This is a genomic window from Exiguobacterium sibiricum 7-3 (assembly GCF_000620865.1).
GTDB classification, from domain to species: Bacteria; Bacillota; Bacilli; order Exiguobacteriales; family Exiguobacteriaceae; genus Exiguobacterium_A; species Exiguobacterium_A sibiricum_A.
On the sequence record NZ_KK211190.1, the window covers coordinates 115343 to 172550 of the forward strand.

Sequence of the window (57208 nt, forward strand, 5' to 3'; positions counted from 1 at the left end):
GATGGAGCCAAGGCGGTTACGTTTGGTGCCTTGATTGTTGGTTTTGCCCGGGCAATTGTCGTCATCTTAGAAGACGGACGGGTCATCGATACCGTGATTTACGGTTTGTCGAATGCCGTCGGACAGTTACCGACGTCTCTTGCTGTCATCGGGATGTATATCGTCCAATTGATTACGAACTTCTTTATTCCCTCCGGAAGTGGACAAGCGGCGACGACGATGCCGATCATGGCGCCGCTTGCCGATTTGCTCGGAATTGAGCGGCAAGTCGCAGTCCTTGCCTTTCAGTACGGTGACGGTTTGACGAATATGATTTTCCCGACGAGTGCGCACTTGATGGCGTTCCTGGCGATTGCCGGTATTCCGTACGAAAAATGGCTACGATTTGTTTGGAAACTGTTTGCGATTTGGATTGTCCTTGCGTGTGGTGCCTTGCTGCTCGCGGTAGTCCTCGGAATTCAATAATCACACCAAACCTTTCGTTCGAAGTGAACGGAAGGTTTTTCATATGCAGGAAACGGGAAATCTTACGACGAACAGAATATGTATGATAATCGAGGGGGATTTTAGACAGATGACTTATTCAATCGTTGGGTATTGTGAAAAAGAACAGGCTTGGGGTGTAGCGGTTCAGTCAAAATTTTTAGCAGTCGGCAGTGCCGTACCTTTTGCGAAAGCCGGTGTCGGAGCGATTGCGACCCAGTCGTTTGCAAACACGTCATACGGTCCGGAAGGGTTGCGGATGATTGAAGAAGGCAAGTCGGCCGACGAAGTCTTGAAACGGCTGACGGAAGCCGATGAAGGACGGGCGGATCGTCAAGTTGGAATCATCGATGCTTCAGGTAAAAGTGCGACGTTTACGGGAGAAGGCTGTAATGACTGGGCAGGCGGAATTGCCGGAAAACACTTCGCGGCACAAGGAAACATTCTTGTCGACGGCAATACGGTCAAGGAGATGGCCCGTGTGTTCGAGACGACGGAAGGTCCGCTGGCTGAACGGTTATTACGGGCACTTGCCGCCGGTCAAGCAGCGGGCGGAGATTCACGGGGCATGCAGTCGGCAGCGTTGTTAGTCGTCAAAGAAGGCGGCGGGTACGGTGGTTTTAATGATCGTTATATTGATTTACGGGTCGATGATCATGCGAGTCCGATTCAGGAACTGGAGCGGATTTATCAGTTGCATACGCTGTATTTGCAACCAAGCAAGCCGGAAGAAATCAAGCCGATTGATGATGCACTCGAATCGGAATTGATGGACAAGCTGCTTGAACTCGGATACCGCGGTTCGTTTGCGGAAGCTTTCCGGACGTACCTGCATACGGAAAACTTCGAGATGCGGGAACAGACGGATCGGTCGATTGACACGCGGGTCCTCGCCTATCTTCGGGCACAATGAAAATAAGGCTGTTTCGACATGAGTCGGAGCAGCCTTATTTTAGTGGATTAGCCTGATGTAGCATGCGTCCGGACCGGTACTTTGTAGCCGGTCGCAATAAACCGTTCCAGTTCCGGTTCAGACTTGGCATTCAGGCCGACTGTCCCGTCCCCTTTGATGGCGACGTTCGTCAAGCGGACGTGTTCGATGTTTGGACCAATCGTGATGCCGTGTTTGGCCGAATCTTCAATCCGGACGTCAATCAATCGGACGTCTTCGGCCCGGTTGTCTCCGCCGAATACCTGGATATCCGTTTTAGCCTGGTGGAATCCGCTCATTTTGACCTGGCTCAGCGTGACGTTCCGGGCTTTATATTGAATTCCGATCATTGGTTGTTCCTGATAGTCATAATACGGGTCCCCGAGCACCGTGAAATCATGAATGACGACATTACGGTAAGCCGAGACGATGAGAGCCCGCGGTTTCGAATTTTGATACAGTGACGTATATTGCGGTGTCTGGGCAATCAGCCGGGTTGCGATGATATTGTACGCTGTTTGTGACGTCGGGTCTGTTGCTTGATGATGTCCAATATGACGGAAGTTGAACGACCGGTGATCATCGATAGACAAGTGACCGACGATTTTAACGGTTGATGCGGCGGATGATGTCGCATGGGCCTTGATTTCAAGTCCTCCGAAGCAGCGTGTCGTCGCATTATTAAATAACCAGACATCGCGGGAACCGTCATCAATCTCGATCCCGTTTGAGTTCGAGAAGCCGGCCGCGTGGGCACGGCCGCTCGGATCACGCATAAAACAGTTTGAGATGAACAGATGATCACTGTGATGGGTCGTGATCCCATCATCGCCAAAACCGGATCCTGTCAGACCGTCAAACCAGATGAACGAACTGCTGAGATTGGCCCGTGCACCGTCGCCGTTATAGTTGTAGTACGGAGTTGAAATATCAAAGCAGTGTAATCCCGGATTGACCGCATCGACATCAAAGACCCAACCGTACGTCACGTGTGCATAGGTCAAGCAACTCGAATGATTACCCCACGTGCTACTTTTTTTAGCATTTCCGATTCGCTCGATATTCCAATCCAGCGTCATCCGTTCAACGAGCAGATGATGGTTACCAAGTAAGTAATTTTGATTCGTAATCAAACGGCGTCCTTTCGGTGCCGCGTCATGCAGTTTTAAAATCGTCTGTCCTTTTCCGTCCCCGGTCAAAATCGTATAACTCGGCAGGCGGATGCCGCGGACAAGATACGTGCCGGCCGGAACGTGGACTTGCCGGTGCCCGTCCGCGAGTGCTTCCTTAAAAGCGAGCGTATCGTCGGTCACGCCGTCACCAATCGCCCCATAGTCCTTGACATCGACTTTTTCGACGTTGCTGATCAATTGCTCGAATTCATACGCCAGCCGTCCGAACCAGCTGGGCCGGATTTCATCCTGTTCACTGACGAAGGCTTTCGTCAACGGAAGGATATGTTTATCCCGATCTGTCAAAAAGAGTGGTGAAATCAAGGACCGGAGGTAACGGCTCGGATGAGTCGCCCGACGCGGTGCGACGAACGGACTGTCTTTCATCAATTGTTCCGCCCGAAGCACAGCCTCACCGTTTGATTTTGTTTCGGTATATTCTGCAATCAGTTGTCCGTTTTGATATGGATCATGTGTTTCGTCTAATCTCAACATGTAGAAGCCCCTCTCTAAAAATCACTCTTTTCCTTTTCCCATCCCTTTTAGGATTGAAGCCCTTTTCTCTAAAAAACAAAAAATTCCGATAATTAGGTCGCGTTTCGGATATAATGGATAAAAATGACATTAGAGAGGTGAGGATATGCAATTTCGAAGTCGGCTGTTGATGTTGATTGGTGTGGTCATATTGGCGCTCGGTATCATTAAGCCGTTGACCCAGGCAGGGTACGAAGCATTGCAACAAGTCGAAGTGTTTCCGGGAGGCGGTCAGCAGAAATGTGTAAGAGGCTGTGAATCCGAACCGTTGACGTTTTGGTGGTCATACTTGTTTAAGAAAAAAGAACTACCGCCCGGACAAGTTAAATATGGATATGAGACGGATGAAAAAGGTGATGGTGGGGGGGAACCACGAAAAGAAAAATTCATTTCACTTGGATTTCATTCGTTCTCAAAAAGCGAAGGCGAAGAAGCAGAGAGCGGATTTCCCTATCTGTTGGTTGCGATTAGTCTCGCAGGTTTGACCGGACTGTTTCTAATTGTTCGGCATCTCCGAAAACGAAAGAAATGGGACAATACTGAAGACGAGTTAGTTCCACGTCCAGTTCGAATAAAAAAACGCCTGGAAGAAACGAATCCAGAAGACGAACTGCCACCATTACCGGTCGAACAGGTCCGGCAACAGGTCGTCTTATTTAACCGTCATCTTCCCCAAAAACTGAAACGCCGGGAAACGGAGTCGTTCCGGGAATGGTTTGCCCGAATCGGTTTTCAGCCGTCACCTGAATTGCAACAGCTGTACGAGACGGTCCGCTATGATCCGAACCAATCAACCGATGTGACGGCAACCGTATTGGTGGATATTGAAAATGATTTTTCCAATTTTCTCGGGCAACTCAAATGAAACTTTTCATAATGTCAGGACGTAATAGACACTAGAGCAAAATCAGGAAACGGGGGGACTGAACAATGTACTTAGCAGACGCTGTGAAACTCAAAAGTATCTTACGGAAACAGCTTGAACAGCTGGTCGAAGAAGTGGACCGGATTGCGTTTGTTGATCTTGAAAAAGGTGAGGCGATACCGACCGGACAAGACCGGACATTACTGGACGTCGAGTCAGCGATGGATGAAGTCCGGCGGGATATGCGGACACTCGACCGGTTAGTGTACGCAGCGAACTTGTCGACGATGATCGAGACGACGGAAGGTGAAATGCCTCTCGTCGAAGCGATTGAATTGGCGACGCAACTCCGCGCGAAAGCAACTCAGTTCCAAGAACTTGCGGCCCGTCCCAAACGCGAATTCCAATACGGATTTGAAGGAACGACGGTCATTCGGCATGCCCTGTACGATCCGGATGCGTACCGGATTAAAGCGCAGGAAATCGAGCGCTCGGCGCACCGGATTTCCAATGCGATCAATGCCGCCAATTACCGGACGGAGATTGATTTTGACGGTACACGTTATATGTGATCCTTGATCAGGTGAGACTCCTGATCAAGGACGGCGCTTTGACACAAACCTCTTCCAATCGGGAATCTCGACGGCCACGGCACACCCATGACCACGGACCGATGACATGTTTACCTGTCACTCGTGACTACCTGCGGAAAACAGTTTCTTTTCGTCAGACGCCAAAAACCGTGAGTGCTTCGGCATTCACGGTTTTTTGTATGAACAAAACGTACATAAAAGGTATGCCGATGACTGTGTTCGGGTATAGCTTACTGGAGTCATTCATGGAAAGGGGTCTTGGAGATGAAAGATACGTTCAAAGCATTTGTTGTCCGGGAACAGGAGGATGAGTTTACAGGAGCACTCGAACAAAAGCAAGTCGTGGAGTTGCCAGAAGGAGACGTCTTGATTCGCGTCGACTATTCCTGCGTCAATTACAAAGATGCCTTATCGGTCACGGGAAACCGCGGAGTGACGAAACAATATCCGCATACACCGGGTGTCGATGCAGCGGGTCATATCGTCACGTCAACTGATCCGCGGTTTCAAGAAGGAGAAGCGGTTGTCGTCAACGGTTTTGATTTTGGGATGAATACGTCCGGCGGCTTTCAAGAGTACATACGTGTTCCAGGAGACTGGATCACACCGTTGCCGACGGGATTCACGACATTTGAAGCGATGGCTTACGGGACAGCAGGATTAACGGCCGCCCAGTCGGTTGACGAACTGATGGAGCGGGTCAAGCCGGAAGCCGGACCGGTTCTCGTGACCGGTGCAACGGGTGGAGTCGGCAGTATTGCGATAGCACTTCTTCTTAAACTGGGATTTACGGTTCATGCGGTCACCGGAAAAGAAGCGGAAGCCGACCGGTTAAAACAGGAAGGCGTGACAGAAGTGTTAACCCGGCAATCGTTTTTGGATGAGACGACCCGTCCGCTGAAAAAAGGCACGTATGCCGGAATTATCGATACGGTCGGGGGACCGTTACTTGCGTCCGTCATTCGCTATGTTCAATACGGTGGACTGGTTACGACATGCGGCAATGTCGGTGGGGCTGAAATGACGTTGACGGTATATCCGTTTATCTTACGGGGCGTTCGTTTGATCGGGATTGATGCTGTTCAACTTCCAATCGCTGAACGGGTTCGGCTGTGGTACAAACTGGTGGATGAATGGAAACTGCCGATTGGGGAGTGGGTTACTACAAAAAGCCTGCGCGAGATTCCGGACGTCGTAGCGTCTCTGCTCGACGGAACCCATCAAGGCAGAACTGTCATCGAAATTTAACCACTGCCGGCACAGTGTTCGGTGGTATAGTGATTAAAAAAGTGTCTCGATCAATTCAGGAGGAACAATAGATGAGTCAAAATGAACAACAGAAAGAGCAAGACCGGTTATCCCGAAAAGAACGCCGGAAGCAGAAACGGAATCGCCGGAGCGTGGCACTGGGTGGTATTTTAGCGACCGTCTTGATTGTCGGCGGATGGGGTTATATGGTGTCGACGAATGATGCCAGCCAAGCGACGTCGACCGTCGAGTCACCGAAAACGGTTGGAAGCGAACAAGAGAAAGACAAGAAAGATACGAAAGATACGAAAAAATCAGCATCGACGGATCAAAAGAAAAAAGACAAAAAGGCCAAGAAAAAGGCGGATAAACCAGAAATTAGCCAAGCTGCATGGGTCACACGTCCTTTTGCGGATGTCTATCAGGATGCCAACCGGAGCAGCGTCATTTATAAGGCGGATTTAGGGGATGTCTATGAAATTTTAGATGCGGAGAACGGGATGGTTCACTTGAAATTGAGTGATGCTGTCGAAGGCTATATTCCTGAAACAGATGTCCGGATGGATGTTCCGTCGTCAGTCAAAGACAAGACATTGCTTGATACATTATCACAAGTCGTTGCCAATCAACCAATCGAGAAGCCGGAACAATACCTCGGACAACCGCTCGAAAAATTTGAAGCGAAGTACGGTAAGCTCGGGAATACGCAAAAAGATGCAGTCAATACGTATCACTTCTCAAACGCGGGTTATCTGCTTGTCGTATCCGACGGAATCGTCGAAGCGATTGACTGGACGAATGCATCGGCCTCCGGTCTATCGGCTTTAGGAGAACCTGTCGTTGAAACGAGTTACGGTACGTGGTACCAAGGTGAAAAACTACAATTAAAAGCTTTCCCGGACAACGGATCAACGCGACTTCGTCTTGCACGTGACCCAGGGAAATAAGCCGGAGCGGTCTGTCGTTGACAGATCGTTTTTTTTTTGCCAAAAAAACTCCCGAGCCATAGACTCGGGAGGTCGAAAATCCTTGGGAGGAAGTTTTCTTAGTAGACGCCGACAGCATCAAATGATTTCGCTGCTGCTGTTGCTTCTGCACTTGTTGAACCGTAAAGATCTTTCGCCGATTGAACAACTGCTGCGCGAAGCGAGCTGAAGTTCGAGTTCGGAGTCAAGTAAACGCTGAGGGCACGGTAGTAGATTGCGCCGAGTTTTGGTACGCCGACACCAGTGACTGTGACACCAGTATGTGTTCCACCGTTACCGAGGAGGTAAGCGGCTTTGTTGACGATACCTGAGTTCGTGTGGACACCACCGTTATCTTGTGTACCTGTGTAGCGTTTTGAGTAGTGGTCCGGATCGCCGTAAGCAGCCGGGTTTGACATCGAACGGAGTGCGTCACCGCTGACACCAGGTGTGTAGATGTCTTCTCCTACGAGCCAATCGAAGTTCGATCCGACTGAGTATTCAGCAACTGTTCCCATGATATCGGAAACCGCTTCGTTGATGGCACCCGACTCATTTTGATAGACGAGTCCAGCTGTGTATTCTGTGACGGCATGCGTCAATTCGTGCGCAACGACGTCAAGTGCGCCAGAGAGGTATGTGAATGTTGAACCGTCTCCATCACCATAGACCATCTTCGTTCCATCCCAGAACGCATTGTTGTAGCTCGTTGAATAGTGGACTGAAGAGTTAAGTGCAGCACCTGCGTTGTCATAACTGTTGCGGCCGTATGTGTTTTTGTAGAAATCATACGTTTTTACTGCGTTAACTTGTGCGCTGACAGCGGCACGGTCGTATGTTGTATTGAATTGGTTATCAAGATCCGCCCAAAGCGAACCTGGAAGCGTGTTGCGATTTTTCGCATCGTACGTGTAAATCCCTTTACCGCGTGTCGAATCTTGTAAGTAGTAGTAAGAACCGCTCTTCACTGTGTTGAAAGTGGCAGTAGTTCCGAGAACCGTCGTACCTGTACCGACAGAAGTCGTTCCGGTAACTGTGTTGACCGGTTTCGCATGAGCGAGTTGGTCATATTTATTAAGAACTTTACCTGAATTCGCATCGATGAAGTAAGTCCAGCGTGACGGCTCTTTACCGGCGAGGACTGTTGATGTGACTTTGTAAGCGTAGACCGCATCGTCTTTCACTGGGTAGATGACGAGTTCTGCTTTAGGAGCTACTTCGAATTCTGTTGCTTTGATGGCTTTTTGATAAAGTTTAAGTGCTTTTTTCTCAGAAAGTGATGCTTTTTTAGCGAGACCAGGTTTCCCTTTGACATTGATTGCATCATTGACGACTGCTTTCAAAGTACCGTCTTTCGCAACGTTACCGACGACGACACTACCGAAGACCGGGACGCCATCCACTTCTTGTTGGAGACGTACGATGTTAGATGATCCATCTTTTTGGACATCTTGGACAGAGAAATCACCTTTTTTGTTGACGTACTCTTTAACGATTGATGCAGCTGGTGCTGATGAAGCTTTCGTCAGTTTACCAGTTTGAAGACCTTCTGCTCCGACGACTGTAGGAACGACAAGTACACTTGCGACAAGCGATGTAGCGAGAAACTTTTTCAAAATAAATCGCCTCCTTGTTTGGGTTGAGTCTAACTATGCCAAAGAAAAGGAAAAGCGAGAATAAGGCGTTCGTATTAATTAGAATTTTCTGAATATAGTACTTAATACCCGGACTGAATAGTTAAGTCACCTAAGGGAATTGAAAAAAACAGCAAAAAAACCGCTCTATAAAGCGGTTTTAAAGAATACGTTGATAGAGATGATGTGTATTGTCACGTGTCTCGTCAATTTTAAAATTCAGTGGATCCAGTGTGACTCCTTGCTTCTGCGCAAAGCGTTGCATCTTTTCAAACGATTTCCAAATCTCAATATCGGGACCTTCATGTTTCCAAAAAATATAACTGGCCGGAGGAATATGATGTCCTTTCATCCCTTTAGGAATCTGGTCAAGTGACGCGACAGGAAGACCGATACACTGCATATGTTTGGTTCCGCGTTGTCCAAGTGACAAATCGAGTGGATAACTTCCGGGTTCAGCAGGAATCTCATGCGAACGGCGTGAAAATTCACGCCACAGTTCCGGCATGAGTGTATGCAATTCATTTTCTTCGCATGTCAAACCAAGTCCGACAACATACAATTCGTGGCGATCGACAATTTTAGGATGCATAAGAAACTCCTTTCATGAGAGTCAAGAGGCAGTGATGACAGAAGGTCTCTTTAAATCAAGGAACAATTGTGTGAAAGAAGCATCCCATTGTGTCCCGCGGCCTTCTTCCAAAATGGCGAGTGCTTTTGCAACGGGCATTCCTTTCCGGTAAGGTCGATCGGATGTCATCGCGTCATAGGCATCAGCAATCGCCATAATTCGTCCGAAAACAGGAATCGCTTCCCCTGCCAAACCTTCTGGATAGCCTTTTCCATCATAACGCTCGTGGTGGTACTTTACCCCGGGAAGAATCGGTTGTAACTTCTCCGGTAGATGAACTTGCGATAAGATATGTACACCAATGACAGGATGTTGCTTGATTTTATCGAATTCTTCATCCGTCAAGCGTCCTTCCTTCAATAGAACATCATCACGGATTCCGATTTTTCCGATGTCATGTAAAAGGGCAGACTTACGTAACAACTCAACTTGATCATCGGGCAATCCGGCGGCACGGGCAATCTCAACCGAATATTCCGCAACACGTAAGGAGTGTCCGGCGGTATAGGGATCCCGGGCATCAAGTGTCGCAGCAAACAAGGTAAACAAACTGTCGAGCAACTGCTCGTTTTCCTGATCCCGTCCTTGGATCCCTTCGACCATTAAGTTGAAGCCGCCAACTAATTGAGAGAATTCATCGGAAAAAGGATTATTGATCGTGTTCAATTGACCCGATTCAATCTGGGCAACCCCTTCTTGCAAAGCCAAAATCGGTTTTTGGATATTTTCATATAGAAGCAAACTGCAAAATGTCGCAAGACAAAGGATGACGACTAAGATTAAAGTCGACCAACTCCAGTAGGAGCGCAGACTTTCGTTCTCCGTCAATTGAACGGCAGAAGCGAGAACGAATAACAGGATCGGAAAGACACCGATGATCAGCGTACTGATCAACATTTTTTGACGCAGACTGATAAAATCCTTTTTTGTTAAGACGAGCTCACCATCACCGTATGTTTGAGAGTGAATGGTTAATTCCGCTAACATGGATTCCGTGACACGATACGTCAAGAAAAATTCGATCAAAGCGTGCAGGATGGCGACGAGAACGGCACCGAAACAAGCGAGACCAATGAGATAATACGGCATTTCGAGCCAGTTGAAGTGAATGGCGAGTGCCGTTAAGGAAGAAGACGGAATCGATAATCCAAGGAAATGGGGTCCGAGGATACGTTTGATGGTCAGTAACGGAAAACGGTGAGTCGTCCGAAACGCAGCAGCAAGCTGCTCCTGACTTGGTACAGGTGTTTGAAAGAATTGATAGAGCGGACGCATGTGCTTTCGATAGACCGTATATTCAAAGCTGAACATCAGAAAAACAGAGAGAAACATGATTGTCAGTAAAATTGCACGTTCCTGGGCATCGAATGTCAATGTTTCGAAAATAAACAAACAGCCGACACCGAAAACAGCGACAAAGGATCCGATTAAGTAATTTTTCAAAAGTTGCCGTTCGAATTTTTGGAGAGGTGTCATAAGGTGCCTCCTTTAGAATTGGATCATGTATGTAGCGTATCGCGAGAAGGAACCGACAATCTTCTCACTTTTAAAAAATGAGGGTAAGGATTAATGAACGTTTATTATTAATATCGGTCGATTTCCGTAAAAATGAACTAAATTCCAAAAATAGGTATGGTTACAAAGCACTAATTATTCTAAAAGTAATTGATTAAGCAACTAAAACAATATATGATTTGAATATTCAGAAAAGTTATCTCGGTCATGCTTTTCACTACTACATAGGGGGTCAGTTCACGTGGGAAAAAAGAAACAGCTTAGCTTAGCCGTCTTATCCGGAATCACGGCAGCCGCTTTTGCCGTTGGTCCAGTTTTACCTGGTGGGAAGGTAAAATCTGTTGAAGCTGCTGAAAAAGCAGTCGCCGGTGCACCGATGGATTTAAACACGGTCGATCAGGATCGGTTATTAAAAGTGCTCGAAAAGCGTGGGGTCGTCTCAAAAGCTGCATCTGCAGCTGAAAAACAAAAAGCCGTTCAAAAGTATCTTGATAAAAAGGCAAACGGAAAACCGGAAGCCAACCATGATCATGAGTCGGAAAAAGAAGCGAAATTTGATCAAAAAACAAAAGATTTCTTAACGAAACAAAAAGATCAATTAGCGAAACAACTTGCTAAAAATCACAATAACTACAAAAAAGGTAAAAAAGATGGGTTTGTCAAAGTCGATAAAGCCAAACAAGCAGCTTACAACGGTTCTACTCGGACGGACAAAGTACTTGTCTTGCTCGTTGAATACAGTGATTTCAAACACAACAATGTCGTCCAAGAACCGGGCTACATGTATTCGAAAGACTTCAACCAAAAACATTATCAGGACTTGATGTTCGGCGATAAGGAATTTGAACTGTTCAACGGCGATAAGGTCAAGACGTTCAAACAATATTATGAAGAACAATCCGGCGGCAGCTATTCTGTCGATGGGAAAGTGTCGAACTGGTTAACAGTACCGGGTACGGCAAAAGATTACGGTTCAGACAATCCGAAAGGCGGCAACGATAACCTTCCGGGCGCAAAAGGACCACGCGGTCTTGTTAAAGATTCATTAAACGCAGCAGTGAAAGCCGGCATTAACCTGGCAGAGTACGATCAATTCGATCAGTACGATCTAGATGGTGACGGCAACCTGAATGAGCCGGACGGTCTTGTCGATCACTTGATGATTCTTCATGCCGGAACAGGACAAGAAGCAGGCGGCGGAACGCTCGGCGACGACGCGATCTGGTCGCACCGTTGGACGCTAGATGGTGTTTACCCTATTGCAAACACAACTTCAAATTCTACAAACTGGGGCGGCAAGATGGCAGCCTTCGATTACACGGTTCAACCGGAAGACGGCGCAGTCGGCGTCTTCGCGCACGAATTCGGACACGATCTTGGACTTCCGGATGAGTATGATACACAGTACACAGGTCAAGGAGAGCCGGTTGCTTCATGGTCAATCATGAGCGGCGGTAGCTGGAACGGGAACATTGCCGGAGCAGAGCCGACAAGCTTCTCACCACAAAACAAAGAGTTCTTCCAGAACGTCATGGGCGGGAACTGGGCTAACATCCAAAACGTTGATTTTGATTCACTCTCAAAAGCAGGAACGGCTTCGTACCTTGACCAAAGTGTAACGAAATCGAAAAATCCTGGCATCATCAAAGTCAATCTTCCGAAAAAACCGGTCAAAGGCATCGCCCCGGCTTTCGGTAAAAAATATTACTACAGCACAAAAGGAAATGATCTCCACACGTCAATGACATCTCCGGAATTCGATTTGACAGCTGCGACATCAGCGAAGTTCGATTACAAAGCGTACTTCGATGTCGAATACAACTATGACTTCCTGAAAGTCACAGCGACGGCTGACGGCGTCTCAAAAGAGATTGATGTGATTGGTAACGATGATACAGACGGCGATCAACGCGCTGAATCTTCAAAAGGTGCATGGGTCGACAAATCATACGACCTCAGCGAATTTGCCGGTAAAAAAGTCACATTGACGTTCGACTATACAGGTGATGCCGGTCTTGCCCTCGACGGCTTCGCACTGGATAACGCGAAATTGACAGTCGACGGAAAAGTCGTCTTTGAAGACGATGCAGAAGGTACTCCGAAATTCAAATTAGATGGCTTCGTTGCTTCGGATGGTTTCAGCTATGCGGACAACGCATACTACCTCGAATGGCGGAACTATGCAGGCTCAGACAAAGCGCTTGAGTATGCACGTGGCGTGAAATACAATACAGGTCTTGTCGTTTGGTATGCCGACAGCAGCTTCACGGACAACTGGGTTGGCGTTCATCCGGGTGAAGGATTCCTCGGTGTCGTCGATTCGCATCCTGAAGCAATCGTCGGAACTCTTAAAGGGAAACCGGTTGTTACAGGGAGCACACGTTACCAAATCGCGGATGCGGCTTTCAGCTTCGATAAAGCACCAGCATGGCTCATCGATTCGCCATCACGCGGTCTTTACGATTACAAAGGACTTGCAGGTGTGACGAAGTTTGATGATTCTAAATCGTATATCGATCAATTGATTCCGGATGCAGGAAAACTGCTCCCGAACAACGGTCTTAAAATTCAAGTCATCGGTGAAGCGAAAGATAACTCTGCTGGAGCCGTCTGGATCCACCGTTAATAAACAGAAGCAGGTTCGGATCATTCCAAACCTGCTTTTTTGTTTGAAAAGTGGAATCAATTGGAAATTTATTGGTCAGACAACTTGACTTTTAAAGCGCAATCATTTTATACTGACGTTAGCTTAATATTGTTATTGTCACTACTGATTCACATTGCGTCACGAACAATCTTTTCGTCGCTCCATGTATTTCGGGACAATAATGAATTTCTTTCATATGCGAGGCATATGTATTAAGTAATTTATTTTTGGAGGTTGTTCCCATGAACACAGGTAAAGTAAAATGGTTTAACGCAGAAAAAGGTTTCGGTTTCATCGAAGTTGAAGGCGGAGAAGACGTATTCGTACATTTCTCAGCAATCACTGGTGAAGGTTTCAAATCACTTGACGAAGGTCAAGAAGTTGAATTCGAAATCACTGAAGGCGCACGTGGAGCACAAGCTGCTAACGTCGTAAAACTTTAATCTTAACTTTTCAATCGTCCTTTTTCGGAAGGGCGATTTTTTTAATGAGTTAATATCTCGAATTCAAGATATATGTAAGATATACTGACGGTACCAACTATTCATTCAGAAAAGGACGTGGCACATATGGAATTACTCGGTATTCATCATGTATCCATTTTAACGGGGATGGCAGAACGTAACTATCAATTTTATACACAGGTTCTTGGCATGCGTCTGATCAAAAAGACGGTCAATCAGGATGATACGACGTCTTATCATTTGTTTTACGGGGACGCAGAAGGGAATCCGGGAACAGATTTGACGTTTTTTGATATTCCGCATTTAGGGACAGGTGTACCGGGTGCGTCAAGCATCTCGTCGACATCCCTTCGCGTCAAAACGACAGCATCCCTTCAGTTTTGGGTAGAGCGCTTTACGCAACAAGGTGTCGATCATGATGCGATTGTCGAACGGGCAGGACGCCAGACGCTGGCATTCCGGGATCAGGAAGGAACCCGCCTGATTCTCGTCGCAGAAGACGGGGAACAAGGTGTCGCAGGTGGCGTCCCATGGAAACACGATGAGATTCCGGCTGAACATGCCATCGTCGGCTTAGGTGCCGTGACATTGACCGTCAATGATCCAGAACCGACGGCTCTTGTCTTAACGGAAGTCCTCGGCTTTAAAAAAATCGGCAGTTATCCATCACTTGCCGGTGATTTTGCTGAAATTGACGTCTATTCAACAGGACAAGGCGGAATCGGGGCCGAGGTGCATCTCGAAGCCCGTCCTGATCTCGACCGGGAACGTCTCGGTCGCGGCGGCGTTCACCATGTAGCGTTCCGTGTCCCGAACAGTGAAGAGTATGATTTATGGGTGAAACGTTTGAAAGAATATCGTCTACCAAACTCAGGGAAAGTTGATCGCCATTATTTCCAAGCGCTCTATTTCCGCGAACCAAACCATATCCTGTTTGAATTATCGACGGATACGCCGGGATTCGCGACAGATGAATCGGTCGAAACGCTCGGAGAGACATTGGCGTTACCGCCGTTTCTCGAACCGCAACGGGAACAGATTGAAGCCCGTCTCCGCCCACTTGAAATCTGACAATCCTGTGACACAGGTCACAGACTGACGGGCGTCCCGTATACTAAAGACAGGAACCAGAAAAAAGGAGTGACGGGATGTTAGGAACTACGTTAGGTCAATTTCGATTGATTGCGATTTTAGAAGGTATTTCATTTTTAGTTTTACTGTTGATTGCCATGCCGTTAAAGTATATGGCAGGTGTTCCTGAAGCGGTTTCCGTCGTCGGAGCCATGCACGGTGTCTTGTTCGTCATGTATGCGTTATGGCTTGCTGTCGTTAAATTTAAATACCGCTGGTCGTTTGTCAAAGCAGGGATCGCCTTTATTGCTTCGTTCATTCCATTCGGGACATTTGTACTCGATCGAAAGTTAAAACAGGAAGCAACAAACGCGTAAATTGTGTATACTAGAAAAAGCACGGCTGTGGATAACTGTTTTTGTCGATTCGAAGCAGGTTATCCACAGCTTTTTTCTGTGGATAATTTTTAGGAGGATACTATGTCAACATTTGAAGCACTACACATTCAAGAACAATGGGTCAAGAAATTACAAAAACAAGGCATCAAACAACCAACGCCGATTCAAGAGCAGGCGATTCCGCATTTGCTCGCCGGTCGTGATTTAATAGGAAAAGCGCAAACCGGTACAGGGAAAACACTTGCGTTTCTTCTGCCGATTCTCGAACAAATCGATTTAGAAAGCAAAACGGTCCAAGCGTTGATTGTCGCACCGACACGTGAACTCGCGCGTCAGATTGCAGATGAAACACACAAGTTAATCCGGAACATGGAAGATATTCGTGCGCTTGCTGTGTACGGCGGGCAGGATGTCTTTAAACAAATTCAACGTCTTGGCCGCATGCCACAAATCATCATCGGGACGCCGGGGCGGATTTTGGATCACGTCGGTCGCGGAACACTTGATTTGAGTGAATTGAAGACGCTTGTCTTAGATGAAGCGGATCAGATGTTGCAAATCGGATTCTTACCGGAAATCGAAGATATCATCGCAGCAGCACCAGTCGATCGTCAGTTCGTCATGTTATCAGCGACGATGCCGGAAAAAGTCGAACAACTCGCGAAAACATATTTGCGCGATCCAATCGAAGTCCAAGTCGAAGCGGAAAAAGTAACCGTCGATGCAATCGAACAGTTCGTCGTTGAGACGACGGATCGTCGGAAACAGGCGACACTTCGGACGATGCTTGACGAGATGCGTCCCTATGCCGCGATCATCTTCTGTCGGACACAGCGTCGTGTCAGCAAACTGAATGAAGAATTACAGATGCAAGGGTATCCGACGGATGAATTGCATGGTGGTTTGACGCAAGGGAAACGTGAAAAGGCGATGGCGAAGTTCTATCAAGGAAAAACTCCATTCCTGATTGCAACCGACGTCGCATCACGTGGTCTTGACGTGACAGGTGTCACACACGTCTTCAACTACGATTTACCGGACGATGCGGAAAGTTATGTCCACCGGATTGGTCGGACAGGTCGTGCCGGAAACGACGGCGTGGCCATCTCGATCGTCACACCACGTGACGGCCGCAGCTTCCGTGATATGGAGCGGGAACTTGGTGTCGAAGTGACACCAATCGTTGTCGAACTTTCGGATGAAATGATCCGTGCGCAGCACGATCAAAGTAAAGGCACGAAAAAACCGGCGGAAGGTCGCGGCAATACACGCCGCTCGAGCAACCGCCGTCCAGGCCGTGATCATCATAAATAAGTAAGTAAGTGAAAATCCCCTTTTCTCCATGGATCGTTTGGAGGAAAGGGGATTTTTTATTTGGCGTAAACCATCTGTCCGCCGAGATGACCGGTATAAGCGAGTAAACCGCTTCCGACGACAGCGACGAGCAGGCTCAACATGAGCATCGTTTTTTTGTTCGAACGGTAGCCAAGTAACAGGAGAACGAAAGCGATACCAAAGGCGACGAGGCTGAACAAAGCGAAATTTTCATGATTCGAGATGGCCGCGTGCGTCGCACTGCTGAGGTTGGTTTCTGCATATTCTTCTGCTCCGTCACCGGATAAGTAAGCGGCGACGCCGGACAACAGGCCGGCAAATAACGTGATGAGAACAAATAGTTTTAACTGGACCCATTTTAAACTAAACAGTAATAAGAGTGTTGCGAACAGTAAAAGAGCGATCGGTGCGTGAACGAGCAGGGGATGAAGTGGTACGCCACCTAACATAAGATAACCTCCTTGATAAGTAATAAGAACATACTGCTACTTTACCCGGGTTATCTGACAGTTAGCTGACGGGAATCAAGAAATTGGAAAAAGAATCATGAACTGTGTTCCTGTTTCGGATGTTGACTCAACAAAGATGGTAGCGCCGTGAGCATCGGCAATGGATTTGGCGATGGCGAGCCCGAGCCCGGTTCCGGTGCCATGACGGGAATGGTCACCACGGAAAAACCGCTCAAATATCTTATCGTGGTTTTCGGATGGAATGCCGATTCCGTGATCGGCAATGGTCAGTTGAACATGGGTTGACGTTTGCTGCAGTTGAACTTCGATATCGTCATCACTGTAAGCAACGGCATTTTCTAAAAAAATCGTCAACAGACGGATCAATTGGTTTGGGTCTCCCTTGATCAACAGATGTGGTGTGACGGTTAAAGACAATGCCCGATCGACTAACGTATGTTTAAACCGTTCAGAAGTCTGCGTGACGAGTGTACTTAAATCGACGGGACTCATGGATCCAGGTTGACCTTCCCGAGCCAATAACAGTAAATCAGAGACTAAATACTGCATCGATGCCGTTTCTGCCTTCAAATCGGCTAAGATCGTTTTTCCTTCCGTGCTGAGCGGTTCGGTCTCGAGTAACTCGATTCCACTGTATAAAATCGTCAGCGGAGTCCTTAGTTCATGGGAAGCATCTGATGTAAACCGACGCTGCCGGTCAAAAGCTTGTTGGACCGGAACGACTGAACGACCGGCTAATACATAGCTGAGTCCCATCAAGACGAGGGTCGACAGAATCGTGATACCGGCTAACATGGCAATCAATCGTTGCAGTGTATCTTGTGTGGCGGAGATATCTTTCATCAGGAGAATCATTCCCTGTTCATCATTTTCCCGTTGATAAAGGAGATAATGCCGATCTTCGAGCTCGATTTTCGTGGTCTCCTCGTCCGATTTAATGAATCGTTGGATGGTCTTGTTCGATAAGTCGTCAGGAAGCGACTTATAGCGGATCGATCCGTCCGAATTCATGATTTGAAAATAGATTGGATTGCGGATTAGCCGGTCTTCTCCATGTTCAATCCGTTCAAACAGATCACGGTCGGAGACCGACTTTAATTGGTTCAGCTCCGTTTGATCGAGCAGCCGGGCTGTCGTAAAGTACACCCCGACTAAAATCAGAATCAACAACAGTAAAAACGTTCCACTGAACAGTAACGTCAACCGTTTTCGAATGGTTTCAAGCATGAGGACCTCCGAGCCGGTAACCGAATCCGCGGACGGTTTGAATCAAAGCCGGTGCACCGGCAGCATCGAGCTTTTTCCGGACGAGCCGGACGAGTGCATCGAGGGCATTATCGGTGATATCTGCGCCGATTCCCCAGACGACTTCAATGATCAGCTCTCGTCCCATGACCTGTTCGGGACGACGAAGCAACAGCGAGAGAAATTCGAATTCACGGCGCGTCAGCTCAAGTAACTGACCGGCATAAGAAATCGTTTGGGTCGTAATATCAAGTTCGAGTTCTTGATACGACACGATGGAGACAAATGCTTTTTTCTGACGCCGGCTCAGGGCACGGAGGCGTGCTAACAGTTCGTTTGCCTGAAAGGGTTTCACGAGATAATCATCGGCGCCGCTGTCGAGTCCGTGTACCAAATCGATTTCCGTATCACGGGCTGTTAACATCAGGATCCCACCTTCGAAGCGTTCCCCGCGCAATTCAGTCGCCACTTCAATCCCGCTTTTATGAGGCATCATCCAATCGAGAACGACTAAATCGTAACGAAAGGTCTGGCATTGTTCGATGGCTTCAAGACCGTCATGGGCAACGTCGACCTGATAGCCGGCACGTTCCAAATGGAGTCGCAACATTTTCGCAAGCCGCTTGTCATCCTCTGCAATCAAAATCCGCATCTTTGTTCCTCCCGTTTTGTTTTTTCTTATTATCCCACAGTTGTCATCAGCTAGTTGTCAGTTTTTATCGATACAGTAAAGATAACAGGAAACGAGAGGAGAGGAAAAATGTGAAGCCAAAACCGTTTGCAAAGTGGATTGTTGGTCTAAGCAGCAGTGTCTTTTTAGGTCTTGCCATCGGACAATTAAGTGTTGCTTCAAATGATCAGCCGGCGAACACGATCAATACAGGAGATTCTTATTCAAACGAGACGACGATTCCGAGTCAACCGTCTACAGGTGATGATGATGAATGGGGAGAGTCGGATGATGAAGGTGAACACTATTACGATGATGAGGATGAGGGATGGCAAAGTAACGATTCCTCTGGATTTAATCAACCGAGTGGCGGAAGTGATGGGCAGTCCAGTCATTCGAAATAGGAGGTGAGACGAAATGGAGCGGAAATTATATTCGATGCATAATAGCATCCGTTTTATCACGAACCAAATGATTGAAGAGAAAGAATGGCAGGAAATCGAACAATTCTTCCAATATGTCGACCGGCAGTGGTCGCGGTTTCGTTCTTCAAGCGAAGTCAGTCAGTTGAATCAATTGTTGATCGGTCAGACGTTAACCGTGTCGTTGCCGCTTGCCCGCTTGTTGCAACGGGCGATTCGTTATTTTGAGCAGACCGAACATTACTTTTCGCCCTTCTTACTCGATCAGCAACGTGCAAACGGGTACGACCGATCATTTCCCTTCCGCCAGGCCGTTGAATCAGAAACGGTACTGCCGCCTGAAATCAGTCCGTTTTTAGTCGAAGGATGCGAAGTGACCCGGATTGGGGGAGGAACGATTGACTTAGGCGGAATCGGTAAAGGAGCGGCTGCGATGATGGTTGCCCAACGTTTACGGAAGAATCAGTCACGCGGGTTGATTGAGGCGGGCGGGGACGTCATCGTCTGGTCTGATGACGAGCCTTGGAAAATTGCCATCACGGATCCCGAGACGGAAACTGCAATCGCAGAAGTCCGGTTACGACAAGGGGCTGTCGCGACCTCGAGCCGGATGTATCGCTCCTGGAAAGTCGGCGGAAAAATAAATCATCATTTGTTAAGCGGCAAGACAGGGCGTCCAATTGAAAGCCGGTTCGTCCAAATCACGGCGTCCGCTCCACAACTCTATGAAGCAGAAGTGATGACGAAACTCGCGTTTCAGATGACAGAAGCCGAACGGCAGGACAAACTGTTCAAGTGGTTTCCGAACGGACGGCTGCTGTTGATGGATGAATCAGGAAAAATGGTCGCGGAAGAGAAGGGAGGGCAAGCCATATGGACTGGATGAAGTGGTTATTCTCAACATGGACGATGATTCGCTTGAGCGGACTGACCGGACATTTCTTTTTGACATTATCGGTGTTAGCCGGTCTACTCGGTTCATTCCCGGCATTGAAAAAACAAAAGGCCCGTCTGCATAATATTCATCTGTACAGTGGCTGGGCCGGTTTACTCGCGATTGTGCTGCATGCGACATTGATCATCGTCGATACGTATGCCCCTCTGAGTTTACTTGAAATCCTGATTCCGGGAACAGCATCGTATGAGCCGCTTTGGAACGCCTTTGGAACGATCAGTCTTTATCTGTTTGGTTTCGTCTTAGTCACTTCAGATTTCTTGAAAGAGACGCTCGGAAAAACGTTATGGAAATTAACGCACTGGCTTGTCCTGCCCGCCTGGCTTTTGATGACGCTCCACGGAATCTTCATCGGAACGGATACAGGAACACTCTTCACGACCATTTGGTACGCCTGTTCCACATTAACGCTGTTCACGCTGATTTTGTACCGGATGCAGGTTCGTCCAAAAACAGCAACACCTAAAAAGCAAGCATCCTCACTGGTGAAATGAGGATGCTTGCTTTTTAATGTTGTTTTAACCACATTGTCCAGGCCTGGAAGGCAGCTTCCCGATTTTCGATATAGTTGTGGTCACTGTCCACAATGATTTGTTCAAAGGCACTGGCATCCTGAAGTAAGTCATGATGAAGCGATTTGATGGACGTTTCATCCCGTTCTGACGTGACCAGCAGGGCTGAACGTGTATCGAGTTGTTCTTTCAGTGACAACAGATTCCACTTCGCATGATGTTGTTTTAATTCATCGAGTAACGTATCACCGTCTGTATGCGACAGGAACTTGGCCCCACGACTCAACACACCCTGTAACGCTTCTTCGTGTTCCGGATAATCGAGTACCAGTTGACCGATCAAACCGAAGTTGAATGGAGAAATGCCGATGTAATGGGCAATGTCCGGAACATCGACGAACGCATGAAGTCCGGCAAAGCCGCCCATACTGTGGCCGACGATTGAAATTTGATCGGCTGAGATGTCGTGTGCTTGCGTAAAGGCGGGAGAAACGACATGTTGCATGATGGCAGTCGCATCTTCAAGGACATGTTGGAAACTGAATGCTCCCGGACTGCCAATCGTTCCGCGGTAAGACGTCACAAGGACGTGGAAGCCGAGATCTTGTAATTGAACAGCCCAGTCCATGTTCAATTGTTTCCCGGGGAATCCGTGAAACAGGACGATGAGTGGGGCAGGAGCGGTGAGTGCAGGAGAGTAGAGACGGCAAAATAAAGACTCGTCTCCACCGCTCGGGAGTTCGAGTAATGATAAGTTGGCTTTTTTAGTGATGGTTTCCATGACATCCACTCCTTCAGAAAAAGTTGCATCTGCCATTTAGTTTGATGCAAATCGATGAACAAGGCAATGATTAAGTCTATGAATTAAATGAAAGCACAAAAAAGACGGAACGCAGGACTCGATGTAAAATCGAGTTCCGCCTTCCGTCAGATGGTGTTTACCTTTAGAACACTTTTGTCGTCCACGATTCACAATTCCATAAATCCGTTGCGACGGCTTCATAAAATTCAGGTTCATGTGAGATCAACAGAACTGTTCCTTTATATTCCTGTAACGCACGTTTGAGCTCTTCTTTTGCTTCGACGTCCAAGTGGTTGGTCGGCTCATCAAGAACCAGAATGTTGGATTCCGTGTTCATCAATTTACAAAGGCGGACTTTCGCCTTTTCCCCACCACTGAGGACTTCGATTTTCGATTCGATGTGTTTTGTCATCAGACCACATTTCGCGAGCATCGCCCGGACCTGTTGCTGTGTCAGAGAAGGGAACGTACCCCAGATCTCTTCAATACACGTGTTCGAATTTTTTTCTTTAATTTCCTGTTCGAAGTAGCCGATGTGAAGATTTTCCCCGCGTTCGACTGTACCGGAAACCGAAGGAATCTCACCAAGCAGACTTTTGAGTAACGTCGACTTCCCGATACCATTTGCCCCGTGTAAGGCGATTTTTTGACCGCGCTCAATCATCAAGTCAAGCGGACGGGAAAGTGGCTCATCGTATCCGATGACAAGTCCTTTCGCTTCAAACATCAACTTACTTGGTGTCCGGGCTGTCTGGAAATGAAACTCAGGTTTCGGACGTTCCTGCGCGAGTTCGATGACATCCATCTTATCGAGTTTCTTCTGACGGGACATCGCCATGTTACGTGTCGAGACACGGGCCTTATTTCGGGCGACGAAGTCTTTCAGCTCGGAAATTTCCTGCTGTTGACGTTTAAAGGCTGACTCATGTTGCTTCTTCTTCGCCTCATGGACAGTCAAGAAATTGTCGTAATCACCGACGTAACGATTGAGTCCTTGGTTTTCCATATGGTAAATCAAGTTGATGACACTGTTCAAGAATGGAATGTCGTGTGAAATCAAAATGAACGCATTTTCATAATCATTGAGGTAACGTTTCAACCATTCGATGTGCTGGACATCAAGATAGTTGGTCGGCTCATCGAGTAACAGGATGTCTGGTTTTTCAAGCAACAGTTTCGCGAGCAGGATTTTTGTCCGCTGACCGCCGCTGAGTTCCTGGACATCACGATCGAGACCGATCTCATCAAGACCTAGACCGCGTGCAATTTCTTCGACTTTCGCATCAATCGTATAAAAATCATTGTTCGTCAAGATGTCTTGTAAGACTCCGACTTCTTCTAACATTTTTTCGAGTTCGTCTGGTTCGACTTCGCCCATTTTTGTATACAAATCATTAATCTCCTGTTCGATGTCGAACAAGTATTGGAACGCTCCTTTTAAGGCATCACGAATCGTGAGTCCTTTGGAAAGAACAGCATGCTGATCCAGGTAGCCGACGCGGACATGTTTCGCCCATTCGACTTTACCTTCGTCTGGTTCGAGCTGTGAAGTAATGATGTTCATGAACGTCGATTTACCCTCACCGTTTGCTCCGACGAGACCGATGTGTTCCCCTTTTAACAGACGAAACGAGACATCTTCGAAAATCGCACGATCGCCAAAACCATGGCTTAAGTTTGATACCGTTAAAATACTCATAGTTACTCCCTTATTTCACGAATTCAATTAGACGCCTGTCCGTTTTTTCTGGTTGTTCGTTTTTTTCGTTTTTTGGCTTGTCATTTGTTTTGTTTCTGTTCCGCGCAAACCGGTCGGACGTTTTGTCTGTGACTGTTTTTTTGCTTTTAATTGTTCAATCATTGCTTCTTGAAGAGACAATTTTTTTGGTTGTTCGCTCATGTGTGTTCACCTCGATTAATTCGTTCTTATCCTCTAGTATGCCAAAAAAAACGTGTCTTGAAAACGAACTATACTTAATTCTTTCATTAAATGATTTCTTCACCTAAATAAATCACGTAACAATTTCGGTCTAAATCGACTTCACAACTATCTCTTTCAAAGACGCCGTGATCGGGTACGCTCAGTTTATCCTTAACCAAAAAGCGCATGGCCTGGATATGATTCGGGACGGTCACCGTCTTGATGACCGGATGTGAAGCACTTTCCTGGAAGCGTCGGAATTCGAGATGAATTTGGTGCGGCGGATAAACACGGTCCGCCGGATCACGGGGGGAGGCTTCGACATGATCGACGATTAACTGGTCGTATTCACCATCCATTTCATTGGAGCGCAACTCATACAAGTGACCTTCGATGATATGAAATTCGCAGAGTTGATGCGCAATGATTTCATCCGGTTCAATGGCAAAGCGGCTGTATTGATAAATGGATTTGAATTCATTTTGATCTTCGACATAATAGGCGAGTGACATTTGATTTCCTCCTCAAGTCTTCTTCGTTATTCTACTGGCCTTAACAAAAAAAGTTCCGGAACGACTTAGAAACTTTTTTGGTGGAAAAAGCGTATACTTAGAATAACAAATTGTGATGAAAGGGGTATGCGATGTGAGTTGGATGAAGCAGGCGACACTTGCAGCTACGTTGTTGATCGGAACGACGCTCAGCGGATGTGGATCGGACAATGCAAAGGCGGAACGTCCGGATGATCCGGATTGTGATGATTATGAATATGATAATGATGAGGGTGTTTGGTATTGTGATGATTCAAGCTCGACGCACTCCGGGTTCTTTTACTGGGGAGGAAGTTACTTTGCTTCGCGCGCCTTGATGCATAGTGCAATGCGAACGAAAGGATATACACCCCGATCAAAGGATGTCAAAAGTTATAATAGCAAGACAAAAGGATTCGGGACGGGATCATCGTCCGGCTTCTTCGGCGGATGAGGACGCGACAGGAATTGTACGGGGACATCGACGCTTTTTGGGATGTACTGGATGGCGAAATTTACGCCTTGGCGGAAGTAATGCCCGTTTCGAAAGAGACCATTCAAGAATTGCGGACAGCGGCACGAGAAGCGTATACCATCTTTGAAAAAGTGATTCCGATTCTTTGGACGATGGATGACGACGGATTGATTGAACTCGGTTTTCCGAAGGCAGCTTTACCGTTTTTACGGTTACAGACGATGCGTCCTTTATCAGTTATCAGCCGCTTTGATTTCATTGTCACAGACAAACGGATATCGGTCATGGAATGGAACGCGGATACGCCGACGTTTATTAAGGAATCGTTTGAAGTCAACGACCGGATTGCGCGAAAAGTGGGTTTTGGGCCACTCAATGACGGACAAGCGAAACAGTTGGCGGACAGCGTGGATCGTGCGGTGAAGGCGGCAAGTCATCGGATTCGTCACGATCAGCCGCACGTCGTCTTCACTTCACATGGAGACAACATCGAAGACCGGTGGACGACAGAGTATCTGCAACAATTTGTTGCCGGTGCTACATACTGTCCTCTTGACGAACTGGAGATACGGGCAGAAGATGGATTGTATGACCAACAGGGACGGCGAATCGACATACTGTACCGGCAGACGTTTCCGATTGAGATGGCATTACTCGATCGCGATGAAGACGGAAAAGAACTGGGACGCTTGTTGCTTCAGCTCGTCGAGATGGGGTTGCTTGAAATCATCAATCCACCGTCCGCCTTCCTGATGCAGGCAAAGTCGGTCTTGGCATTGATTTGGCTTTTACATGAAACAGACCATCCTTATTTGACCGAGCACGATCATGAGGTCATTGCTCAGTACTTCTTGCCGACCTATTTGAGTCCGGAGCCGTTTTTACGTCAGAATCAAGCTTTCGTCGAAAAACCGATCTTTGGACGAGAAGGGGATACGGTCACTGTCCATCAAGGGGACGGGAATGTCCTGTTCAGCAACGAACAACGTTCATTCAGCAATCAGTCGGCCGTGTATCAACGTTATCAGGAATTACCGATGTGGTCATTAGAAAATGAAACAGAAGTCGCATATATGTTTGGTGTGTTTGTTCTTGGCGGGCGACCAAGTGCTGTCGGGGTGCGGGCAGGTGAACGGATCACGGGGAATCGATCTTATTTCTTACCGATCGGACAACGTGAAAATCAAGAGGAGGATGGATGATGAAAGCAGCTATTTTAGGAGCAACCGGTTTAGTGGGGCAAGAACTGGTCGATCAACTATTGGCGCATGATGAGTATCAAGAAGTACATGTTCTCGTACGTCGTCCGATGAATCGATTTCATCAAAAACTCGAAGAATGGGTGATTGATTTTGATCATGTGACGGAAATCGAATTACCGGAAGTGGATCATGTTTACTGTGCACTAGGGACAACGATTAAACAGGCCGGATCGCAAGAAGCGTTTCGTCTCGTAGATTACACATATCCAATCGAGGTGGGACGAGAATTGCTTGATCTGGGGGCCACTCGATTTGCTCTGATTTCAGCACTCGGCGCCCACCCGAACGCGAAAACATTTTATAACCGCGTCAAAGGGGATGCGGAAAATGGATTACGTGTACTCGGTTACGATGCCTTACTTATTTTCCGACCTTCATTATTATTAGGCGAACGGGATGAATTCCGATTCGGCGAACAGGCGGCGGCCCGGGTATCGACCGTGTTGCGTCCATTGTTGCGACGCAGCCCGTACGCACCGATTGAAGCGGCGAAGGTCGCACAGGCGATGATTCACCATACGTTGCATGAACCGCCGGGAGTAACGATTGTTGAATCAAAAGAGATGCAGACATGAGTGAGCGGATTTTTCGTATCACTCTTTTTTTGTGTCCAGAAATTAATATTTGACTCATCAAATGATTTACGGTTGAATGATATAGTGCTGTCTCATAAACAAAAAAAGAAGTGAGACAATTCAGGCAAAACAGTGTATTTGCGTTCAATTGGTTCGTTCATGCTTATCGTTTGGGGAAAGCGGGAAAAAGATTGGACAATGTGCACATATCGAAGGTAGACGAAAGGAGCCGTTCATATGGCAGAGTTTGATCGCGATCAGGTCTACAAGACTGTTCCGCAAAAAGGATTCTTCGGAAATCCAAAAGGACTGTTCACGTTATTCTTTACTGAGTTTTGGGAGCGATTCTCCTACTACGGGATGCGTGCCATCCTCATCTTCTACATGTATGATTCAGTTGCTAACGGTGGTCTTGGAATCGACAAGCCGACTGCTGCATCAATCATGGCAGTATACGGTTCACTCGTTTACATGTCCGGTATCATCGGTGGTTGGGTCGCTGACCGACTGCTCGGTACTTCCCGGACCGTTTTCTATGGTGGAGTGCTTATCATGCTCGGACATATCGTCCTTGCGTTACCGGCCGGAATCACGGCATTGTTTATCTCAATGGGATTGATCGTCATCGGAACAGGATTCTTGAAACCAAACGTTTCGAACATCGTCGGTGATCTGTACAGCAAAACGGATAACCGCCGTGACGCTGGATTCAGTATCTTCTACATGGGAATCAATGCCGGTGCCTTCCTGGCCCCGTTGATTGTTGGTAAAGTGTCGGACTCAGCAGGATATCACGCTGGTTTTGCACTCGCTGCAATCGGAATGTTCTTAGGTCTGATCGTCTTCGTCTTGACGAAGAAAAAGAACTTGGGACAAGCGGGAACATACGTCTTGAACCCGCTTGAAGGAAATGAACGGAAACGATTCTTTACGATCGCAGCCGTTGTCGTTATCGTGCTTGCAGTTCTTGGAACGATTGCATCAATGACAGGATTATTGACAATCAGTCGCTTCACGCTTATGGTCACGTTCCTCGGAATCTTGATTCCGATTGCTTACTTCACCTTCATGTTGCGGAGTCCAAAAATTACGGATGATGAACGTTCGCGTCTGCTTGCGTATATTCCGCTCTTCATTGCGGCGGCAGTATTCTGGGCGATTCAAGAACAGGGTTCATATGTTCTTTCGATTTTTGCAGATGAACGGACAAATCTTTCGTTCCTCGGCTTTGGTCTGGAACCGGCCTTCTTCCAGTCCCTGAACCCACTGTTTATCATCGTCTTGGCACCTGTATTTGCAAGCTTTTGGGTGAAACTCGGTGATCGTCAACCAACAACAATGCAGAAGTTTTCGTTTGGTTTAGTATTTGCCGGATTGTCATTTATCGTCATGATGTTACCGGGCTTGTTGTTCGGAACGGATACGACGGTCAGTCCGCTTTGGCTTGCGCTCAGCTTCTTCCTCGTTGTTATCGGTGAGTTGTTCTTATCACCGGTCGGATTATCGGCAACGACGAAATTGGCACCGGCTGCCTTCTCGGCACAGACGATGAGTTTGTGGTTCTTGACGAATGCGACCGGACAAGCCGTCAATGCTCAAATCGTAAAATATTATGGAGCAGATACCGAAGTGGCATACTTCGGAATTACAGGACTTGTTGCCATCATTCTTGGGGTTATCCTGTTCGCTTTCGCACCAAAACTTCAAAAATATATGCGGGGTATTCGTTAAGAAGATGCCACGAAAAAAGACAGCCGGCTTGGATGCATACATTCCAAGATCAGCTGTCTTTTTTTAATCATTCGTTCGGATATGACGCAGTGATTCAGCAAGCAAGGCGACGAGTGTTCCAAGGACAAGACCGTTCGACATCAATGTCGTGACGAGTGGAGGTAAATCAGAAGTGGCGCCTTTCGGAAGAAGCAGGGCACCGATTCCGACGAGAACCGGCAATCCGACCGTAATCATCGCAGTCTGCCGGTTTAACTCCCGGGAAGCTTCCGTGACCCCGATAATCGCCATCCCGGCAACGATCGGAGCAACCATCGCGTATCCGACAGCGACCGGAATCTTGGCAATCAGTCCGACGAATGGAGTGACGACGCTGAGGAACAGGCAAATGACGTTAGCGATCGCAAAGGCTTTCCGGTCCGTATTGTCCGTCGAAGCGATGAAGCCGGCTGTTCCAGAAATTGCAACGGGACCAACCGTTCCGAACATCCCCGCGAAAATCTGACCGATTCCGGCTGTGACGCCGGCTGTCGCGACTTGTCCCTTCACTTGTTCACCACGTTTCGCACTGATGATACGTTCAATGACTTTGATGTTCGCCAAGACGTTTGTCATCAGCAGCAACGAGATGATCAGGGCTGTCGGGAGCAGGCTCCAGTCGAGCTGAATACCGCCAAACGGCATCAAATCAGGGAAGGTGAAGAATGGACCGTCGAATGTCGGCATTTCGGCACGACCAATCAAAGCAAACATGCTCCAACCGATGAGCAACGTGATCAATAACGCATACTGACGCAACCGATCGCTACGTTCTAAATAAAGTGAGATGATGACGGTCAAGACAGAAATAACGGCAGGGAGCACCTGAATCTTTCCATCTTCGATATTGAGCAAACCTTTCATGACCGAACCGGATAACTGAGCCGATAACAGCAACATATAAACACCGATGACTTGTGGTGTGAACAGGGGCACGAGTCGGCGTAGTACCCCGGTCAGGGTAAGAATGATACAGATGATCCCACTTAAGATGAGAAGAAAACCAAGCGACTGTAACGTGTTGGAGTAACTGCCGTACAAGGTGATCCCGATAGAAGAGTAAAGCGCGAACACGCCCCACCAAATACCGGCAGGACCTTCCATGATTGGGAGACGGTGACCGAATAACACTTGAATAAGACTTAAAATCGCAAAAACGAATAAACAACGGGATAAAAAGGCGAGGGTATCTGCACTTGATAGTTCAAATGAGGCGGCAATCGCGAGTGGCGGGGCAATGTTAGTACAAATAATAAACAAAAACCACTGAATCGTGGAGACAACAGTACGTGGCAAAACAAATGATTCCCCTTTCGAATAACGGATGCTTTTTTAATCTTAAACCAAATATTGAAAAAGAGATAGATACGCTTACATTAACTGAAAATTCAAAACAATGCTTTCATATGTGATTTTGCACACTACATTGGGTATCATAAAAGAGGAGGGATGAACATGAAAAGATGGTTAAAACGAATAAGTGTCAGTTTGCTGATTCTAGTGGGTATCTTAGTTGCAGCATTCATGATTTGGGCTCAATTCGATTACAATCCAACAAAGGAAGCAAAACAGTATCTCGGTGAACCGGTCGGACAAGGTTATCAATTCGGAGACGACACGAGTGACACAGGCTTCATTTTTTATCAAGGGGCAAAAGTGAATCCGGGCGCCTACAGTTATCTCGGTCATCAATTAGCGAAAGAAGGATATTACGTCGCCTTGCCGAAACTGCCGTTTAATATTGCGCTGCTTGACTCTAAAAAGGGATTATCGATCATCGAAGAGCATCCAAAAATCAAGCAGTGGTATTTAATTGGTCACTCGTTAGGCGGAAGTGCAGCTTCAACAATTTTGGAAGACAGTCCAAAAATCAAAGGTATGATTTTCTTAGCCTCATATCCAATCGATGCAATCGCCATCCCGTCGCTAACCGTCTACGGTGGACGGGACGGCGTTTTACCAGTCGAGGATATTGAGGACAGCAAACAGGATGTCCGTTCCGATGCGGTATTTCATTTGATCAAAGATGGAAATCATGCAAACTTCGGAATGTATGGAAAACAAAAAGGCGACAACGAAAGTCCATTGATACCAAAAGAACAACAGGATGAAACGTTGAAGGTGATCCAGGAATTCGTATCGGCACAGTAAAAAAAGACCCGCTCTTCTGTCAGACCGGACAGGGGAGCGGGTTTGATGTTGCTTGAAATATCGTGTTTCCGTCACGGTTACGTTAATCTTCGAGAGACCTCGTCAAGCGTCGGTAAGGCGACCATCGCGCCTTTAACCGAGGCGGCTAACCCTCCGGAAATCGCAGCAAATCGACCGATGTCCTGTAATTCTTCTTCATCCCAGTCGAACGAAAACGAGCGGATGGCACATTGATGCAGAAGACCGGACATGAAGGCGTCACCTGCTCCCGTCGTATCAATCGCATCAACAGAAATCGCTTGAATCTCTGCCATCGAGCGGTCGGTATAAATGAGAGAACCTTCTGCCCCACGTGTTACAGCCAGCAAACGAATCGGATATTCTGCGAGCAGCTCGGCAGCTCCTTCATCCAGATTCGTCTGTCCTGTTAAAAAGGTCAGTTCTTCCTCCGCCAGTTTCACGATTTGAGCATCCGGTAAGACGGAACGAATCGTTGAACGAGCGGCATCTAAATCAGACCACAACGACTCGCGTAAATTCGGGTCGTAAGAGATGGGTACGTCATGCGCTTTCGCAACTTCAATCGCCCGTCGGGTCGCTTCGACCGCATCTCCGGAAATTAATGAGATCGATCCGATGTGCAAGAGGTCCGCGTCTGCGAGTGAAGCTGGAATATCTTTTTCATGAAAACTCATATCCGCACGATAGCTGTTAATGAACTCAAATGACCGTTCACCATTCGCTGCGTTTGTGACGAGGACAAGACCGGTTTTATGCGTTGGATCAAAAACGATATGATCTGTTTTAACGCCATAATGATGCAACGTATCTTTAAGGAAGTGTCCCATTGAATCATCGCCGACAGATCCTAAAAAATAACTGTCTGCTCCAAGACGCGCCAGACCGACGGCTACATTTGCCGGTGCGCCACCGGGATTTTTTTGGAACGTTACATTATCGGCATCGAGTGGAATTAAATCGATCAGTGCTTCTCCGAGACTATAAATTTTCATGCGAATTACTCCTTTCGAAATCGGGGCGGATTCGTTCCACATGAAGGGCCATATAGCCGACTTCCGACAGAGGAACGGTTGTCTGTAATTCTTGTTCCAGCCAGTCTGCCATGTTTTCCGCACAACGGAAGGCATCCGTATAACGGGTTTGAACGGCGGATAAGATGACATCATCCATATCATGTAACGTTTGTCCTTGTTCGATCCGGGCTAAGACGAGTTTCATATGGGTGAAGAACCGGTAATAGGTCATCGATGTTGTTTCAATCGTCTGACCAAAAAAGACTTCAATTTGTTCACGCAACTCATTTAGTAACGTAGCCGTCTGCAGGGCTGTTGCCATGTTGGGATGCCGTTGCCGTGCATTGTACAGGTGAAGGGCGATGTTCGCAGCTTCTTCTTTCGGTAATGAAACGGTCAACTTTTGTTCGATATGGGCGACTGCCCATTCCCCAATCTGATATTCCGCTGTATACAGTAACCGGATTTCTTCCGCCAACCGATTGTGGACGACCAGTTGTTCCCGGGCAAGTCGGACCGCGTGGGCGAGGTGATCGGTCAGACTGACATGAATGTAGTCATGAAAAGGTGTTTTCAGTTCGCCTTCTGCATAAGAAATGATCTGCTCCGATAAATCGATGATATCGAGTGGAGTCGTCGTCAGGATTTCCTTGAACTGTTCGGCATTCTCAAAAGACGGGATAAACATTTTTTCGATTTTCGTCGGATCAACGGGATCCTTCTTTTTCTTACCAAAAGCAATGCCCGGTCCCATAATGATCCGTTCCTGACCTTGTTCTTTTGTGACGATGGCGTTGTTGTTGAGTACTTTATGAATAATCAGTCTGACTACCTCCTTTCTACTTACATTATACGGGTTATCGTCGATCTAGGAAAACTGACAAATGCGACCCGAAGAGGATTCTCAAGGGGTCGCATCTTTTAATTAAGCAGCCAAGTCCGTCTGCTTTTGTTTTCGTGCATCGAGACGCATCAAGACGACCGTTGCGACAAAAGCCGTTGCGACAGCAATCGCAAAACCAACAAGATAGTTGATCAAGTTGGAAGCACCGAGCGGCGCAACGATGGCAATCATCGGAATTCCCGTCAATCCGTAAGCGTTCGCTGCGACTTGTGTCAAGACGACGTATCCGCCGCCGATCGCGCCGCCAATCGCTCCTCCGATAAATGGTTTACCGAGTCGAAGATTCACCCCGTAGATGACCGGTTCCGTAATTCCGAGGAAAGCAGAGAAGGCAGATGGGAGAGCGAGTGCTTTGAGTTTAACGTTTTTCGTCATGAAGTAAACGGCAAGACCTGCTCCGCCCTGGGCGACGTTCGCCATCGACCAGATCGGGAGTAAGAAGTTTTTACCGATACTCTTATCGGCAAGGAGTCCTGCTTCGATTGCATGGAAACTGTGGTGCATCCCCGTAATGACGATTGTCGAGTACAGACCGCCGAACAGGAGACCGGCGACGACCGAGAATTGCTCATAGAAGAAGACGAGGACAAATGAGATTCCTTTACCGAGCAACGTTCCGATCGGACCGATGACGATCAGCGCGAGGAATCCAGTCACGAGAATCGTCACGAACGGTGTGACGAGGAGATCCAGTGTTTCCGGTGTCCGTTTGCGGACTTGTTGTTCGATTTTAGCCATGACCCAAACCGTCAGGAGGACCGGGAAGACCGTTCCTTGATAGCCGATCAATTCAATGTTCATCCCAAGGAAATGCATCACTTCCGGTTCACTGTTTCCGAGTGTCCACGGATTTAACAATGACGGATGGGTCATGATTCCACCGATGACGGCACCGAGGTACGGATTGGCGCCGAACTCGCGTGCTGCTGAGAAACCGATCAAGATCGGTAAGATGATGAAGGCAGAGGACGAGAACATATCGAGCAACTGGACGATGGGTGAATCGCCGCTGACCCAGCCGAATGCCTTGATCATTCCGAGCAGTCCCATTAACAGACCGGCAGCAACGATGGCCGGAATCAGTGGTACGAACACGTTGGACAGGGAACGTGCGAGACGGGCAAAGGGATTCAGTTTTTGAGAAGCTGCTTTTTTGACATCGAGCGGTTCTTCTCCGTCGAGCTTCACACCAGCGAGTGGTGCGAATTCAGCAAAAACTTTATTAACCGTTCCCGTTCCGAAGATAATTTGGTACTGACCAGAACTTGAGAAGGCACCGCTGACACCATCCAAATCTTCGAGTGCCGCTTGATCGACTTTGGATTCATCGTGTAAAACGAGACGCAGGCGCGTCGCACAATGGGCGGCTGTGATGATGTTTTCTCGACCACCAACCAGTTCAAGGACACGTGCTGCAGTTTGCTTGTAATCCATGTTGATTTCCTCCTTTTAGGAAAGGCGTGCGATGGCAACAGGCCACAAAAAAAGGCAAGACCGAACAACACCTTCACGAACGAGGTGTTGAATCGGTCTTGCCAGCCGTACTGTCACAATCCGCACTATTTACTTGTTGCCCTCATCATAATGAGAAAAGAAAGCGTTGTCAACAGTTAAATCGGTTCTTTTTGAATGGAAATATCAACCTCGACGCCAAAGTGATCGGAGACGACCGGTGCCAAGACACCGTCAAACACGACACCAACACGATCGACATCAATTTTTCGGTTCGATAAGACAAGGTCGAGACGCAAGCCGTGTTGATTTTCTTCCCAACCATCAATTTTTCCTTCGACCGTCTCGACACCGACGGTTTCCTGTGCCAACAAAAAGACGTCGTGAAGTCCGCGTTGCACCATGTAGTCATAACCCGTTCCGCGTTCTAAAGCATCATTGTTGAAGTCGCCGAGGAACAGTGTCCATTCGAGTGGATCCATCCGTGCAATCAAGTGATTAAATTGTTCACTGAACGGTTCCTCCGCATCTTCCCACCATCCGAGATGACAGGAGTTGAACGTGATGTGTGTTCCATTGACATCAATCGTCGCCCGGACGATTTTCCGGGATTTCCAGTCCATCGTATCCTGACTCCGGCTGATGTAATAGGAATCAGATTTGATGATCGGATGTTTGGTCAAGAGAGCAAGACCTTCTTCGTAGGCATCATACCCGATATGCGAAAAATCCCAGACGAACGAATAGTCGAGACCTTGTTTACGCAATGCTTGTTGAATCAAGTAGACAAAATTATCTTCACGGATATTGTCATAGAGGATTGGTGTATCCATCAGCTGACTCACTTCCTGTAAAGCGATCACATCATAATCCTGCTGGATGATGTGCGTGACGATTTGATTTAATTTATCAAGTTGTTGTTCTTCCTGCCATGAGTGGCAATTTAACGTAAGTAGTCGCATCTGCTGTTCCTCCTGATTTTCAATAAAGAAAGGTGAAACTCATGATGAGCTTCACCTTTTCTTATTTACCCTAATCCACTTGGTTTATGCGCCGATTCGATCCTGGATATCCGATTTCAGAACATCCGCTTTAGGACCGTAAATGGCTTGCACGCCATTATTTTTTAGGATTAATCCAAGTGCACCATTGGATTTCCAATCAGATTCCGGTGCGACAAGACTTGGATCTTTAACCGTGACGCGTAAACGCGTCATGCAGGCATCGACTTCTTCGATGTTCGCTTGACCACCAAGTAACCCGATGATTTTTGATGCTTGTGATTGATCGGTTGTTGCAGCCGCTTCGTTCGTAGCTTGAGCATTGTCTGAAACGACGACATCATCCAAGTAGTTTCCGTTACGGCCCGGTGTGGCATAATTGAACTTTTTAATAACAAAACGGAATGTAAAGAAGTTCAAGAAGAAGAAGAAGACACATACACCGATGAAGCGGATTAAGTCACCGATCAGTCCCGCTTTTGCAATCAGCGGAATCCGTGTCAGCAATTCAATGGCTCCGAACGCATGGATCCGGAGATGCATGATGTCAGCTAGCGCAAAGGCAACACCTGTTAAGACAGCGTAGACGACGTAAAGGACAGGCGCGATGAACATGAACATGAATTCGATCGGCTCTGTAACACCCGTTAAGAAAACAGCGAGACCAGCAGATAAGAAGACCGGTTTATACGCTTTCTTTTTGTCTTCATCAACCGACATGTACATGGCAACAGCGACACCGATTAAAGAAGCCAGGGAAGTGACGACTTGTCCTTCTTTGAAACGTGCCGGGACGACGCTGTTGATTAAATCGTTGTACCCTTGTGTGTTACCTGCTTGTTTTAAGTTGACGAGATCGGTAATCCAAGCGAGCCATAATGGATCTTGACCTGCGACAGTTGAACCTTGCGCCGCACCCGTTAAGATTTTATACGTTCCACCGAGTTCCGTATAGTTCATCGGAACAGTCAACATGTGGTGAAGACCAAACGGTAAGAGCAGACGTTCCAGTGTTCCGTAAACAAATGGAGCAAGGATTGGTGCCGTATCGCGTGACGTCGCGATCCAGCGTCCGAAGTCATTCAGCAATCCTTGAACGAACGGCCAAACGAGTGATAAAACGAACGCGGCAACAACGGATCCACCGATGACGACGAATGGTACAAACCGTTTACCGTTAAAGAACGCAAGTGCATCAGGCAACTTGCTGAAGTTATAAAATTTGTTGAAGAGTACGGCTCCAAGGAAACCGGAAATGATTCCGACGAATACGCCCATGTTGAGCGCCGGAGCACCAAGGACAGAAGTGAAATAATCTTTCACGATTAAATCAGAACCAAGTAAAGATGTGACGGTTGCTTTTGGATCAGCAAGCATCGTCGAATTGACACCAAAGATGGCACCGGTAACACGGTTGACTAAAATAAATGCAAGTAAGGCTGCAAATGCTCCGCCGGCCCGTTCTTTTGCCCACGATCCACCGATCGCAACAGCGAACAAGACATGGAGGTTAGTAATAATGGCCCAACCTAAATCTTCAACGATTCTTGCAACCGTTTGCATAAACACGATGTCGCCGCCGTACATTCCGATCAACTTCCCGATCGAGATCATGATTCCGGCAGCTGGCATGACTGCGATGACTACCATTAACGCTTTTCCTAGCTTTTGCCAGAAATCAAATGAAATTTTGTTTTTCATGTGGTCTCACTCCTCTATGTATCTGTTATCTGTGTAATTAGTGCAAAAAATGTAAGCGATTAATGCAACCGCTTGCACTTAAAATTGTAAGCGATAACTTTTTAAAAAGCTAGTTCTTTTTTATGATTTTTTTGAAATTATATTTTAGTTAGTAAATAGTATGAAGAGAAGAAGTGTTGAAAAGTGAAATTCGGGAATAAATTAACAGGATTAAAGGTAGAAAGTCATGTGCTTAGAAAAGGAGATTACATCATGAGTGAAACGATAAGTCCTCTCGAAAATTATGGAGAGCGGATTCGTACATTACGTGAACGGCAAGAAATCAATCAGGAGCAATTGGCTGAACTGACAGAGACGACACCCGAAATGATGGAACGGATTGAGCAGAGTATCGCACACCCTTCATTTTCGATGATTGAACGTTTGGCAAAAGCACTTAACGTCCCATATGAACATTTAGTGCGGCATATTTGGCCTGCTCAAATCATCCGGCTTCACGAAGAAGGGGCAAAAATCATTGATTTACCGTCGAGTTGATCGCGTTAAAAATCCTCCACTGCCTAAGGCAATGGAGGATTTTTCGAGTCTTAGCGATTGTCGATCGTTTCAGGATATAAATCATGATTAAAGAGACGGTGTTCGGCCATCTGTTCATATTTCGTATCCGGTTTACCGTAGTTGTAGTAAGGATCAATCGAAATTCCACCGCGTGGCGTGAATTTCCCCCAAACTTCGAGGTAACGGGGTTCCATCAGTTTGACGAGATCCTTTCCGATGACATTGATGCAGTTTTCATGGAAATCTCCGTGATTACGGAAGCTGAACAGATAAAGTTTTAGTGATTTTGATTCGACCAGCTTCTCATCCGGAATGTAAGAAATATAAATGGTCGCAAAATCCGGTTGATTCGTAATCGGGCAGAGGCTCGTAAATTCAGGTGCATTAAACTTTACGAAGTAGTCGTTTTCTGGGTGACGGTTCGGGAAGGCTTCAAGCACTTCCGGTTGATATTCAAAAATATAAGGGACAGACTTTTGACCAAGTAAGGACAAATCGTTTAAATCTTCTGGACGCATAATTAATCTCCTTAAACGCCGCGGTCGTTTGCGAAAACGAGGGCATGTAGTTGTGGAAGAACCCGTGCATGATTAAATCGTTCGTCAGTTGCAACGCGTTCCCATAAAGTTTTTAAGTCGGATAACATCCGCGGTGCAATCGTACCTTCTTCCGCAGGATCAGGATTACCGAGTGATAGATATAAGGTTTTTAAGGCGTAACGTTCTGAAATGGCAGCAGCAAAGTCAAGATCTGCCTCGTCAAAAATGACGATTTTAACGGCCCGTTGCTGTTCAGGCAACCGTTTGAAAAAGACATCAAGCCGGTCATAATCAACCGTCATCCCACTCGACGGTGGTTTCGGACTGATCGTGACGTCTTCGATATCGAGCACCCAGTTTTGCCAGTAAGAACCTTGTGTTTCGACCGACATCGTGATGCCACGGCTCTTCAAGGCGTCGACGAGCGTTCCAATCGACGCATGTAACAACGGGTTACCGCCGGAAATCGTGACATGACCATATGAACCGAGGGCATCAAGTTGCGTCAGGATTTCTTCTGCTGTCAGTAAATCCGGTTTTTCCGATCCGTCCCAAGTAAAGGCCGAGTCACACCAGGCACAGGAATAGTCACAGCCACCAGTCCGGACGAACATCGTTTTTTGACCGATCGAACGTCCTTCACCTTGGAAGGTCGGACCAAAGATTTCAAGAACAGGAATCTTCGGTGTTTTCTTCAATTGACTCATGATTCAAGCATCCATTCCCGGCGGACTTCTGCAAAAGCAGTCGGAGTTTCGTACAGTTTGACGAACTCTACACGGAGACCGCGTTCATCGGGCAGGTGTTTACCGAGTGTTTCAAAAATCCACGCTGACATGTTTTCAGCGGTCGTATTCATGTAAGGAAGAGACTCATTCAAGTAACGGTGATCGAGCAATGGTTCGAGGTGCTCTTTGAAAATTTTCTTCAAATCACCAAAGTCGAGTGTCATCCCGCGGTGGTCAAGGAATCCGCTGATGCCGAGATCGACGTGATACGTATGACCGTGGAGGGCGCGACACTTGCCGTCATAGTCATACAGGTGATGGGCTGCATCAAATGTCAGTTTTTTAACAATCATGACACGTGATTTTGTATAAATAAGCGAGTCGCCGGTCGGGCGCTCGACGGTTTCGGGTGCTTCATAGTTGAATTTCATGTGTGTTGGACCTCCTCGATGTAGGCATCTAAGCCTTTTTTCCGTAATTCGCAAGCCGGGCAATCGCCGCAGCCGTCTCCGATGATTCCGTTGTAACACGTCAATGTCCGTTCGCGGACAAACTCAAACGCGCCGAGTGAATCAGCTAATGCCCATGTCTCTTTTTTGTCGAGCCACATGAGCGGAGTATGAATCACGAATGGATAGTCCATCGCGAGGTTAAGCGTCACGTTCAGTGACTTGATGAAGGAATCACGACAGTCGGGATAACCGGAAAAGTCTGTTTCGCATACACCGGTAATGATATGGCGGATGCCACGTCCTTTAGCGAGTACGGCTGCGAAAGACAGGAACAGGTGGTTTCGACCATCTACAAAGGTAGAGGGAAGCCCATCTTCATTCGTCGTGATTGATTGTGAGTGGTCAGTCAAGGAATTGCTCGTCAATTGACTGAGGAGTGAGAGATCGAGCTCGTGATGTTTCACACCGAGTTCGGATGCGATTTCGCGAGCGACATCGAGTTCTGCGGCATGACGTTGCCCATAGTTGAAGGTAACGACTTCAACTTCTGAATAATCGGCGAGTGCCTGAAACAGGCAGGTCGTCGAATCTTGACCGCCACTGAAGACGACAAGAGCACGTTCATTTTTCATAGTGTACACTTCCATTCCTAGTTTTTGTGACGGAGGAGGTTACGAACTCCGGAGACACAGTCTCAACTATTCACACTAGCAGAAGGCGACACAAAAGTCGACTGACAATCGAGGATTTCGCAAGACAAAAAAGCACCCTTGAACGAAAGAACGTCCAAGGGTGAAAAAATCATAATGGGTAATGATAATAGCGTTCTTTGACGAGCAAATCACGGATGTTCGAGTCTTCTGAGATGACTTTCATCAAACCGCCTGTTTGCGAGGCATGTGCTTGAAGGGCTGCAATTTTTTGATCGGTATACGCACTGACATCATGGATGAACGTTCCTTCACCGAGTTCGTCACGTGTATTGTTAGCGAAGGCAACCGCTAAAAATTCAGGACGCTGACTTTCGTCGATCGCACGAAGCGCCCGGACGACGGCACGTGCTGTTGCTTCGTGATCCGGATGGACGGCATATCCCGGATAAAATGAAATCACCCGTGTCGGTTGCGTTTTCGTAATCAATTGTCCAATCCGTTCAGCAAGCATCGCTTCATCTTCGAATTCGACTGTTTTGTCGCGAAGTCCCCACATTTGTAAATCGGAAATCTTCATTTTTTCAGATGCGGCAATCAGTTCACGTTTGCGGATTGTTGCGAGCTCCTCGCGGTTCGTAAAGACAGGACGACCCATGTTGCGTCCCATTTCACCGAGTGTCAGGCAGGCATACGTGACAGGTCCGCGGTTTTCTGCATGTTCGATAATCGTTCCAGCCGAGCTGAACGCTTCATCATCCGGGTGAGGGAAGATGACGAGTAGATGATCTTGTTCGTTGTAAGCCATCATTCTACCTCCTCTGCGCCTTGCGCGAATGGAGTCGGACTGAGCTCGAAGGCAATCGCAAGACGTCCTTCAATGTCGTGTCCGGCAATCAACAGTTGATCGCCTGCAAATTCATAATCGGTTAAACCTTCACCGTACAACCAACCGTGGGCGAGTTTCAGTCCGATCCGGTACGGACCGTTTCCAGTAATCAGACCACGTTCGTACGTAATCTCGGCATTGCGGAAAAACATGCCGGCACTGTGGAACGTCGGATCCTGGTGTGTCGCGTACGCACCGTTCGTCGTTTCGACGTGTACGTAAAGTGGTGTATTGGCATACTTGTCGATATAGTTTTGTACAGCTGTTAAATCAAGTGCTTGCATGATGAATCCCCTTTCCTATACAGAAAGAAGTCCGCGGTCAGTGCGCGGACTTCTTGAGCGATTAAGACGTTACTGTTCGGTGAGCAGCGTGGTCAGTCGGACCGACATATTCATTCAAGCGGAATGAATGACGAATCGCCGAAGTGATAAACGATTTCGCTGTACGGACCGCTTGCTCCACGGAAGCTCCTTTTGCGAGTTCAGCCGTGATTGCAGCAGAGTAGGTGCATCCTGCTCCGTGCGTATACGGTGTCTCAATACGCTCGTCCTCAATTAGGATAAACTCTTTTCCGTCATAAAGCACGTCAACTGCTCGTGGGTGGTCAATCTTGCTGCCACCTTTAACAAGAACGTATTGAGCACCTTTTTCATGAATCCGTGCAGCTGCCAGCTTCATTTCATCGATTGTCGAAGGTGTTTTTCCAAGACCGGACAATTGACCTGCTTCAAAGACATTAGGGGTCACGACCGTTGCGAGCGGTGTCAGGACATCGCGTAAAGCGTTCGCTGTATCGGGATTCAGAACTTCATCTTCACCTTTACAAACCATGACGGGATCGATGACGACATTTTTGACGCCAGATGACTTGATTTTTTCAGCAACGACTTCAATGATTTCGACAGTCGGGAGCATACCCGTCTTCATCGCATCTACACCAATTCCTCCAAGGACCGTATGGATTTGTGTCCGGACGAGTTCGGCATCGATCGGGTAAACCGCATGGTGCCAAGAATGATCGGGATCTTGAGCGACGATGACCGTCAATGCGTTCATTCCATAGACTTCAAGTTCCTGGAACGTTTTTAAATCAGCTTGAATACCAGCGCCGCCACTCGTGTCAGAACCGGCAATCGTTAAAGCTTTACGTTTTGTCATGTGGAATTCCTCCTAAATAAAATAAGCATATCTTCTTGCCATCAATCATAGCGAATTCTAGTCCAAGCGACAACTGCAGGGGCTTAATTGAGAGAGAAAAACCCCACCTAGCCGACTAGATGGGGAATGAAATCATTTAATGAAAAGGAAATCTAAAATGTAGTAGATGAGCGCCGCCACTGCCATTGAAATCGGCAATGTGATGACCCATGTAATCAACATCCGTTGTGCTGTTCCCCATTTAACACCTTTTTTTCGGTGTGATGTACCTACACCGAGAATGGCAGAAGAAATAACGTGTGTCGTTGAAACCGGTAAGTGAATCGCTGTCGCACCAAAGATGATGGCAGCAGACGTCAAGTCAGCCGCAACCCCGTTGACCGGACGGATTTTCATAATCTGTCCACCAACCGTCTTGATGATCCGCCATCCACCGACGGATGTTCCGAGACCCATTGCGACCGCACACGATAGTTTAACCCAAAGTGCGACTTCGTGATCGGTTTGGAAACCGGATGAAATAAGGGCGAGCGTGATGATACCCATCGCTTTTTGTGCATCATTCGTTCCGTGTGTGTACGATTGAAGAGCTGCTGTTGCGATTTGCATATGACGGAAACGACGATTCGTCTTCGCCAAGTTTCCTTTTTTGAAAACTACTTTAAAGATGCCGTAAACGATAAATCCAAGAGTGAAGGCAAGAATCGGTGAAATGATCAGTGCCTGAACGATTTTTAAAATTCCTTTTGCTTCGATTCCGCCAAAGCCGACAGATGCGATAGCCGCACCGGCGATTGAACCGATCAATGTGTGCGAAGAACTAGACGGAATACCGAAATACCACGTCAAGAGGTTCCAGGCGATAGCAGAAAGTAAAGCAGCAATGACGACATAACTTCCGTGCTCAAGCGTCGAAGGATCGACGATATCACTGGAAATTGTTTTAGCGACGCCAGTAAACGTGATTGCACCTAAAAAATTCATCGTCGCGGCAAGAATGATAGCGTGACGTGGTTTCAAAGCACGAGTCGACACCGAAGTCGCAATCGAGTTCGCTGTATCGTGGAAACCATTAATGAAGTCGAAGCTAAGTGCGAGAATGACGATTATGGCGGTGATGATAAAAAGACTATCCATCTCGTTAGCTCCTCACTTATGCGTTTTTCATGATGATCGTTTCAATGACGTTTGCTGCATCCTGGCAGTAATCGGCGATTGACTCGAGCGACTCATAAATTTCTTTGTATTGAATGATTTTGATTGGATCTGTTTCTGTTGCGAACAATGCTTTGATTGATTTACGACGCAAGTTATCGCAGATCGTTTCCTGTTCTTTTACTTTGATAACGTGTTCACGCATCGGTTGGAGTTTACGTGCGACTAACAAATCCATAGATAAAGCGAGCTCATTAACGGCAATGTGGATCTCATCCACAAAACGGATCATATGCTCGTCTGCTTTTACGATATTGTAAATTTCGAAAATAGCTGAACATTCTTCAAAACCATCGAGGACATCGTCAAGTGAGTTAGCAAGCGCTAATAAATCTTCCCGGTCGATTGGTGTAATGAACGCGTTGTTCAAATCGATGATCAGTTGATGCATCAGATCGTCACCAGCTGTTTCAAAATCTTTTACTTTATGGGCGAATTCTTTGACATCGGCAATACCATTGATTTTAAAGTCGACGAAAAATTGTGACGTTCGTTGCAGGTGTCCTGCAATCTCAGATAATTTAACCGCGAATGGATCTTGTTTTTTACTGAACATTTCTTCTGCCTCCATATTAAGAACAAGAATAGAATAGTGAAGTGACTTCACGAGTTCGATTGTATCAGACGCTATTGTAAAAGAATACAACTATGTCCCGTCTTTACGAAATCTTAATAAATCTTAATACTAAGGGGATTGTTGAATTAATAAAGAATTAAAAATTGCGGAAATAAGATGGATTCGCTTATTAATCTTGAGGAAAATTGTGTTTTCTCTTGGCGCTTGTGAGGGAATAGAAGAAAAGCAGGAGAAGGAAGAGCGGAAGCGAATAAGAAATTAAGTTAGAGCGCCATGTAAATCAGGTATAATGATGTTAAAGGAAAGAGGAGGACGTTTTGTATGCTCGTTCAAAGTTTGTGTATTCCGAAACACCAGTGTGTCAAGATTTTAGAAACCGCTACGATTCGAGAAGCATTACAGACGCTAGAAGAAACAGGATATCGTTGTGTCCCGGTTCTTGATCAGACCGGTCAATTGTTCAAGGGGAACATTTACAAGATGCATATTTACCGCCACGGAATGAACGGTGGTAGCTTAGACGATAACGTCATGACGTTGATCAAAAACACCACGAAGTTCATCTACACAGGCAGTAACTTCTTTGAAGTCTTTTTCTCAATCAAAGAATTGCCTTACATCGCAGTCTTGAATGATGATGGACAGTTCTTCGGCATCTTACCACACGGAAAGATGCTTGGTATGCTCGAAGAAGCATGGAATCGTGATTCAGGCAGCTATATCTTAACGGTTGCACTCAGTGAACAAAAAGGTGCCCTTGAAAAGATCGCTAAAATCGTCAATAAGTACTCAACCGTGGCGAGTTTGATGACACTTGATGCGAAAAGCAGTGTCATGCGCCGGGTCTTGATCACATTACCGACGGACTGTGATGAGAAAACGAAAAAGAAAATCGTCAAGAAATTAAATGAAAAAGGACTCCGTGTCGTTGCTGTGGAAGACTTGGCAGTTCGTGTATAATGACTAGGAAATCTGAAGGGACCAGCAAGTGGTCCTTTTTTTGTTGGGAGGAATAAAAATGAAAATTTTAATGGTAGGGGCAGGTTCGATGAGCGAATCCTTAGTCAAAGGATGGCTTGATTCGGGTATATCCCCTCAAACGATCACGATGACCAATCGAACCGACCGGACACGTCTGTTCGCTCTGGCGGAGCAGTACGGTGTTCGGACGACGGCCGAGGAACAGGTCGAACAATTTGATGTCGTTGTTTTAGCCATGCAGCCGGACGGAGTTCTCGACTACATCAAACAACAGACTTGGACGGATCAGCTGGTGGTGTCCGTCGCCGCGCACATCACACCGTCAGACATCGAAGCATACGTTTCGTGTGGTGCTGTCTGTGCGATGCCGAATACACCCGTCGCCTTTCAGACAGGAATGACGGGCCTATGGTTTGGTGACCTCGTATCCGATAAGAAAAGACAACAAGCGACGGCATTGTTTGAACGAGTGGGTCAGACGGTTGAAACGAATGCGACAACGATGCCTTATTTGATGGCAGCAGCGGGATGCAGTCCTGCTTTCTTCTATGAAATCGCCGGCGCGATGACACCTGTATTAACGAAAGCAGGTTTTGATTCTTCTTCTGCCCGGAAAATCATTGCACAGGCGATGAAAGGATCGGCGGAACTATTATTGCATGAAGAACGTCCGACAGCGGAATTGATTGACGATGTAGCGGCTCCGGGTGGTCCGACGGATCGTGGAGTCCGCGTTCTGCGCGAGCATCACTTGGCACAAGCGATGCATGCTGCTTTGATGGAAAGTGCGCGGGAAGATAACTGAATATCATCTGAAACGTCTACCGGTTCTCGATTCGAAGAACGCAGGTAGGCGTTTTTTGATCAGATTCGACTCATATAATACGAAGCGTTTCACGTGAAACATTGATTTAATCTTGCAAAGTAGGGCAGAACACCGTATATTAAAAAAAGAAACCGTCCAGACGGTACAGTAAAATAGAAAGGAGAAAAATGATGGTCAGTACAAAAGCGTTAGAAACACGACGGCGAATCACGGATGCGACTGTTCAAGTCATGCTGACTCAAGGGTTTCCACAACTGACACTTGAAGAAGTGGCGAAACAGGCGAATGTCTCCAAAGGCGGATTGTTGTATCATTTTTCTTCCAAAGAAGAATTATTGATGGGTGTGATTGAAGAACAGGAACGGCGTCAGTTTCAGCAATATCAGACGTACCGGGAAGAGGGATTCGGTCCAATGGAAGCATTCGTCCTGTTGCAAGCACGGTGGGACGAAGAATTTTGCCTCGACATCGATACGGTATTGTTTTTGTTGTCCCTGTTAAAGGAAAATGCCGCTTTTGTGGAAGAACGAAAAAAGCAGGTCCATCAGTTTTTTGATCAGTTGATGGAACAAGCGGATCCTGTAGACGCGATGATGATTCGGTTTACGTTGGACGGGCTAAAGATGTCGGAACATTTTCAGTTCGGTCAACCTGCACCTGACGTACGACAGGCCTTGATTGAACGGTTATTGAAACAAGCACGCAAGATTGATCAAGCATCAAAATAATAAGGTGGAATTGAAAAAGAAGAGAGAGAAGGCGGATTTTTACCATGAAGCGTATCATTCAATTTTCAGTCAATAATAAGTTTGCCCTTTGGTTGCTGACGATTATCATCACAGTCGCCGGAATTTATGCCGGAACGACGATGAAACTCGAGACATTGCCGGATATCACGACACCAACCGTGTCCGTGACGACGATTTATCCGGGAGCAACACCGGAACAAGTACTCGATGAAGTCAGCCGTGAACTTGAAAGTAAGGTCGAGAATCTCGGCGGAGTCGAAACCGTCCGCTCGTCCTCTTTCCAGAATGCCTCAAATCTACAAATCGACTACAGCTTCAGTACAGACATGGACGAAGCGGAACAAAAAGTCAAAGAAGCATTGGCGAACGTGGAGTTACCGGAAGGCGCCCAGGAACCTCAAGTTTCCCGAATTTCCTTTGATGCCTTCCCGGTCATCGGATTTGCTGTATCGGACGAAAAACGTTCCTTGTCCGACTTGACCAAACTGGTCGAAAACGAACTTCAACCAAAACTCGAAGGAATCGAAGGCGCACAAACGGTTCAAATTGCCGGTCAAGAAATCCGCCGAATTGAGATCCGATTTGACGAAAAGAAACTGCAACAGTATGGATTGACGGAAGAAAACGTCAAACAACTGATTCAAGCGAATGATTCCCGCTTGGCACTTGGATTATATGAATTAGGTGATAAAGAACAGGCTGTTGTCCTCGATGGAAAGGCAACGACAGTCACTGAACTGAAAAATCTCCGTCTGCCTTACACACCACAAACAGCAACAGGACAAGCACCTGAAGCAGGCGCGGGACAAGGACAGACGCAAGCACCTGCGCAATCGGCGCCGACAGATGCGGCTTCGGCACAAGCCTCGAGTCCGGCAGCAGTTGCACCGACGCAAGTCCCGACCGTTAAATTATCGCAACTGGCGACGATTGAAGACAAAGGGATCGAAGAATCAATTTCCCGGTCAAACGGGGAACGTTCGATCGGCGTCCAGGTGACGAAATCACAAGACGCGAATACGGTCGAAGTCGTCAATGCGGTCAAAGAGACGATTAAAGACTTTGAGAAAGACAACGCTAGCGTAAAAGCATCGATCACACTCGACCAAGGGAAGCCGATTGAAGAATCGGTCTCAACGATGATCAGCAAAGCATTGATTGGTGCCTTGTTTGCCGTCGTCATCATTCTCTTGTTCCTGCGTAACATCAAATCAACGATCATTGCCGTTATCTCGATTCCATTATCTCTGCTGATGGCGATTTTAGTCTTGAAACAATTGGATATCTCTCTCAACATCATGACACTGGGTGCGATGACGGTTGCGATTGGTCGTGTCGTGGATGATTCGATTGTCGTCATTGAGAACATTTACCGTCGATTGACGGATCCAACTGAACCGTTAAAAGGGAAAGCGCTCATCATCGATGCGACACGTGAAGTCTTCATTCCGGTCGCTTCATCTACAATCGTCACGATTGCCGTCTTCCTGCCGCTTGGATTTGTCACAGGATTCGTCGGAGAACTGTTCCTTCCATTCGCCTTGACAGTCGTCTTTGCGCTCTTTGCCTCGTTGATCGTGGCGGTAACGGTTGTTCCGATGTTTGCTGACTCACTCTTTAAACGCGGAAAGGCACCAAAACCTGAAAAAGAAGATGGCGGAAAACTCGCCAATTGGTACCGGGGTGTACTAAATTGGTCATTGAATCATAAACTCGTCGTGTTTGGTCTCGCCGTCCTGCTGTTGATCGGCAGTTTCGCGCTTGTTCCAACAATCGGCGTCAACTTCTTGAATCAAGAAAGTGAAAAAACATTTTATGTGACCTATAATCCAAAACCGGGTCAAACACTTGATGATTCTTTAAAGGCAGCAGACCAGGCAGAAGCTTATTTTGACAAGCAAAGTGATATAGATAATCTTCAATTTACAGTCGGTGGAGAAAATCCATTAAATCCTGGAAATACAAAACAGGCTGTCTTCATTGCCCAGTATGATCCGGATACAGCCGATTTTGCAGATGTGAAGCAACAGGCAATCAAACAATTGAATAAAGAGATTCCGACAGGAGAATGGAAAGAACAGGACTTTAGTGGAGGAGCAGCTTCTTCTGGTGTCTCATACTCCGTTTATGCGAATTCCATCGACGATTTACAAACGATGACACCTAAATTCGTGAAAGCGATTGAAGGTGAATCGAAATACGTGCGTAAAGTAACAACCGACTTAAAAGAGTCGTATACGCAGTACACGTTCGAAGTCGATCAACAAAAAGCCGCTGAATTCGGTATCTCGACAGCGCAATTGGCACAAGGGATTGCCAATGTGCAGGGTGAAGAAAAACCACTTTCTACTATAAAAGTAGACGGCAAGGAACTTGATGTCATCGTTCCGAACGAACAGACGACATATGGTTCCATCAATGATTTACAAAAAACAGATGTCACGACGCCGCTTGGTGTCCGGAAACTGTCGGATTTCGTCTCCGTTAAAAAAGGGACGACACCGGATTCACTCAGTGAACGGGACGGCAAATTGGTCGCGACGGTCACTGCAGAATTAAAAACAGACAAAGCAACAGAAGCTTCACAAGCCATCGATAAAACAGTCAGAAAAATTGATCTTCCGACAGGTGTTTCGTATAAAGCAGGTGGTGTGACGGAGCAAATTCAAGAGTCGTTCACGCAACTCGGACTTGCGATGGCAGCAGCAGTCGCCATCGTCTACCTTGTTCTCGTCGTCACCTTTGGAGGCGCATTGACACCACTTGTCATCTTGTTCTCGCTTCCGTTTGCCATCATCGGCGGATTACTCGCGCTGTTGATTACAGGCGAAACGATTTCAGTATCTTCATTAATCGGTGCATTGATGTTGATCGGAATCGTCGTGACGAACGCCATCGTTCTGATTGATCGCGTCATTCACAAGGAAAAAGAAGGACTTGATACACGTGAAGCCTTGTTGGATGCATCAGGAACACGACTTCGTCCGATCTTGATGACAGCGCTCGCGACAATTGGCGCCCTATCACCATTGGCACTAGGTCTTGAAGGCGGTGCTTTGATTTCGAAAGGGCTCGGGGTGACGGTCATTGGCGGATTAACAAGTTCAACGTTATTAACCTTGTTGATTGTCCCGATCGTCTACGAATTCTTTGCACGGTTTCGGAAAAAGAAGTCAATGGATTAAGCGGACTTAGTCTTTCATCATTTAAGCAGGTATCATGAAACGGCTCCAGACTGCCATTTCATGACCTGTTTTTTTATTTGTTGCAAAATTGTTACGAAAAACTATCCCTGTTAATAAACTGTAACACGACGATAGAAAACAGCATGATAGGATAAAAACAGTAATTATCTGATAATTTAGTTTTTCACATAGACTTACTTACAAGGGAGATAGACGGATGAAAAGTTCATTTTTAGTTCGTGTCATCGTATTTGCAACGTTGCTCATCAGTAGTTTTGCCGCTGTTCCCCAACAAACGAAAGCCAGTGCATCCAAAAAAGTTGTCGTGGCAGTCGACGTGTTGAATGTCCGTTCACAAGCAACGACGACGGGTCAAAAGCTCGGTCAACTGAAATTAGGACAAACGGTAACAGTCCTTGGAAAAACGGCAAACAACTGGTATCAACTCCGGTATGCAGGAAAAACTGCTTACATAGCGGCTACATACACAAAAGCTTTTAATGCAAAAGCGACGACAGGATTAACTAAAAATGGAGCAGCCGTCGTATCCGTGGCGGAAGGATTAAAAGGACGTCCTTACGTATTTGGCGCGACGGGGCCTGTCAGCTTCGACTGTTCCGGCTTTACGCGTTATGTCTACAATGCGTTGGGTAAGTCATTACCACGAACAGCGGCTGCCCAATATGGCGCGACGAAACGAACGGCTCCAGTTGCCGGTGATCTCGTCTTCTTCACGCACGGAAGCGGAATTCAGCACGTTGGGATTGCGGTGGATGGATCGACGATGATCAATGCCAATTCGTATTACGGACAAGTCGTCAAAGAATCATTCCGGAGCGGCTACTGGGGATCGCGTTACGTTGCGGCCGGATCTTTATAAAAAAGAAAACCAACCAAAAACCCGCTCTTGACGCATTTGCGAGACAAGAGCGGGTTTTTCATCTATTCATGGGATTCAAGTGCGGTTAATCCACTCAGAAGAGTGGTCGGGATTTCCACCTGGGGATGATTCCGCCAGTCGTCACTGGTTGCGATGGAGAAGGCTTGGCGGCCGATTGTCTCATAAGGGACGGCAACGGTCGTCATGTTGAGGACGACCGCTAACTCACTTCCGTCAAACCCGATGACCGCTAAATCTTCCGGAATCTGATACCCTTGTTTGCGAAGCTCCAGGATGATGCCCGCTGCCACATGATCACTTGCAGTCAATAAAGCGGTCGGACGATAGGTTTGCTTGGCCCACTGCCGTGCAATCCGGGCCCCATCTTCAATCGTCAATGCCTGCTGATAGACCCAGTCAGCGTCGGCCAGCGATACGGTATCCTGATAAGCACGTTTTCGGGCGCGACTGTTCGTGCTGTCGGGACGACCGAGACAAATCCCGATCTGGATATGACCGAAAGTCTGAAGTGCCTTTAACCCGCTCTGAAACGCGGTATAATGATTAATGTAGACCGAAGAGACATCTTCATGATGTTCACAAAACACAATCGGACCATATTGTTCGTATTGTAAAATGTCTTCGACCGGCAGACTGTGTGACACGACAATCAGTCCATCGACTTCACGTTGTGCAAGGGCTTGAAGAACCGTTTGTTCATGTGATGCGATGTAGTTCGTCTGCCAAGTTAAAAAACGGTACTCCTCTTCAAAAGCAGACTGGGCAATGCCGTGTAAGATGGCAGCGTGATAAGGATGATCGACATAAGGCAACATGACGCCGATGGTTTTCGTTTGACCGGTCGATAAATGGACGGCAGTTTGATTGCGGATGTAGCCGAGTTTTGTGATGGCATCCCGTACGGCCTGGCGTTTATCTTCCGCGACGTAAGGATGATCATTGAGGACACGCGAGACTGTCGTCACTGAAACATCTGCTTCACGTGCTAAGTCACGAATGTTGGTCATCAAAAGTTCCTCCTAGCTGTTGGATAATTGTTGATGAATCTGAATCCAGTCGTGCTTCGTAATCGGACCTTCAAGCCAAGGCGAACGCTCGAGTTGTTCTGAAATTTTTTGTAACAGCTCGACTTGATGCGCCGGCGGTAAGTCCGGATACTGGTCGACTAACGTATGTTTACACAAATAGTACCCGGTCGGTGTATAAAGCTGTTCAATCGCTAGCTCATAAGCGACATTTTTTTGAATCAGACGAGATAAGATTGTTTGGAAAGACACAAGAAGACCTCCCTTGTAGTGTATATCAAGACCATAATATATGGAACGCGTTTCACGGCAAGAGAAAATCGGGATGTCCTTCAAAAAAGTTGGAAATCCGGGCTGGAATTGACCTATGGAAAAAAGAGGACTATGATTGTTTCGAATCAAGATAAAGAGGGGCGAACGTAAAATGGAATCGACAGACTCGAAGCTGGCATTAAAAATGCTCGTTGTTCTATCTCGTACAATGCATGCAGTAGCAGAACAAGTGAAGGTAGACATCAAGACCCATCAGCTGAACTTATCGGAATTTGGTGTTCTCGAATTGTTGTACCACAAAGGAGATACGCCACTCCAACAAATCGGCGATAAAATCTTATTAACAAGTGGCAGTGTCACATATGTCGTGGATAAATTAGAGAATCGGGGGCTTCTTGCCCGACGATCTTGCCCGACGGATCGTCGCGTGACGTTCGGAACACTGACGGAGGCCGGAAGAGAACTGATGGAAGAAACTTTTCCAAAGCACGAAGCGTTCCTCACGGACTTGTTCAGTGATCTTTCGATTCCAGAAAAAGAACAGTTGATTGACCAGTTAAAACGGATTGGTCATCGCGCAGACCATTATAAACACTCAGAAAAAGCCTAATCATCATGATTAAGCTTTTTTTGTTGATTTCTTTGAAATCAAACTAATTGACAAAAGAAAATGGTGTTGGTATATTTACTTACAGAAATTACTTTAGATAAAAGGGAGAAATAAAAATGACTAAATTACTTTATGTAACTGTAAACCCGAAATCAACAGAACATTCATTCAGCCTTCAAGCTGGTGAAGCTTTCCTCGAAAGCTACAAAGCAGCTAACCCGAACGCTGAAGTTCAAGTCCTTGATCTATATAAAGAAGATGTCCAAGAAATCGATACAGACGTACTCAGCGCATGGGGCAAATTCGCAACAGGCGAAGAGCTTTCAGAAGTTGAAATCGCTAAAGTCGGTACAATGACGAAACACCTGGAGCAGTATATGGAAGCGGACGAATATGTATTCGTGACGCCAATGTGGAACTTCTCATTCCCAGCACGTCTTAAAATGTACATCGACAGCGTTCTTCTTGCAGGCAAAACATTTGCTTACACGGCAGAAGGTCCTAAAGGATTGATGGAAGGCAAAAAAGCGCTCCACATTCAAGCAACAGGCGGCGTATACACTGGTTCTGGCCTCAACTTCGGAGATGACTACCTCCGTCAAGCACTCGCTTTCACTGGCGTAACGGACTACAACTCATTGTTCATCGAAGGTATGGCAATGAATCCAGAAAAAGCAGAAGAAATCAAACAAGCAGCAATCGCAGAAGCAAAAGAACTTGGTCGTTCATTCTCAACAGTCAACGCATAAGAAACGAAAACACCCGCTGTCCGGTCAACCGGACAGCGGGTGTTTTGCGTTTACAAATGAGTTTTTTTCCGTAAGACGAGCGACGCAAAAAGGAACAAGTCCTTTAATTTCTCCAATCCGCGCGGATGACTGGAAATCCGGTACAGCCATTCGAGCTTCAGCTTCCGGAACAGCTTCGGAGCACGTTTACTGTGACCCGACCAGACATCAAATGCACCTCCGACACCGATGAAAAGACCGTGATCCACCTGGTCGTAAACGGATGCGATCCATTCTTCCTGTTTCGGCGCGCCGAGGGCCACCAAAATCAAATCAGCTTCGACCGATTGAATCGCTTTTGCGGCTTCTGCTTCTTTGCCGAATCCGTGAAAGGTTCCGACGAACTGGATATCAGGAAAACGAATCGACAATTGCTGGATCAGCGACTTCATGACTTCCGGGCGTCCGCCAAGCAGGAAGACCCGTTTTTTCAAAGCATCGGCTGTTCGAAGCAACTCCCGTGCCGTCTCGATTCCGGGCAACGTCGCAGTGAGCGGTTGTCCCATTCGTTTGCTGGCTGCCGTCACACCGATTCCGTCAGGTGTGATGAACGTTGCTTGTTGTAAGATATGCTTATAAGCGGGTTCGCGCAAAGAACGTAAGACCAGTTCGGGATTAGCTGTAACAAGAAAGGCTTTTTCGTTATTGTGTAAAATCGTTTTAATATGGGTATACCAACTCGACGGTGTTGCGTCGACAAAAGGCAAACCAAATAACTGTGTTGTTTGAATCATCTTTATTCCACCTCATTATTCATCATAGCAGAATCGGGCCGGACGAACAGGGGCTTGAGACTGAAAAAAAGGAGCGATCGGGATGCATGCAGCCTGGCAGGAGATTTTAAAAGAAGAGAAAGAAAAAGACTACTTTATCCGATTATGGGATTTTATCAAGACCGCTTACCGGGAAACGACGGTGTATCCGCCGAAGGATCAGATTTTTCATGCGTTTGACGCGGTGGCGCCGCAGGATGTCCGTTGCGTCATCCTGGGTCAGGATCCATACCATGGACCGAATCAGGCCAATGGATTAAGCTTTTCCGTTAATGACGGCATTGCGATTCCGCCGTCTTTACGTAATATGTACAAGGAATTAGTGTCCGATATCGGATGTCCTGTGCCGACGACGGGCAATCTTGAAGCCTGGTCGCAGCAGGGGGTGTTTCTGTTGAATACGTCACTGACCGTTGAAGCTGGAAAAGCGGGTTCCCATGCGAAAAAAGGCTGGGAATCCTTTACGGACCGCGTCATCGAAGTGCTCGGACAACAGGAGCAACCGATTGTATTCATTCTCTGGGGAAATCACGCAAAAAGTAAAAAAAGTTTGATTGATACGAACCGGCATCTCGTTCTCGAATCCGTTCATCCAAGCCCGCTTTCGGCGAGCCGCGGTTTTTTTGGCAGTCGACCGTATTCGCAAACCAATGACTGGTTACAGCAGCAAAATCGAACACCGATCGATTGGTGTATGTCATAACACATGAAAAACCAATTTACTCCGTCCTTGTGGAGTAAATTGGTTTTTTTGTTCAGTCCATCATGAATTTTTCGATGACGAGGGCAATGCCATCCTCATCATTAGAAGCTGTCATGTACTGTGCTTTTTCTTTGACAGTATCGGCGGCATTCGCCATCGCGACACCAAGCCCGGCCCATTCGATCATCGATAAATCATTGTTGCCGTCTCCGCAGGCAATGACATCCGACTGCTTGATTCCGAGACGTTCAGCGAGTAGGGCAAGACTCGTTCCTTTCGTCACGCCAGCTTCCGTAAACTCAAGGAAAAATGGCTTCGAGCGGGCGACAGCGAGCTCACCGGCTAACTCGACTTGAAGTTTTTGCTCGACTTCGGCCAAACGATTTTCTTCCGCAAGCATCAAACATTTGACGACCGGCTCTGTGATGGATGCTTTGAAATCCGTCACAGTAATGACATCCATTCCCGTCAGTTCCCCTTCAATTGTCGTAAAGGCGTTCGCTCTCTCCGTCAAAATTTCGTGTCCGACATACGTGTGGATGTCGATGTTTTCCCGTTTACTTAAATCGTAGAGACGATGGACGGTTTCCGGAAGAAGGGTACTGGAGAAGAGGGACTCATTTGTTTTACAGTCGATGATGGAAGCCCCGTTGAAACTTAGGATATAGCTGCCGTATCGGGCAAGCTCCAACTCTTTTGCCAAATCGATCATAGCGTAAGTCGGACGACCACTCGCAAGCACCACTTTTTTTCCGCGACGCTGTGCATCGAGTAACGATTCTTTCGTTTTTGGAGAAATCGTATGGTCGCTCGTCAATAATGTATCGTCAAGATCAAGTACAATCATTTCGTAAGCCATAAATATAAACCCCTTTCGAATATCTGTTACATCTTAACAAGTTGACTCTTCTTCCACAATATACTCTCGCTTGAAAGAGTGTGATAAAGTTTGAGAAGAGCATGTATGGAAAGGATTTAAGTCTGATGAAATATTTTGTAATTTTCTTATCGACCCTATATTTGGCGGGATGCGGTCTTACGTTGCCCCATCCTGCTTCATTACTCGAACACCCGGCGTTACCGGAATGGGAAAAGTCGTTAAAAGCAAAAATCGATACCGATCTTCCGACAGAGGCGGAAATCGTGGCACCGCGGAATCAATCTATTTCAAGGCTGTATGAATTGATTGATTTGAACCGGGATGGACGTGATGAAGCCATTACGTTTTATCGGATTGAACAGCGAGGGACATTTCAAATCAAGGTGTTGGTCCACGAACGTCTGAAGAACAAGTGGGTTTTACGTGTGAGCCAGCCGATTGCGACAGGCCGATCGATTGATCAACTTCACGTCATCCTCGATGAATCCAAAAAAGTGAATCAACTGATGATTGGTGTGACGAGTCTTGAAGAGAATACGGTCTATCTCCTGAAAGATTTGATGAAGCCATCGATTAACATTACTAAAATCGATACATATGATCGATTGACGATTGCCGATTTGAATCAAGATCGACGTCAGGATATGGTATTACTCAAAAAAGGACGGACGACAGAACTTGTGTATTATGAGGAAGCCTTGAAGCCGACCAACCGACAAGATGTCACATTGCCAGTCAAAGAAGGCGATTTATTTGCGGATCATGATCTATTTGAAATTGATACCGTGAATCCGGCTAAGAAAAAAGGTGTATTCGTCTCCTTTACCCGTGAGGCAAAAATGCATTTGCTCGTCTTTCAGCTCGAACAAGCCCGGCTGACATCCGTCCGCTGGGGTGAGACATCAGAAATTGTCGAGCCGATGTATACGTTCCCGAAAGACGTTGACCAGGACGGTGTCATCGAATTTGCACATCAATACACGCCTGAAGGAAGTATAGGACGCGTGTCTGAAGAAAAACCAAGAATCACTGCTTATTATGCGTGGAATGGATCCGACGTTCAGCCATTTCTCGAAAGTGGATTTGAGCTTCGGGAAGAGCAATACATTGATCTCGAATACAATTTCGTGATGCGTTTTCCCGCAAACTGGGCGACGCGTGAAACTATTGAGAAAAAGGACAACCGGGTCCGGTTCATCAACCGGGAGACCGGAACAATTGATTTTGAGCTGGAGATCATTCCAAAAACTCAATATATCGCCAGCCATCGCAAGAAGAAAATTAAAGAAGGCATTGATTACGTGTATGTCATCTCTACCAATCAATCCTATGAAGAGTACGCTGCCAACGTAGCGCTCGTGGAATAAAGTAAAAGCAGGAGGAAAATAAGATGACTAAAATATTAGTGGCCGAGGATGAACATGCGATTCGTAGTTTCATCGTCATTAATTTAAAACGTGCAGGATATGAAGTGATTGAAGCAGAAAACGGACGGGAAGCATTGGACTACTTTGAGCAGCAAACGTTCGACATCCTGCTGCTCGACATCATGATGCCGGAAGTCGACGGATTCGCGGTTTGTGAACAAGCCCGCTCGAAAGATGAAGTCGTCGGCATCATCATGCTGACAGCACGGACGCGCGAAGAAGATAAAGTCATGGGACTCAGTGTCGGTGCGGATGATTATATTGCGAAGCCGTTCAGCCCGGCTGAACTGTTGGCGCGTATTCAATCCTTACTCCGCCGAGTCGAGACACTTCGCCGCCGAAAACAACCCCGTGAACTGATCTCAGGTCCTTTTCGAATTGACCTCGGAGCAAAGCGGGTCCAAAAAGCAGGTGTTGATGTCGAAGTCACACCGACAGAATACGATTTGTTATGCCATTTCATTAAAAATGAAGATCAGGTCATGTCCCGGGATGAGTTGCTCGATGCAGTGTGGGGCGAAAATTATTTTGGAGACCGTAAGACGGTCGACGTCAACATTCGGCGCCTGCGTCAGAAAATCGAAGAAAATCCAGCAGAACCCGAGTTCATCGAGACGTTATGGGGACACGGCTACAAGTGGCGTAACGAAAAATGAAACGACAGATTTTGATGCGGTTCATGACGATCATTACGGTAACGGTTTTGCTGGTCATCGGAATTTTATCCTTCGTGACGTATAACTATTATTATGTGACGGCGACAGATGTCTTGAAACGGCATGCCAATGCAAGTGCCATCTTATTTGCAAACAGTGGTCTGGCTTATGATTTTCAAGACTCAGAAGCGACGATTCATGACGTGCTTGATTCATATGCCTACACAGATGCGGAAATTGAAGTATTGGATGTGAAGGGAATTCCCCGCTATTCGTCGACAGGTTTCGTCTCGAAACGGAATATGACGAAACAGGAAGTGACAC

The 57208-nt window shown here is 46.9% G+C and carries 61 protein-coding genes (2 of these 61 cut by a window edge); 31 read left to right on the forward strand and 30 right to left on the reverse strand.

All coding sequences use genetic code 11. The annotated features are described in order from the left end of the window. A protein-coding gene (locus P402_RS0101570; protein WP_026827116.1) for a YfcC family protein crosses the window boundary here: on the forward strand, nt 1-465 show its final stretch. Its footprint begins 942 nt before the window's first position; only the last 465 of its 1407 coding nucleotides appear in the window; its start codon lies beyond the left edge, outside the window; its stop codon occupies nt 463-465. Between the two features lie 109 nt (nt 466-574). Further along, entirely contained in the window at nt 575-1396 is an 822-nt protein-coding gene (locus P402_RS0101575; RefSeq protein WP_026827117.1) for a DUF1028 domain-containing protein, read from the forward strand. Between the two features lie 47 nt (nt 1397-1443). Here P402_RS0101575 and P402_RS0101580 read toward each other — a convergent pair whose 3' ends face one another. Further along, nucleotides 1444-3081: a glycosyl hydrolase family 28-related protein gene (locus P402_RS0101580; protein ID WP_026827118.1), complete on the reverse strand. Its 1638-nt coding sequence runs from the start codon at nt 3079-3081 to the stop codon at nt 1444-1446. Nucleotides 3082-3226: 145 nt separating this feature from the next. Here P402_RS0101580 and P402_RS0101585 point away from each other — a divergent pair, with 145 nt between their 5' ends. The 4 genes from P402_RS0101585 to P402_RS0101600 all read left to right on the forward strand — a co-directional run bounded on the left by P402_RS0101585 (nt 3227) and on the right by P402_RS0101600 (nt 6773). Then, entirely contained in the window at nt 3227-3985 is a 759-nt protein-coding gene (locus P402_RS0101585) for a hypothetical protein (RefSeq protein WP_026827119.1), read from the forward strand. A gap of 65 nt (nt 3986-4050) precedes the next feature. Next, the gene (locus P402_RS0101590) at nt 4051-4557 is read left to right on the forward strand and encodes a hypothetical protein (RefSeq protein ID WP_026827120.1); all 507 of its coding nucleotides are present in this window, start codon (nt 4051-4053) and stop codon (nt 4555-4557) included. Between the two features lie 285 nt (nt 4558-4842). Beyond that, the gene (locus P402_RS0101595) at nt 4843-5826 is read left to right on the forward strand and encodes a YhdH/YhfP family quinone oxidoreductase (RefSeq protein ID WP_026827121.1); all 984 of its coding nucleotides are present in this window, start codon (nt 4843-4845) and stop codon (nt 5824-5826) included. A gap of 71 nt (nt 5827-5897) precedes the next feature. Next, a complete protein-coding gene (locus P402_RS0101600) occupies nt 5898-6773 on the forward strand; it encodes a hypothetical protein (protein ID WP_026827122.1) in 876 nt (291 codons plus the stop codon). Nucleotides 6774-6871: 98 nt separating this feature from the next. Here P402_RS0101600 and P402_RS0101605 read toward each other — a convergent pair whose 3' ends face one another. The 3 genes from P402_RS0101605 to P402_RS0101615 all read right to left on the reverse strand — a co-directional run bounded on the left by P402_RS0101605 (nt 6872) and on the right by P402_RS0101615 (nt 10532). Next, a complete protein-coding gene (locus tag P402_RS0101605) occupies nt 6872-8407 on the reverse strand; it encodes a M4 family metallopeptidase (RefSeq protein ID WP_026827123.1) in 1536 nt (511 codons plus the stop codon). 178 nt (nt 8408-8585) lie between these two features. Further along, on the reverse strand, nt 8586-9017 hold the full coding sequence (locus tag P402_RS0101610; protein WP_026827124.1) for a GyrI-like domain-containing protein: 432 nt from the start codon (nt 9015-9017) through the stop codon (nt 8586-8588). Nucleotides 9018-9038: 21 nt separating this feature from the next. Further along, nucleotides 9039-10532 carry an HD domain-containing phosphohydrolase gene (locus P402_RS0101615; protein ID WP_026827125.1) on the reverse strand — a complete coding sequence of 498 codons (1494 nt, stop codon included), beginning with the start codon at nt 10530-10532 and terminating at the stop codon, nt 9039-9041. 280 nt (nt 10533-10812) lie between these two features. Between P402_RS0101615 and P402_RS0101620 the strand changes: the two genes are divergently transcribed. The 5 genes from P402_RS0101620 (at nt 10813) to P402_RS0101640 (ending at nt 16465) form a co-directional block, all read left to right on the forward strand. Further along, entirely contained in the window at nt 10813-13197 is a 2385-nt protein-coding gene (locus P402_RS0101620) for an immune inhibitor A domain-containing protein (protein WP_026827126.1), read from the forward strand. Between the two features lie 263 nt (nt 13198-13460). Continuing rightward, nucleotides 13461-13661, forward strand: a complete 201-nt coding sequence (locus tag P402_RS0101625; protein WP_012371797.1) for a cold-shock protein — start codon at nt 13461-13463, stop codon at nt 13659-13661. A gap of 126 nt (nt 13662-13787) precedes the next feature. Further along, nucleotides 13788-14753 (forward strand): ring-cleaving dioxygenase, encoded by a 966-nt coding sequence (locus tag P402_RS0101630; protein WP_026827127.1) that lies wholly within the window; start codon nt 13788-13790, stop codon nt 14751-14753. Between the two features lie 77 nt (nt 14754-14830). After that, nucleotides 14831-15130: a DUF3817 domain-containing protein gene (locus P402_RS0101635; protein ID WP_026827128.1), complete on the forward strand. Its 300-nt coding sequence runs from the start codon at nt 14831-14833 to the stop codon at nt 15128-15130. Nucleotides 15131-15232: 102 nt separating this feature from the next. Further along, nucleotides 15233-16465: a DEAD/DEAH box helicase gene (locus P402_RS0101640; protein ID WP_012371794.1), complete on the forward strand. Its 1233-nt coding sequence runs from the start codon at nt 15233-15235 to the stop codon at nt 16463-16465. A gap of 56 nt (nt 16466-16521) precedes the next feature. Here P402_RS0101640 and P402_RS0101645 read toward each other — a convergent pair whose 3' ends face one another. The 3 genes from P402_RS0101645 to P402_RS0101655 all read right to left on the reverse strand — a co-directional run bounded on the left by P402_RS0101645 (nt 16522) and on the right by P402_RS0101655 (nt 18853). Continuing rightward, complete coding sequence (locus P402_RS0101645; protein WP_026827129.1) at nt 16522-16935, reverse strand: DUF2231 domain-containing protein; 414 nt, start codon at nt 16933-16935, stop codon at nt 16522-16524. 75 nt (nt 16936-17010) lie between these two features. Then, nucleotides 17011-18183: a sensor histidine kinase gene (locus P402_RS0101650; protein ID WP_026827130.1), complete on the reverse strand. Its 1173-nt coding sequence runs from the start codon at nt 18181-18183 to the stop codon at nt 17011-17013. Further along, the gene (locus P402_RS0101655) at nt 18176-18853 is read right to left on the reverse strand and encodes a response regulator transcription factor (RefSeq protein WP_026827131.1); all 678 of its coding nucleotides are present in this window, start codon (nt 18851-18853) and stop codon (nt 18176-18178) included. The genes P402_RS0101650 and P402_RS0101655 overlap by 8 nt, the downstream gene beginning before the upstream one ends. Nucleotides 18854-18963: 110 nt before the next feature. Between P402_RS0101655 and P402_RS0101660 the strand changes: the two genes are divergently transcribed. From P402_RS0101660 to P402_RS0101670, 3 genes are read left to right on the forward strand one after another with little or no spacing between them, the layout of a single operon-like run. Continuing rightward, nucleotides 18964-19275, forward strand: coding sequence for a hypothetical protein (locus P402_RS0101660; protein WP_026827132.1), 312 nt, complete (start codon nt 18964-18966; stop codon nt 19273-19275). A 13-nt stretch (nt 19276-19288) separates the two neighbouring features. After that, a complete protein-coding gene (locus P402_RS0101665) occupies nt 19289-20179 on the forward strand; it encodes an FAD:protein FMN transferase (protein ID WP_026827133.1) in 891 nt (296 codons plus the stop codon). Next, nucleotides 20167-20742 (forward strand): ferric reductase-like transmembrane domain-containing protein, encoded by a 576-nt coding sequence (locus tag P402_RS0101670; RefSeq protein WP_026827134.1) that lies wholly within the window; start codon nt 20167-20169, stop codon nt 20740-20742. Before P402_RS0101665 ends, P402_RS0101670 begins: the two co-directional genes overlap by 13 nt. Before the next feature lie 13 nt (nt 20743-20755). On the opposite strand, the gene P402_RS0101675 is transcribed toward P402_RS0101670, so the two are convergent. The 4 genes from P402_RS0101675 to P402_RS0101690 form a co-directional block, all read right to left on the reverse strand. Next, the gene (locus P402_RS0101675; protein ID WP_026827135.1) at nt 20756-21541 is read right to left on the reverse strand and encodes an alpha/beta hydrolase family protein; all 786 of its coding nucleotides are present in this window, start codon (nt 21539-21541) and stop codon (nt 20756-20758) included. Between the two features lie 163 nt (nt 21542-21704). Continuing rightward, complete coding sequence (locus P402_RS0101680) at nt 21705-23261, reverse strand: ABC-F family ATP-binding cassette domain-containing protein (protein WP_012371786.1); 1557 nt, start codon at nt 23259-23261, stop codon at nt 21705-21707. Nucleotides 23262-23288: 27 nt separating this feature from the next. After that, nucleotides 23289-23462, reverse strand: a complete 174-nt coding sequence (locus tag P402_RS17020; RefSeq protein WP_012371785.1) for a hypothetical protein — start codon at nt 23460-23462, stop codon at nt 23289-23291. 86 nt (nt 23463-23548) lie between these two features. Then, nucleotides 23549-23995: a hypothetical protein gene (locus P402_RS0101690; protein ID WP_026827136.1), complete on the reverse strand. Its 447-nt coding sequence runs from the start codon at nt 23993-23995 to the stop codon at nt 23549-23551. 142 nt (nt 23996-24137) lie between these two features. Between P402_RS0101690 and P402_RS0101695 the strand changes: the two genes are divergently transcribed. From P402_RS0101695 to P402_RS0101710, 4 genes are all read left to right on the forward strand, one after another. Beyond that, nucleotides 24138-24467 carry a hypothetical protein gene (locus tag P402_RS0101695; protein WP_026827137.1) on the forward strand — a complete coding sequence of 110 codons (330 nt, stop codon included), beginning with the start codon at nt 24138-24140 and terminating at the stop codon, nt 24465-24467. Continuing rightward, complete coding sequence (locus tag P402_RS0101700; RefSeq protein ID WP_026827138.1) at nt 24464-25690, forward strand: glutathionylspermidine synthase family protein; 1227 nt, start codon at nt 24464-24466, stop codon at nt 25688-25690. The genes P402_RS0101695 and P402_RS0101700 overlap by 4 nt, the downstream gene beginning before the upstream one ends. Next, a complete protein-coding gene (locus tag P402_RS0101705; RefSeq protein ID WP_034769584.1) occupies nt 25690-26325 on the forward strand; it encodes an NAD(P)H-binding protein in 636 nt (211 codons plus the stop codon). The genes P402_RS0101700 and P402_RS0101705 overlap by 1 nt, the downstream gene beginning before the upstream one ends. A 237-nt stretch (nt 26326-26562) precedes the next feature. Further along, the gene (locus tag P402_RS0101710; RefSeq protein ID WP_026827140.1) at nt 26563-28056 is read left to right on the forward strand and encodes a peptide MFS transporter; all 1494 of its coding nucleotides are present in this window, start codon (nt 26563-26565) and stop codon (nt 28054-28056) included. Nucleotides 28057-28119: 63 nt separating this feature from the next. On the opposite strand, the gene P402_RS0101715 is transcribed toward P402_RS0101710, so the two are convergent. Then, the gene (locus P402_RS0101715; RefSeq protein WP_026827141.1) at nt 28120-29391 is read right to left on the reverse strand and encodes a purine/pyrimidine permease; all 1272 of its coding nucleotides are present in this window, start codon (nt 29389-29391) and stop codon (nt 28120-28122) included. Nucleotides 29392-29550: 159 nt separating this feature from the next. Here P402_RS0101715 and P402_RS0101720 point away from each other — a divergent pair, with 159 nt between their 5' ends. Beyond that, the gene (locus P402_RS0101720; protein ID WP_026827142.1) at nt 29551-30246 is read left to right on the forward strand and encodes an alpha/beta hydrolase; all 696 of its coding nucleotides are present in this window, start codon (nt 29551-29553) and stop codon (nt 30244-30246) included. A 77-nt stretch (nt 30247-30323) separates the two neighbouring features. Here P402_RS0101720 and P402_RS0101725 read toward each other — a convergent pair whose 3' ends face one another. The 5 genes from P402_RS0101725 to P402_RS0101745 form a co-directional block, all read right to left on the reverse strand. Further along, complete coding sequence (locus tag P402_RS0101725; protein ID WP_026827143.1) at nt 30324-31259, reverse strand: carbohydrate kinase family protein; 936 nt, start codon at nt 31257-31259, stop codon at nt 30324-30326. Further along, complete coding sequence (locus P402_RS0101730; protein WP_081776594.1) at nt 31246-32148, reverse strand: PRD domain-containing protein; 903 nt, start codon at nt 32146-32148, stop codon at nt 31246-31248. Before P402_RS0101730 ends, P402_RS0101725 begins: the two co-directional genes overlap by 14 nt. A gap of 57 nt (nt 32149-32205) precedes the next feature. Continuing rightward, nucleotides 32206-33618 carry a sucrose-specific PTS transporter subunit IIBC gene (locus tag P402_RS0101735; protein ID WP_026827145.1) on the reverse strand — a complete coding sequence of 471 codons (1413 nt, stop codon included), beginning with the start codon at nt 33616-33618 and terminating at the stop codon, nt 32206-32208. 176 nt (nt 33619-33794) lie between these two features. Continuing rightward, on the reverse strand, nt 33795-34598 hold the full coding sequence (locus P402_RS0101740; protein ID WP_026827146.1) for an endonuclease/exonuclease/phosphatase family protein: 804 nt from the start codon (nt 34596-34598) through the stop codon (nt 33795-33797). An 84-nt stretch (nt 34599-34682) separates the two neighbouring features. Then, the gene (locus P402_RS0101745; RefSeq protein ID WP_026827147.1) at nt 34683-36338 is read right to left on the reverse strand and encodes a PTS transporter subunit IIBC; all 1656 of its coding nucleotides are present in this window, start codon (nt 36336-36338) and stop codon (nt 34683-34685) included. A gap of 252 nt (nt 36339-36590) precedes the next feature. Here P402_RS0101745 and P402_RS0101750 point away from each other — a divergent pair, with 252 nt between their 5' ends. After that, nucleotides 36591-36875, forward strand: a complete 285-nt coding sequence (locus P402_RS0101750) for a helix-turn-helix domain-containing protein (RefSeq protein WP_026827148.1) — start codon at nt 36591-36593, stop codon at nt 36873-36875. A gap of 50 nt (nt 36876-36925) precedes the next feature. On the opposite strand, the gene queF is transcribed toward P402_RS0101750, so the two are convergent. From queF to P402_RS0101795, 9 genes are all read right to left on the reverse strand, one after another. Continuing rightward, entirely contained in the window at nt 36926-37414 is a 489-nt protein-coding gene (gene queF, locus P402_RS0101755) for a preQ(1) synthase (protein ID WP_014971619.1), read from the reverse strand. A gap of 11 nt (nt 37415-37425) precedes the next feature. Beyond that, nucleotides 37426-38142, reverse strand: a complete 717-nt coding sequence (gene queE / locus P402_RS0101760; RefSeq protein ID WP_034769591.1) for a 7-carboxy-7-deazaguanine synthase QueE — start codon at nt 38140-38142, stop codon at nt 37426-37428. Then, nucleotides 38139-38594 carry a 6-carboxytetrahydropterin synthase QueD gene (queD, locus tag P402_RS0101765; RefSeq protein WP_012371768.1) on the reverse strand — a complete coding sequence of 152 codons (456 nt, stop codon included), beginning with the start codon at nt 38592-38594 and terminating at the stop codon, nt 38139-38141. Before queD ends, queE begins: the two co-directional genes overlap by 4 nt. Then, nucleotides 38591-39247 carry a 7-cyano-7-deazaguanine synthase QueC gene (queC, locus tag P402_RS0101770; protein ID WP_026827150.1) on the reverse strand — a complete coding sequence of 219 codons (657 nt, stop codon included), beginning with the start codon at nt 39245-39247 and terminating at the stop codon, nt 38591-38593. Before queC ends, queD begins: the two co-directional genes overlap by 4 nt. A gap of 169 nt (nt 39248-39416) precedes the next feature. Next, entirely contained in the window at nt 39417-40073 is a 657-nt protein-coding gene (bshB2, locus tag P402_RS0101775; protein WP_026827151.1) for a bacillithiol biosynthesis deacetylase BshB2, read from the reverse strand. After that, on the reverse strand, nt 40073-40438 hold the full coding sequence (locus tag P402_RS0101780) for a YojF family protein (protein WP_026827152.1): 366 nt from the start codon (nt 40436-40438) through the stop codon (nt 40073-40075). The genes bshB2 and P402_RS0101780 overlap by 1 nt, the downstream gene beginning before the upstream one ends. 61 nt (nt 40439-40499) lie before the next feature. Continuing rightward, nucleotides 40500-41315 carry a bifunctional hydroxymethylpyrimidine kinase/phosphomethylpyrimidine kinase gene (locus P402_RS0101785; RefSeq protein ID WP_026827153.1) on the reverse strand — a complete coding sequence of 272 codons (816 nt, stop codon included), beginning with the start codon at nt 41313-41315 and terminating at the stop codon, nt 40500-40502. Between the two features lie 132 nt (nt 41316-41447). Continuing rightward, entirely contained in the window at nt 41448-42452 is a 1005-nt protein-coding gene (locus P402_RS0101790) for an inorganic phosphate transporter (protein ID WP_026827154.1), read from the reverse strand. A gap of 16 nt (nt 42453-42468) precedes the next feature. Further along, nucleotides 42469-43086 (reverse strand): DUF47 domain-containing protein, encoded by a 618-nt coding sequence (locus tag P402_RS0101795; RefSeq protein ID WP_026827155.1) that lies wholly within the window; start codon nt 43084-43086, stop codon nt 42469-42471. Between the two features lie 342 nt (nt 43087-43428). On the opposite strand from P402_RS0101795, the gene cbpA reads away from it, so the two are divergent. The 5 genes from cbpA to P402_RS0101820 all read left to right on the forward strand — a co-directional run bounded on the left by cbpA (nt 43429) and on the right by P402_RS0101820 (nt 49728). Beyond that, on the forward strand, nt 43429-44067 hold the full coding sequence (cbpA, locus tag P402_RS0101800; RefSeq protein ID WP_026827156.1) for a cyclic di-AMP binding protein CbpA: 639 nt from the start codon (nt 43429-43431) through the stop codon (nt 44065-44067). A gap of 58 nt (nt 44068-44125) precedes the next feature. Next, nucleotides 44126-44893: a pyrroline-5-carboxylate reductase family protein gene (locus P402_RS0101805; RefSeq protein WP_026827157.1), complete on the forward strand. Its 768-nt coding sequence runs from the start codon at nt 44126-44128 to the stop codon at nt 44891-44893. Between the two features lie 191 nt (nt 44894-45084). Next, nucleotides 45085-45642: a TetR/AcrR family transcriptional regulator gene (locus P402_RS0101810; RefSeq protein ID WP_026827158.1), complete on the forward strand. Its 558-nt coding sequence runs from the start codon at nt 45085-45087 to the stop codon at nt 45640-45642. A gap of 44 nt (nt 45643-45686) precedes the next feature. Then, nucleotides 45687-48848, forward strand: coding sequence for an efflux RND transporter permease subunit (locus tag P402_RS0101815; protein WP_026827159.1), 3162 nt, complete (start codon nt 45687-45689; stop codon nt 48846-48848). Between the two features lie 217 nt (nt 48849-49065). Then, nucleotides 49066-49728, forward strand: coding sequence for a C40 family peptidase (locus P402_RS0101820; RefSeq protein WP_026827160.1), 663 nt, complete (start codon nt 49066-49068; stop codon nt 49726-49728). Between the two features lie 62 nt (nt 49729-49790). Here the strand turns inward: P402_RS0101820 and P402_RS0101825 are convergent, their stop codons facing one another. Together P402_RS0101825 and P402_RS0101830 are read right to left on the reverse strand one after the other, a co-directional pair. After that, nucleotides 49791-50756, reverse strand: a complete 966-nt coding sequence (locus P402_RS0101825; protein ID WP_026827161.1) for a LacI family DNA-binding transcriptional regulator — start codon at nt 50754-50756, stop codon at nt 49791-49793. Nucleotides 50757-50768: 12 nt separating this feature from the next. Beyond that, complete coding sequence (locus tag P402_RS0101830; protein WP_026827162.1) at nt 50769-51026, reverse strand: hypothetical protein; 258 nt, start codon at nt 51024-51026, stop codon at nt 50769-50771. Between the two features lie 172 nt (nt 51027-51198). Between P402_RS0101830 and P402_RS0101835 the strand changes: the two genes are divergently transcribed. Beyond that, nucleotides 51199-51657, forward strand: coding sequence for a MarR family winged helix-turn-helix transcriptional regulator (locus P402_RS0101835; RefSeq protein WP_026827163.1), 459 nt, complete (start codon nt 51199-51201; stop codon nt 51655-51657). A 116-nt stretch (nt 51658-51773) separates the two neighbouring features. Then, on the forward strand, nt 51774-52406 hold the full coding sequence (locus P402_RS0101840) for an NAD(P)H-dependent oxidoreductase (protein ID WP_026827164.1): 633 nt from the start codon (nt 51774-51776) through the stop codon (nt 52404-52406). A gap of 50 nt (nt 52407-52456) precedes the next feature. Here P402_RS0101840 and P402_RS0101845 read toward each other — a convergent pair whose 3' ends face one another. Beyond that, complete coding sequence (locus P402_RS0101845; RefSeq protein WP_026827165.1) at nt 52457-53179, reverse strand: WecB/TagA/CpsF family glycosyltransferase; 723 nt, start codon at nt 53177-53179, stop codon at nt 52457-52459. Nucleotides 53180-53261: 82 nt separating this feature from the next. Here P402_RS0101845 and P402_RS0101850 point away from each other — a divergent pair, with 82 nt between their 5' ends. Then, a complete protein-coding gene (locus P402_RS0101850; protein WP_026827166.1) occupies nt 53262-53921 on the forward strand; it encodes a uracil-DNA glycosylase in 660 nt (219 codons plus the stop codon). Nucleotides 53922-53973: 52 nt separating this feature from the next. Here P402_RS0101850 and P402_RS0101855 read toward each other — a convergent pair whose 3' ends face one another. Further along, complete coding sequence (locus P402_RS0101855; protein ID WP_026827167.1) at nt 53974-54780, reverse strand: Cof-type HAD-IIB family hydrolase; 807 nt, start codon at nt 54778-54780, stop codon at nt 53974-53976. A gap of 125 nt (nt 54781-54905) precedes the next feature. On the opposite strand from P402_RS0101855, the gene P402_RS0101860 reads away from it, so the two are divergent. The 3 genes in view from P402_RS0101860 to P402_RS0101870 are tightly spaced (at most 23 nt apart) and all read left to right on the forward strand, a layout consistent with a single transcriptional unit that may run on beyond the window. Next, nucleotides 54906-56168, forward strand: a complete 1263-nt coding sequence (locus P402_RS0101860) for a hypothetical protein (protein ID WP_235188801.1) — start codon at nt 54906-54908, stop codon at nt 56166-56168. A 23-nt stretch (nt 56169-56191) separates the two neighbouring features. Then, nucleotides 56192-56884, forward strand: coding sequence for a response regulator transcription factor (locus tag P402_RS0101865; protein WP_026827169.1), 693 nt, complete (start codon nt 56192-56194; stop codon nt 56882-56884). After that, on the forward strand, nt 56881-57208 hold the 5' portion of the coding sequence (locus P402_RS0101870) for a sensor histidine kinase (protein ID WP_026827170.1). It continues 1058 nt past the right edge of the window; 328 of the gene's 1386 nt are visible here — the first part of the coding sequence; it begins with the start codon at nt 56881-56883; its stop codon lies beyond the right edge, outside the window. The genes P402_RS0101865 and P402_RS0101870 overlap by 4 nt, the downstream gene beginning before the upstream one ends.

Coding starts and splice junctions, on each gene's coding strand:
- P402_RS0101810 (WP_026827158.1), top strand. CDS start 45,085: ATGGTCAGTACAAAAGCGTTAGAAACACGACGGCGAATCACGGATGCG.
- P402_RS0101720 (WP_026827142.1), top strand. CDS start 29,551: ATGAAAAGATGGTTAAAACGAATAAGTGTCAGTTTGCTGATTCTAGTG.
- P402_RS0101675 (WP_026827135.1), bottom strand. CDS start 21,541: ATGGAAACCATCACTAAAAAAGCCAACTTATCATTACTCGAACTCCCG.
- bshB2 (WP_026827151.1), bottom strand. CDS start 40,073: ATGGCTTACAACGAACAAGATCATCTACTCGTCATCTTCCCTCACCCG.
- P402_RS17020 (WP_012371785.1), bottom strand. CDS start 23,462: ATGAGCGAACAACCAAAAAAATTGTCTCTTCAAGAAGCAATGATTGAA.
- P402_RS0101790 (WP_026827154.1), bottom strand. CDS start 42,452: ATGGATAGTCTTTTTATCATCACCGCCATAATCGTCATTCTCGCACTT.
- P402_RS0101580 (WP_026827118.1), bottom strand. CDS start 3,081: ATGTTGAGATTAGACGAAACACATGATCCATATCAAAACGGACAACTG.
- P402_RS0101655 (WP_026827131.1), bottom strand. CDS start 18,853: ATGCGGATTTTGATTGCAGAGGATGACAAGCGGCTTGCGAAAATGTTG.
- P402_RS0101700 (WP_026827138.1), top strand. CDS start 24,464: ATGAGGACGCGACAGGAATTGTACGGGGACATCGACGCTTTTTGGGAT.
- P402_RS0101590 (WP_026827120.1), top strand. CDS start 4,051: ATGTACTTAGCAGACGCTGTGAAACTCAAAAGTATCTTACGGAAACAG.
- P402_RS0101805 (WP_026827157.1), top strand. CDS start 44,126: ATGAAAATTTTAATGGTAGGGGCAGGTTCGATGAGCGAATCCTTAGTC.
- P402_RS0101725 (WP_026827143.1), bottom strand. CDS start 31,259: ATGAAAATTTATAGTCTCGGAGAAGCACTGATCGATTTAATTCCACTC.
- P402_RS0101575 (WP_026827117.1), top strand. CDS start 575: ATGACTTATTCAATCGTTGGGTATTGTGAAAAAGAACAGGCTTGGGGT.
- queD (WP_012371768.1), bottom strand. CDS start 38,594: ATGAAATTCAACTATGAAGCACCCGAAACCGTCGAGCGCCCGACCGGC.
- P402_RS0101595 (WP_026827121.1), top strand. CDS start 4,843: ATGAAAGATACGTTCAAAGCATTTGTTGTCCGGGAACAGGAGGATGAG.
- P402_RS0101670 (WP_026827134.1), top strand. CDS start 20,167: ATGGACTGGATGAAGTGGTTATTCTCAACATGGACGATGATTCGCTTG.
- P402_RS0101825 (WP_026827161.1), bottom strand. CDS start 50,756: ATGACCAACATTCGTGACTTAGCACGTGAAGCAGATGTTTCAGTGACG.
- P402_RS0101585 (WP_026827119.1), top strand. CDS start 3,227: ATGCAATTTCGAAGTCGGCTGTTGATGTTGATTGGTGTGGTCATATTG.
- cbpA (WP_026827156.1), top strand. CDS start 43,429: ATGCTCGTTCAAAGTTTGTGTATTCCGAAACACCAGTGTGTCAAGATT.
- P402_RS0101785 (WP_026827153.1), bottom strand. CDS start 41,315: ATGACAAAACGTAAAGCTTTAACGATTGCCGGTTCTGACACGAGTGGC.
- P402_RS0101745 (WP_026827147.1), bottom strand. CDS start 36,338: ATGAAAAACAAAATTTCATTTGATTTCTGGCAAAAGCTAGGAAAAGCG.
- P402_RS0101695 (WP_026827137.1), top strand. CDS start 24,138: ATGAAGCAGGCGACACTTGCAGCTACGTTGTTGATCGGAACGACGCTC.
- P402_RS0101815 (WP_026827159.1), top strand. CDS start 45,687: ATGAAGCGTATCATTCAATTTTCAGTCAATAATAAGTTTGCCCTTTGG.
- P402_RS0101650 (WP_026827130.1), bottom strand. CDS start 18,183: ATGCTTGAAACCATTCGAAAACGGTTGACGTTACTGTTCAGTGGAACG.
- P402_RS0101735 (WP_026827145.1), bottom strand. CDS start 33,618: ATGGATTACAAGCAAACTGCAGCACGTGTCCTTGAACTGGTTGGTGGT.
- P402_RS0101690 (WP_026827136.1), bottom strand. CDS start 23,995: ATGTCACTCGCCTATTATGTCGAAGATCAAAATGAATTCAAATCCATT.
- P402_RS0101610 (WP_026827124.1), bottom strand. CDS start 9,017: ATGCATCCTAAAATTGTCGATCGCCACGAATTGTATGTTGTCGGACTT.
- P402_RS0101630 (WP_026827127.1), top strand. CDS start 13,788: ATGGAATTACTCGGTATTCATCATGTATCCATTTTAACGGGGATGGCA.
- P402_RS0101635 (WP_026827128.1), top strand. CDS start 14,831: ATGTTAGGAACTACGTTAGGTCAATTTCGATTGATTGCGATTTTAGAA.
- P402_RS0101850 (WP_026827166.1), top strand. CDS start 53,262: ATGCATGCAGCCTGGCAGGAGATTTTAAAAGAAGAGAAAGAAAAAGAC.
- P402_RS0101740 (WP_026827146.1), bottom strand. CDS start 34,598: ATGCGACTACTTACGTTAAATTGCCACTCATGGCAGGAAGAACAACAA.
- P402_RS0101640 (WP_012371794.1), top strand. CDS start 15,233: ATGTCAACATTTGAAGCACTACACATTCAAGAACAATGGGTCAAGAAA.
- P402_RS0101795 (WP_026827155.1), bottom strand. CDS start 43,086: ATGTTCAGTAAAAAACAAGATCCATTCGCGGTTAAATTATCTGAGATT.
- P402_RS0101835 (WP_026827163.1), top strand. CDS start 51,199: ATGGAATCGACAGACTCGAAGCTGGCATTAAAAATGCTCGTTGTTCTA.
- P402_RS0101600 (WP_026827122.1), top strand. CDS start 5,898: ATGAGTCAAAATGAACAACAGAAAGAGCAAGACCGGTTATCCCGAAAA.
- P402_RS0101665 (WP_026827133.1), top strand. CDS start 19,289: ATGGAGCGGAAATTATATTCGATGCATAATAGCATCCGTTTTATCACG.
- P402_RS0101780 (WP_026827152.1), bottom strand. CDS start 40,438: ATGCAAGCACTTGATTTAACAGCTGTACAAAACTATATCGACAAGTAT.
- P402_RS0101860 (WP_235188801.1), top strand. CDS start 54,906: ATGAAATATTTTGTAATTTTCTTATCGACCCTATATTTGGCGGGATGC.
- P402_RS0101855 (WP_026827167.1), bottom strand. CDS start 54,780: ATGGCTTACGAAATGATTGTACTTGATCTTGACGATACATTATTGACG.
- P402_RS0101840 (WP_026827164.1), top strand. CDS start 51,774: ATGACTAAATTACTTTATGTAACTGTAAACCCGAAATCAACAGAACAT.
- P402_RS0101750 (WP_026827148.1), top strand. CDS start 36,591: ATGAGTGAAACGATAAGTCCTCTCGAAAATTATGGAGAGCGGATTCGT.
- P402_RS0101615 (WP_026827125.1), bottom strand. CDS start 10,532: ATGACACCTCTCCAAAAATTCGAACGGCAACTTTTGAAAAATTACTTA.
- P402_RS0101625 (WP_012371797.1), top strand. CDS start 13,461: ATGAACACAGGTAAAGTAAAATGGTTTAACGCAGAAAAAGGTTTCGGT.
- queE (WP_034769591.1), bottom strand. CDS start 38,142: ATGAGTCAATTGAAGAAAACACCGAAGATTCCTGTTCTTGAAATCTTT.
- P402_RS0101680 (WP_012371786.1), bottom strand. CDS start 23,261: ATGAGTATTTTAACGGTATCAAACTTAAGCCATGGTTTTGGCGATCGT.
- P402_RS0101820 (WP_026827160.1), top strand. CDS start 49,066: ATGAAAAGTTCATTTTTAGTTCGTGTCATCGTATTTGCAACGTTGCTC.
- P402_RS0101845 (WP_026827165.1), bottom strand. CDS start 53,179: ATGATTCAAACAACACAGTTATTTGGTTTGCCTTTTGTCGACGCAACA.
- P402_RS0101645 (WP_026827129.1), bottom strand. CDS start 16,935: ATGTTAGGTGGCGTACCACTTCATCCCCTGCTCGTTCACGCACCGATC.
- P402_RS0101705 (WP_034769584.1), top strand. CDS start 25,690: ATGAAAGCAGCTATTTTAGGAGCAACCGGTTTAGTGGGGCAAGAACTG.
- queF (WP_014971619.1), bottom strand. CDS start 37,414: ATGCGTCCAGAAGATTTAAACGATTTGTCCTTACTTGGTCAAAAGTCT.
- P402_RS0101865 (WP_026827169.1), top strand. CDS start 56,192: ATGACTAAAATATTAGTGGCCGAGGATGAACATGCGATTCGTAGTTTC.
- queC (WP_026827150.1), bottom strand. CDS start 39,247: ATGAAAAATGAACGTGCTCTTGTCGTCTTCAGTGGCGGTCAAGATTCG.
- P402_RS0101710 (WP_026827140.1), top strand. CDS start 26,563: ATGGCAGAGTTTGATCGCGATCAGGTCTACAAGACTGTTCCGCAAAAA.